Here is a 54,999-nt window from a genome sequence, read left to right on the forward strand (position 1 = left end):
TCCGCCGCGGCGTGGAGCTGCCCGGTCCAGACGCCGTCGACCTTCTCCAGGTAGGCCAGGATCAGGTCATCCTTGGCCGGAAAGTACTTGTAGAACGTGGCCTTCGCGACGCCGGACTCGGCGATGATCGTATCGATGCCGGCCGCCCGGAGCCCCTGGGCGTAGAAGAGCCGGAAAGCCGTGGCCAGGATCTTGTCCCGGGCCGGCCCGGCTGGCGTGCGGACGGCCCGTGGTGCTGCGGCTGCTGGCGGCGTCATGGCTCCATGGTACCCAGACAAGTCTGTCTATGGTTGCCGTAGACAGGTCTGTCTGATAACTTCCTGCTGAGGGGTAGACGGAATTGTCTACCCTTGGATGTCGTGAACCCGGCCATCCCGAACTGAACCAACCCGAACTGAGGATGTCGTGAAGATTGCTGTACTGGGAACCGGCACCGTGGCCCCACGATCGCCGCGGCACTGGCCGCGCTCGGTCATGACGTTGTGATCGGCACGCGGGATCCGAAGACGACGCAGGCCCGGACCGAGCCCGGCGCGACGGGCGGCCCATCCTTTGCCGCATGGCAGGCGGCGCACCGGGGGATCGACGTCGCCACGTTCGCGGACGCCGCCGCCCGTGCGGACCTGGTCGTGAACGCCACGAACGGCGCGGGCTCCCTCAAGGCGCTCACCGCGGCGGGCGCGGCAAACCTGGCCGGCAAGGTGGTCATGGATGTCACGAACCCGCTGGACTTCTCCCGCGGGTTTCCGCCGTCGCTGAACCCGGTGAACACCGACAGCCTCGGCGAACAGATCCAGCGGGCCTTCCCGGAAGCCCGGGTGGTGAAGACCCTCAACACGATGACCGCCAGCGTCATGGTGGATCCGGCCAGTGTGGCCGGGGGCGACCATTCGGTCTTCGTCTCCGGAAACGACGCGGCCGCCAAGGAGATCGTGAGCGGGCTGCTCGCGGGCTTCGGGCACCGGGACATCATCGACCTGGGCGACATCACCACCGCCCGCGGCGCCGAAATGATGCTGCCGGTCTGGGTGCGGATCTGGGGCGCGCTGGGTACCGGAGCGTTCAACTTCAAAATCGCCCGGTAGGCGGGCTGCGGCGCGCGTACGCTGGGTGCATGGTTCTTGAAATTCTCGGGCCCGCTCTCGCCGGCGTGGCCGTGATCGTCGGGTTCACCCTGGCGGGGATGTCCACGCTGCGGCGGGGCGGGAATCCGAAAGGCGCCACCGGCACCCTGGGCAGTGTGCTGGGCATGATGGATCCGGCCACCGGTGCCCCGACCCGCCACGAGGCGGCCGCGGCCCGTGAGGAACTCAAACAGCAGCGGCACGAATCAAGCCAGTCCGGCAACGGCCCGGATCACTGTGATCCCTACAGCGGCCGGATCATTCTGCCCGCCAGGCCGCCCGCGGCGCATCAGGTCAGGGAACCGGACACAATCTGAGACGGATTCCCCGCCGGCCGTGGCTGCGGGTAGCATCTTTAGGAAGAAAGTAACCCGGCTCACAGTATCCAGCGCAGTGTACGAGCCAAGTCCTCTCGAAAGATTGTTGTTTCCATGGCTGACACTGCAACAAACCCCGGCACCGACCTCGCCTCCGAACTGCGCGCGGACGTCCGCCGGGTCTCCACCCTCCTCGGCGAATCCCTGGTCCGCCAGCACGGGCCCGAGCTCCTGGACATGGTGGAGCAGGTGCGCCTGCTGACCAAGGAGTCCAAGGAAGCCGCCCGCGGCGGCGCGGATGCCACCGGGCCGTGGAGCTCGTACGACGTCGTCGCCCAGGTCCGCGAACTGCTCGGCTCCCTGCCCCTGGAGCAGGCGACCGACCTGGTCCGCGCCTTTGCGTTCTACTTCCACCTGGCCAATGCCGCCGAGCAGGTGCACCGGGTCCGCGGGCTGCGCACCCGGCAGGAAAAGGACGGCTGGCTGGCCAAGGCCGTCACCGACATCGCCGGCCAGGCCGGGACCTCGGTGCTGCAGGAAGTCGTGAACGAACTCGACGTCCGGCCGATCTTTACCGCGCACCCGACCGAGGCCTCCCGCCGCTCCGTGCTGGACAAGGTCCGCCGGCTCTCCGACATCCTCGCCGAGAGCACGGCGGAAGGCACGTCCGCACGCCGCCGCCAGGACCGCCAGCTCGCCGAGGTGATCGACCAGATGTGGCAGACGGACGAACTCCGCCAGGTCCGGCCCACCCCGGTGGATGAGGCCCGGAACGCGATTTACTACCTCACCGGCATCCTGGGCGACGCCATGCCGGAGATGCTCTCGGACCTCTCCGAACTGCTCAGCGAACACGGTGTCAGCCTCCCCGTGGAGAAGGCGCCGATCCGGTTCGGCTCGTGGATCGGCGGCGACCGGGACGGCAACCCCAACGTCACCGCAGCCGTCACCCGCGAAATCCTGCAGATCCAGAACCAGCACGCCATACGGATCAGCATCGGCCTGATCGACGGGCTGATCTCCATCCTGTCCAACTCGACCGCGCTCGCCGGGGCGGACCAGGAGCTGCTGGACTCGATTGACGTCGACCTCAAGAACCTCCCCGGCCTGGACCGCCGCGTCCTCGAACTGAACGCCCAGGAGCCCTACCGGCTCAAACTGACCTGTATCAAGGCCAAGCTGCTCAACACGGGCCGGCGCGTCGCGGCCGGATCGACGCACGAACCGGGCCGCGACTACACCGCCACTGCTGAGCTCCTCGCCGAGCTGGGCCTGCTGGAGCGCTCGCTGCGCAACCACCACGCCGCGCTCGCCGCCGACGGCGCCCTGGCCCGGGTCCGGCGCGCCATCGCCTCCTTTGGCCTGCACCTGGCCACCCTCGACATCCGCGAACACGCTGACCACCACCACGACGCCGTCGGGCAGCTGATGGACCGCCTCGGCGGCCCCGGTGTCCGGTACGCGGAGCTCAGCCGTTCCGAGCGGCTCGAGGTGCTCGGGTCCGAGCTCGCCTCCCGCCGCCCGCTGTCCGGCCACCCGATCAAGCTCGACGGCGTCGCCGACGGCACCTATGACGTCTTCCGCGAGATCCGGCGGGCCCTGCGCACCTACGGGCCGGACGTGATCGAGACGTACATCATCTCGATGACCCGCGGCGCGGACGATGTCCTGGCCGCGGCGGTACTGGCCCGCGAGGCGGGCCTGGTCAGCCTCTTCGGCGCGGCCCCGTATGCCCGGATCGGCTTCGCCCCGCTCCTGGAAACCGTGGAGGAACTGCGGGCCTCGGCCGAGATCGTGGACGAGCTCCTCTCCGATTCCTCCTACCGCGAGCTGGTCCGGCTGCGCGGCGACGTCCAGGAAATCATGCTCGGGTACTCGGACTCCAACAAGGAATCCGGTGTGATGACCAGCCAGTGGGAAATCCACAAGACCCAGCGCAAACTCCGGGACATCGCGGCGAAGCACGGTGTCCGGGTGCGCCTCTTCCACGGCCGCGGCGGTTCCGTGGGCCGCGGCGGCGGGCCGACCTACGACGCGATCATGGCCCAGCCGAACGGGGTGCTGGAAGGCGAGATCAAGTTCACCGAACAGGGTGAAGTCATCTCGGACAAGTACTCGCTGCCCGAACTCGCCCGCGAAAACCTGGAACTGTCGCTCGCGGCGGTCATGCAGGGCTCAGCGCTGCACCGCACTCCGCGCACCTCGGAGGACCAGCGCGAACGCTACGGCCACGTCATGGAGACCATTTCCGATGCCGCCTTTGCCCGGTACCGGACGCTGATCGATGACCCGGACCTGCCGGCCTACTTCATGGCGTCCACCCCGGTGGAACAGCTGGGGTCCCTCAACATCGGCTCCCGGCCGTCCAAGCGGCCCGATTCCGGCGCGGGCCTCGAGGGCCTGCGGGCCATCCCGTGGGTGTTCGGCTGGACACAGTCCCGGCAGATCGTCCCGGGCTGGTTCGGCGTCGGCTCCGGGCTGAAGGCCGCCCGCGAGGCCGGCCACTCGGCCCAGCTGGTGGAGATGATGGAGGGCTGGCACTTCTTCCGCTCGGTCCTCTCGAATGTGGAAATGACGCTGGCGAAGACGGATATGGACATCGCCGGCTACTACGTCTCCACCCTCGTGCCGGCGGAACTCCACCACCTGTTCCACACTATCCGGGCCGAATACGAGCTGACCGTCACCGAGATCCAGAAGCTGACCGGCGAGGACCTGCTGCTCGACGCGCAGCCCACCCTGAAGCGCTCCCTGGAGATCCGGGACCAGTATCTCGATCCGATCAGCTACCTCCAGGTGGAACTGCTGCGCCGGATCCGTTCCGAGGCCGCGGCGGGGAGCATGCCCAACGGCGAGATCGACGAACGCCTCCAGCGCGCCATGCTGATCACGGTCAACGGCGTGGCGGCGGGCCTGCGCAACACCGGCTAGGTCCGGCGCCCGTTCACCTTCCGCCGCTTTCCCGGTGCCGCGGTTCCGAACCTTCTCCGTAGGGGACCACGATGGTCCGGCGCGCTGTGCCGCCGTCGTCATAGGGCAGGGTCCTCACCGGAACGCCGTAGAGCGCCGTGAGTGAGGCGTCCGTGAGCAGCTCTTCCGCCGGGCCGGTCAGTGTTCCGCTCCGGCCCAGGAGGACAGCCCTGTCGGCCAGGTACAGGGCGTGGTCCGGGTGGTGAGTGCTCAGGAGCAGGGCCATGCCGTCGGCCATCAACTCGCGCAGAAGTGACAGCACCCGCACCTGGTTCTTTAGATCGAGCCCGGTGGCAGGTTCGTCCAGCACCAGAACAGGACAGCCTGCGGCGATGGCCCGGGCTATCAGGACGAGTTGCTGCTCGCCGCCGCTGAGGGTAGGAAAACGCCGGTTGCGCAGCCCGGGAACGCCTACCTTGTCCATCGCGTCCAGGGCGGCGGTCCGGTCCTTGGCGCCAGGTGTCCGGAAGACCCCGACCTGCCGGGCCCGCCCCATCAGGACCATGTCCAGGGCCGTGTACCCAAACGTGCTGCCGCGGGCCTGCGGCACATAGCCGGCACCGTCGGTGCGATGGACCGTGCCCGCCGCCGGCGCCAGAAGTCCGGCAGCGCAGCGGACCAGCGTGGTCTTGCCGCTGCCGTTCGGACCCAGCACCGCGGTGGCCGTGCCTGGCAGCACCCGGAAGCTGACGTCCCGGAAGACCCAGTCCTGCCCGGCGTAGCCGAATCCCACACCGTCCAGCTCAAGCACTTTCCCAGATCCTGTCACGGTTCCGGCGCAGCAGCAGGAAGAAAACAGGTGCGCCGATAAGGGCCGTCAGGACGCCCAGCGGAATCTCCCCGGCGGTAAGGGTGCGGGCCACGGTGTCCACCAGAATGATGTAGGCGCCGCCGAGCAGGAAGGACACGGGCAGGAGCACGCGGTGGTCCGGGCCCACCCACATCCGCGCCAGATGCGGCACCACCAGGCCCACCCAGCTGACCGCCCCGCTGACCGCCACCGCGCCGGCCACAATCAGTGCCACCGCCACCAGCACCACCCAGCGCAGGAGGCGCGGTTTGACGCCCAGAGCCGCCGCGTCCTCGTCGCCCAGGGAGAGCACGTTGATGCGCCAGCGCAGCAACAGGAGCACGACGGTGCCGCCCAACACCGGGACCAGCGCGACCGCGACCTTCGCGTACGTCGCGGTGGACACGCTGCCAAGCAGCCAGAAAACGATCGCCGGCAGGGTGGTGTTCGGGTCCGCGAGATAGGTCACCAGCGCCACCAAGGCTGAGAAGAACGAACCCGTCACGACACCGCCGAGCACGACCATCAACATCGAGGAGCCGCCGCGGCCCGATGTGATCAGGATCAGCATCACGAGGGCTGTCATGCCGAAGAAAAATGAGCCCGCGACCAGTATGAACGGCCCCAGCCCGAGCAGCAGGGCCAGCGCTCCGCCGAAGGAGGCCCCCGCGGATACCCCGATGATCTCCGGGCTGACCAGGGGGTTCCGGAAGATGGCCTGCAGGGCGGCGCCGCCGATCGCCAGCCCGCCGCCCACCAGCAGGCCAAGCAGGATCCGGGGAAGCCGCACGAGCAGGACAACGTTCTGCTCGGTCTCACTGGCTTCGATCGGGAAGGGCACGACCTGCGCCGCGAGAATTTGGACGACGTGCCACACCGGCACGTGGAACCTGCCGAGCGCCAGCGCGAGCAGTCCGGCCGCGGTGAGTACGACGGCGGCGACGGAAATGGGCCCGAGAACGGCAAATCTCCGGGCGCGTACTCCCGGCCCGGGCTGGGGGGCGGTCCGGCCGGCCCGCGGGCCACGGCGCTTCAGCCGCGCTGGACTGGCCTCATCCAGCATTGAACTGTTGGTAATTGGCTGAGCCGCTGTTCTCCGGGACCCACAGAATCCGGTCCAGCGCCTCCTCCGGGGGTTCTTGGCCATAAAGGAACTGGAAGTATTCACGAACTTTGCCGCGCAGCGCTGACCGTTCCTGGGGGAAAGCGATGGCCGTGAGCCAGTGCCACATGAGCGGTGATTCCTGCCCCGGGGGATCCCAGCGGTAGCCGCCGAGCGGAACCTTGTAGACGCGCCGCGAGCGGACCGCGGAAATGGTCTGCCACACCGGGTTCGAATAGATGTCCTGCGGCATGGCCTGGTCGAAATTGCCCAGCAGGATTACGTCGGGATCCCATCTCAGGACCTGCTCCACGTCCAGGCCCACCATGCCCGAACCGGTCAACGGGTCCTGGCCGGTGGCGGGGTTGGTGCCGCCGACGAGTTTGATATAGAAGTCGTTGTACGTATCGGCTGCCGCGGCTTTGAGCCCGCCGGTGAACCGGTTGAAGTAAAGAATGCTGGGCCCCTCGGAGCCGCGGCCCGCCGCCAGCGACTTGATCTCGCCGAGTTCTTTGTCGCTGTGGGCCTTGATTTCGGTGGCCCGCTCGGGTTTGCCAAGCATGGCGGCGAACATCGTCACCCAGGCGTCCACGTCCTCCTGTTTGCCGGTGTTTTTCAGGCCGATCACCGTCAGCCCGGCGTTCTCGAGCGGCTCGATCAGTTGGGCGTCCGACCACTGGATCACGACGTCGGGGTTCAGGGCGCGCACGCTCTCCACGTTGGGAGTGAAGTCCTGCGTCGCAATGTCGTGAGGCAGTTCCAGCGCCTGCGGAAACATGGTTCCCATGATGCCGTCACGCATCGCGACCCAGGATGCGTTGTGCATGGCACCCAGATGTTCGGCACTGCGGTCGACGGCGACCAACAGCGACGCTGCCGGCATGGGTATCGTCACCACCTTGGTGACCGGCCTGGTGAAGGTGAGTGTCTTGCCGCGCTGGTCCGTGATGCTGATGCGGTCTGTTGCCGCGGAACCAGTCCCGCCGGCGGAGGGGGAGGCTGCGGGGGAGAGGCCGGATACTCCGCACCCGGTGAGCAGGGCTGCGGATCCTCCCGCCATCAACGCCTGAAGCACCGAGCGGCGGTTTGGATCGTCGACTGGCATGGTCTGACCCCCTGAGCGTAGGTTCTTCACAGGATCGCCCCGTGGACCAAGGCTGTCAACGGGCCTGCGGTGCCGGGCCCCTTGTCGGGGTTCGGGGCCGGTGCTACTTTCAGAGGACCTTGTGCAGAAGGTGGCCAGATCATGATTCTTGACGGTGCCCAGTTGTTTGTCCGCTATGCCTACCCGCCCAATTCGAGGGGCAGCTGCGGGCCGCCCGACAGCGACGCGTTGTTGCATTACGGCCAGTCCGGCGTGACGGACCAAGGCCTCCGTGAACTGGCTAAAGGATTCGCCGGGGCGTGGCCCTACCTGGCATTGATTGCGGCCTCCACCGGAATCCGCGATCCCCTCGATTTCCGCGTTGTGGAAGCGTACTGGGTGGGGAACAGCCTCCTGGACTCAGTCGGAATAACCAACATCGGCAACTCCATGGAGGACCGGTTCCGGGCCCGCACGGGACGGCAGTTCCCGCACCTGGCGGAAGGTGTCCTGGCCGGCGGGGTTCCCCACCACAGTTTCCACGTCTTCGAGATCTACCCTTGGCTGGGCCTGCTCCACGATGACCGCCGCCACGCCACCGCCTTGAGCGTGCTCGACCGGTGCCGCATCCGGTGGGGCGAGGTGCTGGCGATTACCGGCGACGAGGCCGTGGTCCGGTCCCGGCCGCTGGTGTGGGACGGAACCTCGCTGGCCGTGGGTGAATCCGTGGTCGAGTCCGCGAAATACGCGGTGAACGGATCCGGGTTCGTGGCCGGGCTGGCGGTAGGGGACGTGGTGTCGCTCCACTGGGATTGGGTCTGTGACCGGCTGTCCCCGCGCCAGCTGGAGCGGCTGCAGCACTTTACGGCGCGGCACCTGCGGATCGCCAACAACGGCGTCGAACACCGCGGCGCCGCGATCGCGCTGGAACACTAAGGCCGCCGGCGGGCTCCCGGGCGGCGGGCTAGCCGGCGTCGCCGTCAGCGTCCCTGGGCCTACCCATCAGCTCAAGCCCGTCCATGGCCCGTTCCGCACCCGCGGAATCCACGCGTTCCAGGGCGAAGCCCATATGGATCAGGACCCAGGTACCCGGCTCCAGCGGCCCCTCATCCAGCAGGCCGATGTTGATCTTCCGACGCACTCCGGCCACATCCACGAGGGCCAACTGATTGCCGTAGCCCTCGAGCAGTTCGACGACCTGGCCCGGTATTCCAAGGCACATGATGGGCTCTCCCTTGATTTGCGCTGGGCCCGGCTTTTGCGCGGGCGCGGGTCTAGGCGGGCGGATGCTGCGCGATCAGTTCTTCGACGGCGGCCACGGCCCGCGGTACGGCCGCCGCCACCGGGCCGGTGAGGCCGATTCCCTCGCTGAGGTCGGCCGGGACGCAGCCAACGACGTAGGTCAGGGGAAGTTCACCGCCGAGCGAGCGGAGCCGGCCCAGCACTGCTACCGGGTCCATGCCGTGCGGATCAAGGGACGCGGCGCCGTCGAGGTCTTCCGGGCGCACCCGCAGCACCCGGATGCGCCCCGGCGCCGCGTCTGCGCCCGAGCCTGAGTCCGGGCCCGAACCTGAGTCCGTGTCTGCGCCTGAGCCTGAGCCCGGGGGCACGGTATCCACCAGCACCAGGACGTCGACGCCGGCCAGCAGGTCGTAGGCCAGGTGCATGCCGCGGATGCCGTAGTCCACGGCAAGCACGCCGGGCGCCGCCGGGCCTGTGGCCAAGGCCAGCCGACGGGCGACCTCCGGGCCGAACCCGTCGTCGCGCAGGAACATGTTCCCCACCCCTGCGACGAGGACGCGGGGTCCGCGATCCGCGGTCCCGGTGGCGGGATGGCCGGGCTTCAGTGATGACGTCACATCCGCCGCATTTTCAGGTAGCGCTGGATATCGGGGACCGACCGTATCCCGGTGTACGCGGCGGCCAGAGCCAGCGCCACGAGCAGGCCGACCGTGGCTAGTCCTACTGTTTTCATAGCGGGTTTTCCTCTCCATCCTCAAGCGGTTCAAGTTCTTCGGGTGCGTAGTAGAAGGACCGGCCGTAGCCTTCATGGAGGTCCGCAGCAGGGTCCTTTTCCAGCACCAGGCCCACGTGGGTGCTGCCGTCGACGTCGAAGTGCACACTGGTGACCCGCCCGGTCTGCCCGGCGAAGAAGAGGTCCTGCGCATCCGCGCGCCGGTTCGGGTTCACTCTGACCCGGCTGCCGCGGGCCACCGGAACACCCTTGATCAGAACGGCATCCAGGGACGGCTGGACGAGGGCTTCGGATTCCGGCGTCCACCAGGCGGGCGGTTCCTCTCCGGCGCCGGCGGCGCTTCCGCGGGAGTCCGGGAAGTCCGCGGCGTGGGGATTGCGCAGGATCCCGTGCAGCTGCTGCAGCTCCTCCGGCGACATGGCCTCGCAGTGGTCGATGATCGCAGCCGCGCGGGGATCGGTGGCGCGGGCCTCGGATTTTTCTTCCTCGGTCAGGGTCAGCACCCGCAAGGTGAGAATCTCGTCAATTTCGGTGGAATCATAGAGCGCCACCGGGCTTTCCGGGGCCACCGCGGGGTGGTCGTAGAGAATGATCGGCGAGACCAGGAGCACGTCCGTCTGCCCTTCGGGACCGGCGAGGACGGGCCAGCACCGGTGCTGCTTGCAGGCAGCCGCTGCGTCCCGCGCCCATTCCGGCGGGTCCAGCAGGGAGAGGAAATCCGCGTCCCGCAGGCTGAGGAGCACGTGCGCGCCGATGAAGGACGCGGCGATGGCGTCCTGCCGGTTCCCCGGCTCCCTGACGGGCTCCGCCGTGTTGGCGACGGAAACCCGCATCCTCTGGAGGCCGCGCGGCAGGCCAGTGGAGTCCAGCCTCAGTTCCCCGCGGAGCGCGTGGCGGCGCCGCACCAGCCTGCCTGCCGTCCGGCCGGTGCCGTCGCCGAGTTCCTCAATCTCCTCGCCCGCCGGGATCTCCACCGGCAGCAGCAGCGCTTCCCGGGCTAGTTGGTCCACCGGAAACGGCCCCAGGGTGATCTCCTGTTCAACCGCCTCGTCCCAGCTCAGCCAGCGGGAGGCGCCGATGGCGAGTTCCGCCACCGGGCTGAAATTCCCGGCGCCGTCCGCCGTTTCGGCGGTGCGGGTCTGTAGCTGCAGGAAGCGCAGGTGGATTTCCACATCCGCGTGCGGGCCGGGGCTCAGCAGGCAGTCGGCGGACATTCCCGGTTCCTCCCCGGCGCCGGCCTCCGCGGCCCCGGGCGGCCCGAGGATTCCAAACTGCCAGCGGGCCTGGTTCTTCTGCGAGGACGCTCGGTAGGGGTACAGCAGGTAGCCCTCGTAGAGGACAGCGTCCGCGACCGCCCTGGCCAGGCTCAGGCTCATGGTCATGGGAGCCGCTCTCCGCCCACACCCGTCGCCGCAGCGGACAGCAGGGACTCCACCGTGGCCTCCCAGGAGGTCAGTCCGCGCGCCGACCTGTACCGGGACAGGGCGGCCAGAGCGTCCCGGTCCAGCCTGATCCAGCCCGCATTGGGGAAATACTGGTCCATCAACCGGTGCCACGCCGCCACCGGGAGGCGGTATGAGGCTTCGAGATGCCACGGGACCTGCTCCACCCCGAATCCTGTCTGGCCCTTCGTGAAGACGGTGCCGGAGAACAGCAGTTCCAAGGGGATTTCGCCGTCCCGAAGGGCGTGCAGGTACTTGGACGCGGCGACGTCGAAGTCGAAAGTGCAGGGCAGCGGCAGGTCCGCTTCGGTGCTGTCCGTGAAACCCTGCACCATGGTGCTGCACTGCAGCCAGAGGAACGACTTAAGCGTGGTGGGCCAGCGGCCGCGCTCGCCGAACAGATCCAGGAGCCCGCGTTCCTCCTCGTCCGCATATCCACGGCGCTGCGGCAGGATCCGCACCTGACAGCGCAACGCGATGGCGTGGATGGCGGCGCCGGTGGACTCGGTCAGCCGGAGCCGGGCAGTCAGTTGCGGCGCCGCGGCGTAGGGCTCCGGCTGGATGTCGACGACGGCGAAGGTCAGCTCGGTCACGGGGGTCCTCCTGCCAGGGACTCGCTCTTGTCCTCCGGCACGGGCCGGCTGCGGCTGTCCAGCCGCACAAAAAAGGCGGCGAGTTGCTCGCGGGCCTCCTGCCCGCCGTCGAACCCGCGCCAGAGGCGGCGGAGCTGCCCCACGAGTTCGTAGCAGGCGTCTACGGGGACCAGGTGGCAGTCGGCGCGGGAACGGTCCGGTCCGGGGCCGCGGATCAGCAGCGCCTCCGTGTCCGGTGCCGCCAGGGCAAGCGCGGGGTTTTGCGCCAGCACCGCGCCCCAGGCGCCCAGCGGAAGCTCGGACTCGGTGGCGCCCGCGGGTCCGGGGTAGAAGGCGACGGTCCGGTCCAGTTTGGAACTGTGGAAGAAGAACGCCAGTCCCACCGGAATTTCCAGCTCGTCCCACTGGCCGGGACCCAACTCGAAATCGGGAAAGGACAGGTACCGGTCCGGCACCGAACGGTAGCGCAGATGGGCGGTGGCGTCGGTGAACAGGAGGTAGCACGGCCGGCACGTGCACATCATGGCGTGGCTCTCCAGGTCGACGACGTGCTGATGTTCCCCCGGAATGGGTTCCCCGCACATCTCGCAGCGCTCGCCGGCGGGCGGCGCGGGTGGGCTGGCAGCGATCCTGCGCAACAGGGCGACCGGCAGCCCGCCGGAGGCGGTACGGCCTCGACCGGTCTCGGTGCTGCCTCCGGGGTTCATTCAGGCGTCCTGGCCGGAAACCATCGGCACGGCCACGGACATCACGCCGGACCGGACCAGGAGCGGCAGCGGATCCAGGTGCAGGTTCCGGTCCTCCAGGCAGCTCCCGGCCTGGCGAACGTCGAAATGGGCGCGGCATGAGGGGCAGCGCAGCAGGCCGCCGCCCACGGGTGCCGCGAGGGCACGCTGGAGGGTGGCGCCGGCCATCGACGTCGTGCATCGCGGGCAGTAGTCGCGGTAGGCGTAGACGTCCTGCCCGGTCCGGCAGGCGAGCACCGGGTATCCGCCCACCAGGAAGCCGGCGACGTCGCCGGGTTCCAGCCCGGCAATCTCCGGCACGGGCTCCCAGGATCCGGCGGCGTGATCCTGCCAGCCGCCGGCGTCGCCCGGCCCGTGGCCTGCCGCGTCATCGGCCGGGTGGTTCAGCCGGATGAGCAGCGCGTCCACCGGAATCACGGCCGGAACAGCCGGACGGGATTCCTCCTCGACCACCTCGATGGACGTGACCTCCGGCGCGGCCGATTCGATCGCCTCTTCGACGGCGAACTTGAGCGTGACCGACGAGGACGGGCAGCCCTGGCAGGTGCCGAGCAGCCTCAGCCGCACCACGCCCGCGGGGCTGATGTCCAGGAGCTCCACGTTGCCGCCGTGCGAGCCAAGGTAGGGCCGGACGCTGTCCAGCGCGGCCGCCACCCGGGTTTCCACGTCCTGGGGGTGCAGCCCGTGGATCACCAGCAGGCTGGAGACCAGTTCGTCCGCGGTCAGCGCGTCCAGCGTTCCGCCGTCCAGTTGTCCGCGGTCCTCGAGAATTTCCAGGATCCGGGCCAGCCCGGAGCCGTACAGTTCCGTCACCTGCCGGACCAGTTCCTCGGCGCGCCCGCGGGCCACCGCCCCGCCGGCTCCGAGGGCGTCGAGGAGGCTTTCGATCCGGTCGCCGGCCTGCCGCGGCCGGTCCTCGCCAGGCATGACTGCTATTCGCCGGTCAGTGTCTGGGTGGGGGAGTGCAGCTTCTCCAGGGTCTGGCCGTTGCCCAGATACATGTGGACCCCGCAGGGCAGGCAGGGGTCGAAGCTTCGGACGGTGCGCATGATGTCGATGCCTTTGAAGTGCTCGCGGTCGTTCTCCTCGAAGATCGGCTGTCCCTGGACGGCGTCCTCGTAGGGGCCGGCGATCCCGGCGGAGTCCGTAGGGCTGGCATTCCAGGGCGTCGGCGGGTAGGGATGGTAGTTGGCGATCTTCCCGTCGCGGATCACCATGTGGTGGGACAGGACGCCCCGCACGGCCTCTGTGAAGCCGCAGCTGATGGCTTCGTCCGGAACCTCGAAGCTCTCCCACGTCTTGGTGCGCCCGGCGCGGATCTCCTCGAGTGCCTTCTCCGCGAAGTGCAGCGCGGCGGCGGCGGCGTAGGCTTGGAAGTAGGTGCGGGCCCGGTTGCGTTCCAGAGTGTTGCTCCACTGCGGGATGTTCCACTCGAAGGAAACAGGACCTTTCAGCGCGGTCTTGGGCAGGTTGATCTGGACGCTCCGGCCGGTTGCCGTGATGTAGCCGATGTCCACCAGGCCGGCGAGCGCCGTCGCCCAGAGGCGGGCCAGCGGACCGCCGCCGGTGTCCAGCGCCAGGTTGTCCTGGCCGTCAAACCAGCGCGGCGACATCACCCAGCTGTATTTCTCTGCGAGGTCCCGCTTTTGCGGCCGCGGGTTGGTGTGCTGGTTCCAGGGATGCCGGCGGTCCACGGGATTGCCCAGCGGATCGTGGGTCACAAACATCTCCTGGCCTTCCCAGTCCTCGTAGTAGGAGGAACCGAGCATGATCCGGATGCCCAGGTTTATCCGCACAAGGTCGGTCGTGACGAGTTTGCCGTCCACCACAACGCCTGGCGTGACGAACATCTTCCGGCCCCACTCGGTCATGTCCTTGTACTCGAAGTTGCAGTAGTCGGGATCCTGGAGAGAGCCCCAGCAGCCCAGCAGGGTGCGCCGCAGCCCCACCTGTTCGTAGCCCGGCAGCGCCTCGTAGAAGAAGTCGAACAGGTCGTCATGCATGGGGACGACCTTCTTCATGAACTCCACGTAGCGCATGAGCCGGGTGATGTAGTCCGTCATCAGCTGGATGGTGGCAACCGTTCCCACCCCACCCGGGTAAAGCGTGGACGGGTGCACGTGGCGGCCCTCCATGAGGCAGAACATTTCGCGTGTCGCCCGGCTGACCTGCAGCGCCTCCCGGTAGAACTCCCCGGTGAAGGGGTTGAGCGACCGCATGATGTCGGCGATGGTCCGGTATCCGTGGTCACCCTCGTGCGGTGCGCGGGTGTTCTCCGCCTTGGCCAGCACCCCGGGATTCGTCTCCGAGACCATCTTTTCGCAGTAGTCCACGCCGACGAGGTTTTCCTGGAAGATGTTGTGGTCGAACATGTACTCGGCGGCTTCGCCGAGGTTCACGATCCATTCGCCGAGGTTTGGCGGCTTAACGCCGTAGGCCATGTTCTGGGCGTAGCAGGAACATGTGGCGTGGTTGTCCCCGCAGATCCCGCAGATACGGCTGGTGATGAAATGCGCGTCCCGCGGGTCCTTGCCCTTCATGAAGATGGAGTATCCGCGGAAGATCGAGGAGGTGCTCTTGCACTCCACCACCTGCTTGTTCGCAAAGTCGATCTTGGTGTAGATGCCGAGGCTGCCGACGATCCTCGTAATGGGGTCCCACGCCATCTCCACCAGATTGTTGTTGCCTGTTCCGCTTCCGGAAGGCATTGGAATCGTTGAGGTCATGTTCTTCACCTGTCTGGACGTGGGTGCTACCAGGTGCGCCGGGCACCGGTAAGGAGCTCAGTACCGGGCCGGCGCCACTTGGGCTCCTGGTCCAGGGTGTGGGTGGTGATTCCACGCAGCGCCCTGATGGCCGAGCCGTACGGGCGGATGGTGTTGGTTGACAGCTTCCCGCCCGGAGGCTCATCCATAAAGGGCATGAACTTGTCCGGGAACCCCGGCATGGTGCAGCCGATGCAGATGCCGCCGACATTCGGGCAGCCGCCGACGCCGTTCATCCAGCCGCGCTTGGGGACGTTGCACTTGACCACCGGGCCCCAGCAGCCGAGTTTGACGATGCACTTGGGGGAGCCGTACTCGGTGGCGAAGTCACCCTGTTCGTAGTAGCCGGCCCGGTCACAGCCCTCATGGACGGTCTGGCCGAACAGCCAGGTGGGCCGCAGGTTGTCATCCAGCGGAATCATCGGAGCCTGGCCGGTGGCCTGGTAGAGCAGGTAGGTCATTGTTTCGGAAAGATTGTCCGGCTGGATGGGGCACCCCGGGACACACACGATGGGGATTCCGGCCTTGGATTTCCAGTTGTAGCCAAGGTAATCCGGCACGCCCATGGCCCCGGTGGGGTTTCCCGCCATGGCGTGGATGCCGCCGTAAGTGGCGCAGGTCCCGGCCGCGATGATGGCGGTGGCCTTGGGGGCCAGACGGTCGAGCCATTCGCTGGTGGTGATCGGCTGGCCGGTCTCAAGATCGTTCCCGAACCCGCACCAGTAGCCGCCGGGGGCGTGGAGCTTTTCGTTGGGGATGGATCCCTCCACCACCAGGACAAACGGCTCCAGCTCGCCGCGGTCCGCCTTCCGGAACCACTCCAGGAAGTCGTCGGCCCCCTCCTGCGGGCCGCACTCGAAGTCGATCAGGGGCCAGTGCATGGCAATGCGCGGCAGGCCGGGCAAGGCGCCGAGGGCTATCTCCTCGACACTGGGCTGCGTGGCAGCGGTCAGGGCCACAGAATCGCCGTCGCAACTGAGCCCTGCGTTGATCCACAGCACATGGATAAGGGTTTCTTCGGCCTTCAGGGAAGTTTCAGTAGGCATCGTTGCCTCTTTCGGAGGCCCTTACGGGCTCAGTGTGTCCGTCAAAGATCCGGTCAAAGCGGCTGACCGGGAACTGGTTCCGCCGAGCCAGTCATACCAGCCGGCGAGGCCATCGCCGGTGGTGGCCGAAAGGACCAGGAAATCGGTGCGCGGATTAATCTGCCGGGCCCTGTGCCGGAACCCGTCGACGTCGAAATCAACGTAGGGGAGCAGATCCGACTTGTTGATGATCACCAGATCGGCTGCCCTGAACATGTGCGGGTATTTCTGTGGCTTGTCATCACCTTCCGTCACGGAAACGACTACTACTTTCGCTGCTTCGCCAAGGTCAAACAAAGCAGGGCAGACCAGATTGCCCACATTTTCGATAAACACCGTGGACCCGGTTCCGGGATCCAGGGCGTCCAGTCCCCGCCTGAGCATGTCGGCGTCCAGATGGCAGCCGGCTCCGGTATTGATCTGAACGACTGGCCGTCCTACCGCACGGATGCGGTCCGCATCCAGGGACGTCTCCTGATCGCCCTCGACGACGCCGGCCTGCAACCGCTCGCCCAGGTCGGCGAGGGTGCGGACCAACAGGGTGGTCTTACCCGCACCCGGGGAGCTCATCACATTCAGCGCGCGGATTCCCCGGCCCTCCAGCCAGCCCCGGTTCCTCGCCGCGAGCAGATCGTTTTTCGCGAGCAGGCTCTGTTCCAGCGGGATGGTTTCCGAGTTGTGCACGTGCGGATGCTCGTGGTCCGGACCGTGGTCGTGCGTGTGCCCGTGGGAATGGTCGTGTGGGTGGCCGGGCAGGGGTGCGCTTGAGGATTCCTGGAGTGTGGAAACCCTGACGTTCGTCTCGTCGCCGCATCCGCATGTTGTACACACTTGCTACGCCACCTCCACCGACATCAGCATGAGTTCGAGGCCGCTGAGGATTTCGACGTCGGCGCTTCCGCAGGGACACAGCAGGATCAGATCGGCCGGTTCGAATTCGTCGCGGCAGTTTCTGCACCGGGCCAGGCCGCGCGGTTCTTCGATCATCAACTGGGCGCCGTCCAAGGGGGTGCCCGCGGACGCGATGTCGAAGCAGAAGCGCATGGCATCCGGCAAAACACCGGACAGCGGTCCCACCCGCACATTGACCGCAATGACTTTCCGCTCGCCGGTTCGGTCGAGGACGGCATCAACAAGGCTCTGGGTAATAGAGAGTTCGTGCATGGCGGCACCCCTTCCTGCCAAGATAGGCGCGAGCCAGATAAAACACAACAACCCGAACCAACGCGGGCGTATACTGCCGCTAAAGCGGCCATGCCGACTCGGCAGGGGGACCGCAAGGGGAACCCGAGGCCGGACCATGAAGCAACCGGAGGTTACGCGTCGAGGCCGAATCCGCGGCGCGCGCAGTGCCCTTTCGGGCCGGGAGTGGGCATCGGTCGGCGGAATGGCCATGTTCGTCGTTTTCCTCCACGTCCTGGGCTGGGGCGTCCTGGCAGGAGTGGCGGACCCGCGAAACATCCCCGCCGGTTCCACCGGAGTCTTTGGCATCGGCCTGGGGGTAGCCGCCTACACGCTGGGACTGCGCCACGCATTCGATGCCGACCACATCGCCGCGATCGACAACATCACCCGCAAGCTCCGTGCCGATGGCACGCGCAGCATGTCTGTGGGTTTCTGGTTTTCGCTGGGCCACTCGAGCATAGTGTTCGGCCTGTGCGCGCTGCTGGCCGCCGGAATCCGCGGCCTGGCGGACCCGGCCGCCGAGGGGACGTCGGAGCTCCATTCCTTTCTGGGCCTTGTGGGCACCGCAGTCTCCGGCGTTTTCCTGGTGTGCATCGGCATCCTGAACCTGGTGGTGCTGCGGGGCATCATCAAATCTGTACTGCGGTTGCGGAAGAGTGAAGGATCCGGTGAGGACCTGGCAGGGCAAGCGGCACCCCCGGGTGTGCTGTACCGGGTGTTCGGACGGGTCACCCGGCTGGTGACCCGTCCCTGGCACGTGTACGGCGTCGGATTGCTGTTCGGACTGGGCTTCGACACCGCCACCGAGGTCAGTCTCCTGATTCTGGCCGGCGGCGCCGCGGCTTCCGCACTGCCCTGGTACGCGATCATGACGCTGCCGGTAATTTTTGCCGCAGGGATGAGCCTGCTGGACTCTCTGGACGGTTGCCTCATGAACTTCGCCTACGGCTGGGCCGTGTCCCGGCCGGTCCGCCGGATCTATTACAACATCGTCATCACGGCGCTGTCGGTGGCCGTGGCACTGGGCATCGGCTCCATCGAACTGGTGTCACTCCTCGTGGAGCGGGCCGGGATCAGCACGGGCCCGCTGTCCGCCATCGGCGGCATCGACCTGGACTCGGTGGGGTACACGGTCGTCGCTCTGTTCCTGGGCACCTGGGTGCTGGCCATGGGGGTGTGGCGGTTCGGCCATATTGAGGAACGCTGGACGGCTCCGGCCAGGAGCCCCGACACCGGCAACGGTCGCTAGCGGGGCCCGGTCTTATCCGCTTCATCTAGGGTTGTTCCATGCCGTCGTTCCAGACCAGACTGAAGATCACCGGGCTCAAGCCGGGCAACCCGCCGGAGTCCGTGATGGCCGCGGCCGTCGAAGCGCTGGAGACGCGGCACCACGTCGAGGCGAACCAGCTGGACCTGGCCGGCGGGGTTCCGCAACTGAACCTGCGCTTCCTGGTCGAGCCCACTTCGTACAGCGGCGAGAACCGCCAGGCGCTGGAGTCGGCCGCGATGATGCGCGACGCCGTCGAACGCGTGGCGGTGACCGGCCACCTCATGGTGCTCCGCCGCAACCGCGGCCGCTGGGCGCCCGTCTAGCCGGGTTCCGCCCGCCTCAGAAGTCCAGTTCCTCGTCGGGTCCGTCCACGACGGGGGAGCTGTTGCCGCGCCTCCGCGTGACGATCACACCCAGGATGGCCCCGACCAGGAGGCCGACGCCGACGCCGATCAGGGAGCTCGCCCAGAACGGCAGCCCGGTGGCTGCGCCGGTGACATAGCCGAGACCGACGGACCAGACGGCCCAGAGGACGCCGCCGAGGGCCGCGCAGAGGCTGAATCCGCGCGTGGAAACGTTGGCGATGCCGGCGGCGGCCGTTGTCGCCAGCCGTCCGCCCGGGATGAAGCGGATACCAATAATGGCCCCGTAGGTCGTGGACCGGCCGGCTTTCGCGATGGCGGAGTGCACGGCCTGATGGAACGAGCGGCCCCACCGCCAGCGGTCCAGGGTGTGGCTCAGGCGCCGCTTGAAGAGCTGGAACACCAGGATGTCGCCCAGCCAGGACGCTGCCGCGGCAAGCAGCACCACCAGAAGGGCGTTGGCGCGACCGACGGCGGACAGGGCGCCCCCGGTGATGACCACCATTTCGGAAGGGAGGGGCGGGAAGATGGCATCGCCCATAACAACCGGGATGATCCAGAAATAGATCGCGTCCCCCCAGCTGTCTGCGCTGCCGAAGTCCATGGGCACAAGGTACCGCATTTCCGGCCGCCGCCCGTCCGTGGCGGCGCCGGCCCGGCCGCGAGACTGCTCCGGGGGCGGGGTTAGCTTCCTGCGACGGCTTAGCGGGCTTCGCTGAGCTCCAGCCGGCTGCGGTACTGCACCGGTTTGCCGGTGATCGGGTCGGTGAACCGGATCCCGCGCGCGAGCAGCTGGAGCGGTTTCGAGTAATCGTCCGGCGCCTTGTCCAGCAGCTCCGGGTAGAAGGCGTCGTTGACGATCCCCAGTCCCAGGGAGGCCATGTGCACGCGGAGCTGGTGGGTCTTGCCCGAGTGCGGCTCCAGCCGGTACAGCGCACGGCGCCGGGCGGCGCCGTCGGTCGGGCTGCCGGAAACGAGTCCGGCGGGCATTGCCGGGCCGGGGCTGTCCGTTGCTGCGTCGGGGCCGTCGAAGGCACGCAACTGTTCGATCCGGGTCTCGGCGTTGGGTTCGCCGCCGACCACCTCGGCGAGCAGATAGCTGCGGGACTTCGTCATCCGGTTCCGGACCACCACAGGGAACTCGACGGCGGGGTGCCCGGGCGCGGGCTGGGCCGCCGCCACACACTCGTATTCCTTCTGGACCTGGCGCTTCTCGAAGAGCACCTGGTATTTGCCCCGGGTTTCCGGATTCGTGGAGAGCAGCAGGATCCCGGCGGTCATACGGTCCAGCCGGTGCATCGGAATGAGGTCCGGCAGGTTCAGCTGGTTCCGGAGCCGCACCAGCGCGGACTCCTGGATGTAGGTGCCCCCGGGGGTGGTGGGCAGGAAGTGTGGCTTGTCCACCACGAGGAGGTGGTCGTCCTGGTGCAGGATGGCCAATTCCACCGGGATCCGGACCTCCGGCGGCAGGGTGCGGTAGTACCAGATGAAGGTGTGGTCCCGCAGCGGCGTGGCGCGGTCCAGGGCGATGCCGGCCTCGCCCACGATTTCGCCGGCGTCGAAGCGGTCCTCGATGCCCTGCGGGTCGATATGGCCCCAGCGGTGCATCATGTAGTCCATCGCGGTGCCCCAGGGCCCCTCGTCCGGGAGGCGGAGGCGGGTCGCGTTGACGCCGTCGCGCACGGGCAGGGGGGATTGCATCACCGGTCCATTCTACTTTGCCGGCCCCGCCGCGCCGGCCGGGGTGGTGCGCTCGGGGGTCGTGCCGCCTGCGGGGTGGGTGGGGTGCCTCGGGGGCGGGCCGCCGCGGGTTCGCCGGAAGCGTGCGGGTACGCCGTAAGTTACGGGCGATCGGGCACGGCTCCGGCGACCTCGGCGCCCGGACCGCGGCGTGCCACTCAACCGACGGTAAAAAAGTTCTTGACAAATAAAACTGTCGGTGGGCACACTGGAAGCATGTTGGACATCGAAGTGATCGAAGACCCGGCCGCGGCCGAGGCCTCGCTGGACCCGATCCGGACCCGCATCCTGATGGAACTGGCCGAACCCGGCTCGGCCACGCAGCTCGCCGCGAAAGTGGGGCTGCCGCGCCAGAAGGTCAACTACCACCTCAGGGCCCTGGAACGCCACGGCCTGGTGGAACTCGTGGCGGAGCGCCGCAAGGGCAACGTCACGGAGCGCATCCTGCAGGCGAGTGCCGCCTCGTACCTGATTTCCCCGGCGGCGCTGGCCTCCGTGGCCCCGGACCCTCACCGGTTCTCCGACCGGTTCTCGGCCTTCTGGCTGCTGGCGCTCGCCAGCCGCATGGTCCAGGAGATGGGCCAGCTCATCACCGGCGCCGCCGCGGCCAAACAACACCTCGCCACCTTCGCCATTGACGGCGAGATCACCTTCCGCACCGCCGCGGACCGGGCCGCCTTCGCCGAGGAGCTGGGCGTCGCGGTGACCCGGCTCGTGGACAAATACCACGACGGCGGCCCGGGGACACCGCCGGAGAACACCACCGCGGGCGGCGGGCGCAAGCACCGGCTCGTCGTCGCGCTTCACCCCACACTGAAAACGGCACCACGCAAGGCAGCACCACCCACAAACCCATCAGCTAAGGAGCAGGACAATGACTGACCAGCGCAACTTCGAAATCGTCGTTGACACGGAACTGCCCGCCACCCCGGAGCGCGTCTGGGAGGCGGTGACCAAGAACGAGGCCGGCTGGATGTTCCCCACCGACGAATGGCCGGCCGTGCGGCCCGTGGAGGACTACCCCCGCCACCTGGTGTCGCGGATGGAGGGCCCGGACGGCTGGTTCAACCAGCTGGAGCACGTGCTGGAACCGCTCGACGGCGGCCGCGCCCGGCTGCACTACGTCCACAGCGGCATCTTCACCGAGAACTGGGACCAGCAGTACGACGGCGCCAGCAAGCACACCGCGTTCTACCTGCACACCCTCGGCCAGTACCTGAAGTACTTTGACGGCCGGCCGGTGGTGTTCACGGACATCCAGGCCCCTCCCGCCTCCGCGGCGGCGGACGGCTTCGTGCGGCTCAAACAGGCCCTGGGTGTTGACGGCGCGGAGCCCGGCAGCACCGTGGAGCTGGAGCTCGACGGCGTCGGCCGGCTCTCGGGTGAGGTGGACTTCGCCAACGAGAACTTCCTCGGCCTGCGCACCGCGGACACGCTGTACCGGTTCTTCGGCCGCAATGCCTTCGGCGCCACCGTCGGCATGACGGTCCACGACTTCAGCGGCGGCGGGGATTCCGAATCCACGGCCAAGGCCTGGGGCGGGTTCCTCGGGAAGGTCTACGCCTAGCCCGTCCGCACCTCCCGGCCCTCGCCCGGTGGCGGGTGTCAGGCGATGGCCGCCGCGGGCGGGGCTCCGAGGCTGCGGCGCAGCTGCGGGGACGCCTCCAGCTTGTCCTGGGCGGACCGCAGCGCCGCCACCGCGGTCTCGAGCTGCTCCGGAGGGAGCGTAAACGGCACGCGGAGATAGTGCTCGAAGGCGCCGCCGGTGCCGAAGCGGGGTCCTGCCGCCAGCCGGATGCCGAAGTCCGGGGCCACCACGGCCAGGGCGGTGCTGATCGGGGCCGGGAGGCGGCACCACACGGACAATCCGCCGTCGGGCCGTTCGCTGTGCCAGCCCGGCAACCGGCCGGCGATGAGGTCCAGCAGCGCGTCCCGGTTGTCCCGCAGGGAGGCCAGGCGTGCCGGGAGCGGTTCGGCGAGTGCGTTGACCAAATGGGCCGCCGCGAGTTGTTCCACCACCGGGCCGCCGAGGTCCATGGTGGTGCGCGCTGCGGCGAACCGCTGGATCAGGGGCTCCTCGGCCCGGATCCAGCCGGTCCGCAGCCCGGCCCAGTGGGACTTGCTCAGGGAGCCGATGGAGACGACGGCGGGGCTGAAGGCGGCCAGCGGTGTGGAGGCGGCGCCGTCGAGGTTCAGTTCCCGGAGCGTCTCGTCCACGACGAGGACGGTGCCGGCTGCGGCGGCGGCACGGACCAGCCGGCGGCGCTGGGAATCCGGCATCAGCCGTCCGGTGGGGTTGTGGAAGTCCGGGACCACGTAGGCCATGGCGGGCCGCTGCTGCCTCAGTTCGGTCTCGATCGCCTCCAGGTCCCAGCCCGGGCGGACGCCGGCAGGCGCCCCGGACCGGGGGTCCGGGTGGGCGGCGGGCATGGCCACCGGCACCAGCCGGCAGCCCGCGGCCCGGATGGCGTCGAGCGCATTCGGGTAGCTGGGATGCTCCACCAGGACCTTGTCGGACCGGCCGGCCAAGGTGCGGAGCACGATGTTCAGTGCGTGCTGCGCGCCGGACGTCACGAGAATCTGCCGCGCGGTGGTGGGCACCCCGGCCGCGAAATAGTGCCTGGCGATGGCTTCCCTCAGCGGGTTCACCCCGAGCGCGTCATAGCCGAAGCCCGGCAGCAGCGCCGGCAGTTCGGTCAGCGCGGAGGCAAAAGCCCGGTGCACCACCTCGCCGCTGGCCGGCAGCGAGGCATAGGCGAGGTCGAGGATTCCGTCCGGAACGGCCAGCCCGGGTGCGCCGCTGAGATGTGCCCCGCTGCCGCCGTTGCGGCCACCCAGCGGACCGGACTGCGGGATACACGTCCGGCCGCGGCTGCCCTGGCCGCTGCTAAGGAAGCCCTGCTCGCGCAGCAGGGAGTAGGCGCCGGTGACGGTCGTCCGGCTGATGCCGAGCGTCGCGGCCAGGGCCCGTTCGCTGGGCAGCGCGACATCCAGTGGCACGCGGCCGTCTAGGACCAGCAGGCGGACGACGTCGGCGAGCTCCCGGTAGGCGGGGGCGGCGCCGAGGTTCCACTCGCCGAGCAATCGGGCGAGCGAACTGGGGTTCAGGGATCCGGACATAGAGCCAGTATTTCAAACTGGCTATGGAATGCAATGCCAGTTCTCCGGGAGGATGGAGTGCATGATGACCCGCAGGCTCCTTCAGCTCCTTATCGGCCTCGCCATGTACGGCACATCCCTGGCCATGTTCATCCGCGCCGGCCTCGGGCTGGACCCGTGGGACGTGTTCCACCAGGGCCTCGCGGTCAAGACCGGGCTGAGCATCGGCACGGTGGTGGTGATCGTGAGTTTCCTTGTGCTGCTCCTGTGGATTCCGCTGCGGCAGTGGCCCGGCATCGGCACCTTGTGCAACGCCGTGCTGGTCGGGGTCTTCGCCGACGTCGGTCTGGCGCTGATCCCCGAGTTCTCCCACCTGGGCGGGCAGGCCGGCATGCTCGCGGGCGCGATCGTGCTCAACGGGATCGCCTCCGCCTGCTATATCGGTGCCCGGCTGGGTCCCGGGGCGCGGGACGGCTTGATGACCGGGCTCGCCCGCCGTACCGGCTGGTCCGTCCGGACCTCCCGGACCGGCATCGAGATTGTCGTCCTCGCCGCGGGCTGGCTGCTGGGCGGCTCCGTGGGCATCGGGACCGTGCTCTACGCCCTGGCCATCGGCCCGTTGGTGCAGCTCCTGCTGCCGCGGTTCACCGTACCGGAGCTGAAGGAAGCCGGGCTGCAGGCAGCGGCAACTGATCCAGCGGTCGCCGCACCTTAGGCCGCCGCACCGTAGGTCTCCGCACCGTAGGTCTCCGCACGCCATGCCGCCGCACGCCAGGCCACCGCACGCCAGGCCACCGCACGCCACGCCGCGGCTCGCGCCGCGGAGTGGAACTAAGCCGGTCCCGGCAGCGGCTGGCATGTCGGGCACCAGTAGATGTCCCGCTCTTCCGTGCCGGTGGCCCTGGCGAGGACTCCGCGCCGCACCGGGGTCCGGCACTTCAGGCACGGCTGGTTTTCACGCCGGTAGACCCAGTAACCGGGCAGCCCGGAAGTCCGGCCGACCACAGCGCCGCGCTGATTCAGGACGGTGGTCCGGCGCCCGACGCCCAGGTTGGCCTCCAGTAGCACCTTGGCGTCGGTGATCATGGCCGCCACGTCGGGCACCGCCGAGACGGGCGCCGCCGGGTGCACGCCGGAGAGGAAGCAGGCCTCGCAGCGGTAGATGTTGCCGATCCCCGCGAGGTTCCGCTGGTCCAGCAGTGCGACGCCGATAGGGACGTCCGGCGCGGCACGGATCCGCCGCTCGGCCTCGGCCATATCCCAGTCCGGACCCAGCAAGTCGGGACCGAGGTGGCCGACAACGGAATCTTCCTCGGAGGTGCGGACCACCTCGAGGATGCCCAGCGAGAACCCGACGGCGTCCGCCGCCGCGGTGCGTAGCACGCAGCGAGCGGTGAACCCGGGCTTCCGCCAGCGTCCGCCCGGCGGGTAGACCTGCCAGGTGCCTTCCATCTTGAGGTGGGAATGGATCGTTAGCCGGTCCGGTGCCGCCGGGCTGCCGCCGCCACCGGCCCGGGCCGGGCCCTCCAGCCGCATGAGCAGGTGTTTGCCCCGCGGGATCACCTCGGTCACGGTCCAGCCACTCAGTTTGAGGGTGGCGAACCGGGGCACGCGGAAGTCGGAGGAGATGAGCTGCTGGCCCGCCAGCGCGGCATGCAACTGTGCGGCGGCGCGGAACACCGAATCACCCTCAGGCACGGATCCTCAGTCCCTTGGGAGTGGAGTACGCACCGGCGTGGGCCAGGGCGGCGGCGATGGGCGTGTCGAGAATGCCGTGGCCGTTGACCTTTTCCATGATGAGTTTGTCCACCGCGCCCCGGGTGACCACACCGACCAGGGCGGCGCCGGCCGCGGCCAGGCCCTCGGCGTCCTCGCTGAAGGCCAGCAGGGTCTTGCCGCCGCGTTCCACATAAAGGACCAGGGCGCCGTCGACCAGCACCACCAGGGCGCCGGCCTTCCGGCCCGGGCGGTGGCCGGTTCCCGCTTCGACGTTGAGGGCAGGCCAGGGAAGGGCGGCGCCGTAGGGGTTGGCGGGGTCCGTCGCGGCCAGGGCCAAGGCCACCGGTTCGGGTTTGTGGAGCTGCGTGTCCTCGGCGTAGGAACGCAGCCGGTCAACGGTCGCGGGAACGGCGAACTGTGCGGCTCCAAGGTGCTCGATGAAGTAGCCGCGGCGGCACCGTCCGGCTTCCTCCAGCCGGGCCAGGACCTTGTACATCAGGCCGAAGCCGCCCAGGATGTTCTCGGCCATGACCGAACCGCGGGTGACCACGCCGTACCGGTCCAGCAGGAGTTCCGCGGTGGCCCGGGCATGGATGGTGGCATCCAGTTCGGGGGCGGGCAGCGCGGACCAGCGGCCGGCGGCCAGCGGGGGAGTGGCCGCCGCTCCGCTCGCGGAGCCGTACCGGCCCCCGGTGAGCCCCGGGGATCCGAGCAGACCGGTCCCGTGGGCGCGCCCCAGCCGGCTCAACCGAGGGGCCCGGGCCCGCGGGGAGCGGGCGACCTGCCGGTGCGCGGTATGGCCGCCGGCAATCATGGCCCGGACCGGGGCGAAGGTATCGCCCGTGATCCGGCCCGCCCAGGCGAGGTCCCAGAGCGCGGAGACGACGTCCTGGTCGCTGAGCACCGAGTCCATGCCGCCGGCAACGTCGGTCAGCTGCCGGAAGAAGTAGCCGCCGCCGTTGTTGCGCAGGTGGTCCAGAAGCCGCTGCTGCGCGTCGCCGGGCTCGAAGTCGATGGCCGGGTTCAGGGTCAGCTCGGCCGCATCGGCCAGGTGCATGCTGACCCAGCCGTCGTTGCCGGGGAGCGCGCCGGCGCCGGACCAGAGCACCTCGCCGGCGGCCATCAGCTCATCGAGCATGGCGGGCTGGTAGTCGGACACCCGGCTGGCGAGGACCAGCGGTTCCCAGGCGGAGGCCGGAATGGGCACGCCGGACAGCTGGTCGACGGCCGTGATGATCCCGTCCAGTCCCCGCAGCGCCGACTGCCCGCGCTTGCCCGGGACCCGGACGTTCTGCCAGGCCGGCAGGAAGCGGCCGTACGCCGCGGCGTCCACGGGCTCGACCTCGGCACGCAGCGCGGCGAGCGAGCGGCGGCGGAGCTTGCGCAGGACTTCGGCGTCGCACCATTCACTGACGCCTGCCAGCGACGGGGCCGCGGGAGCTGTGGTCAAGGTAGCGCCGGGGGCGCCCGACGCCGCGTCGTCGCCGTCGTCGAGGGAAGGCGCCGGGGCCGGGGCTTGCGGAGGGGCGGCGTGCGGGCGGAACTCGCCTTCCACCACCCGTCCGTCCGCGGCGAGCCGCTTCAGCGCGGTGCCGACGACGGCGACGCCGAGTCCCAGCCGGGCGGCGGCCTCCGCGGAGGTGAACGGCCCGTGCGTGCGGGCATAGCGCGAGACGAGGTCGCCTAGAGGATCAGCGACCGGTTCGATGAAGGCCAGCGGCACCCCCATTGGCAACGGGACGCCAAGGGCGTCGCGCAGGCGGGCGGCGTCCTCCACCGCGGCGAAACGCTCGGCGCCGCCGATGTTGACCTTGATGGCGCGGTTGGCACGCTGGAGCGCCACAAGATGCGCGGTGGCATCGGCGACCGGGGCAACCCTCTCGACCGCCGGCTCGGTTTCGGGAGCCTCGACAAGCCCATCCTCAGGGCCAAGCCCTGTCTCGTGGTCCGGCGCCGCCTCAGCGCCAGGCCCGGCCGCCGCGGCAAGCCCAGCCGCCGGTCCAGGCCCGGCCGCCGGCTCGAGCCGGGCGGCGACGTCCTCCGGGGTCAGCGGGCCCAGCAGGCGAAGCAGGTCCGCGACTCCCTCCAGCCCGCGCACCTTCCGGTCCGGGGCGAGCCGCTGGAGCTCCCGCTCGGTGGCGTCGATGACCTTGGCGTCGAGCAGTTCGCGCAGCTCGACCCGGCCGAGGAGCTCGTTCAGCAGGGTCGAATCAAGCGCCAAGGCGGCGGCGCGGCGCTCGGCCAGGGGGGAATCGCCCTCATAGAGGAACTGCGCGACGTAGCCGAAGAGCAGGGACTTCGCGAACGGCGAGGGCTGCTGGGTGGTGGTCTGCAGGATCCGCAGCTCGCGGCGGTCGATGGACGCGGCGATGTCCTTCAGCGCCGGTAGGTCGTAGACATCCTGCAGGCATTCGCGGACAGTTTCGAGGACGATCGGGAAGGTGGGGTATTTCCTTGCGACGTCCAGCAGCTGCGCGGAGCGCTGCCGCTGCTGCCACAGGGGCTGCCGTTTGCCCGGGTTCTGCCGGGGGAGCAGCAGGGCCCGGGCGGCGCACTCACGGAAACGGGAGGCGAAGAGGGCGCTGCCGCCGACCTCCGCCGTCACGATCTGTTCGAGTTCCTCCGGGTCGAACAGGAACAGCTCAGCCCCGGGCGGCTCATCCTCCATCATGGGCACGCGCAGCACAATGCCGTCGTCGGCGGCCATCGCGGAGCCGTCCATGCCGTAGCGCTGATGCAGCCGCTGCCCGACGGCGAGGGCCCACGGCGCGTGCACCGGCATGCCGAACGGGCTGTGCAGCACCACCCGCCAGTCGCCGAGTTCGTCGTGGAAGCGCTCCACCACCAGGGTGGTGTCGCTGGGGACCACCTCGGTGGCCAGCTTCTGCTCGGCGAGGTACTGGATCAGGTTGTTGGCGGCGAAATCGTCCAGGCCGCTGGCCTTGCAGCGTTCCGTAGCCGGCCCGACGTCGGACGCTGAGAGTTCGCGCACGAACGCGCCCAGGGCACGGCCGAGGTCCACCGGACGGCCAAGGGAGTCGCCCTTCCAGAATGGGAGCTTTCCCGGCTGGCCGAAGGCGGGGGAGACCAGGACCCGGTCGTGGGTGATGTCCTCGATCTTCCAGCTGGTGGCGCCGAGGGCGAACACGTCACCAACCCGGGATTCGTAGACCATTTCCTCGTCGAGTTCGCCGACCCGGCGGCCGCCCTTGGCTGCCGCGGCGGCCGGACTCGCCGCCCGGCCGTCGCCGCTGGCGGAGCCCGGGGATCCGGAGGAACCCGTGCCCTCCGTCTCGGTGCCGATGATGTAGACGCCGAAGAGCCCGCGGTCCGGGATGGTGCCGCCGGAGGTGACCGCCAGCCGCTGTGCGCCGGGGCGGCCCTCGATGGTGCCCGCATTGCGGTCCCAGATGATGCGGGGCCGCAGTTCGGCGAATTCGTCGGAGGGGTAGCGGCCGGCGAGCAGGTCCAGGGTGGCCTCGAAGGCGGAGCGGGGGAGGGAAGCGAACGGCGCCGACCGTCGCACCGTCGAGAACCATTCCTCCACATCGATGGACTCCAGCGCCGTGGCCGCGACGGTCTGCTGGGCCAGGATGTCCAGCGGGTTCGCCGGGACGTAGAGCCGTTCGATCTTGCCGGCGAGCATCCGCTCCACGGTGATGGTGGTGTGCACCAGGTCTGCGCGGTGTTTGGGGAACAGGACGCCCTGGGAGATTTCGCCGACCTGGTGACCGGCGCGGCCCACCCGCTGCAGCCCGCTGGCCACCGACGGCGGGGACTCCACCTGCACCACCAGGTCCACGGCGCCCATATCGATGCCCAGTTCCAGGGAGGATGTGGCCACCACGCAGCGCAACCGGCCGGATTTCAGGTCGTCCTCGATCAGGGCCCGCTGGTCCTTGGAGACCGAGCCGTGGTGGGCGCGGGCCAGGACTGGATCGGCCCCGGCGGTGCTGCCGGCCTGGGCCATCATGTGCGCCGGTGTCGCGGTGGACGCCGGTACCGCGGTGGGGGCTGGCACGGCGGGAGCGCCGCCAGCCGGTGCTCCCGCCGGCACGGGCTCGAAGTCGGGTGCGCCGGCGCCAAACCCATCCAAGCCGCCTGCGGCCATCAGTTGCCGCTCGGCGTAGATCTCGTTGAGCCGCGCGGTCAGGCGTTCGGCGAGCCGGCGGGAATTGGCGAACACGATGGTGGACTGGTTGGCCAGCACCAGGTCCACGATCTTCTCCTCCACGTGCGGCCAGATCGATGCCTGCGGCTGCAGCCCGGACGCCGGACCGGAGTCGAACGCTCCGGCCGCGCCCTGCAGATCGGACATGTCCTCCACCGGGACGGAGACCGTCAGGTCCCAGGTCTTCTTCGAGGGCGGGGCCACGATTTCCACCGGCGCGGAGCCGGCGAGGAACTGCGCCACCAGTTCCTTGGGCTCGACGGTGGCCGAGAGCCCGATTCGCTGGGCCGGTTTCGGGAGCAACGCGTCGAGCCGTTCCAGCGACACGGCGAGATGGGCGCCGCGTTTGGTGCCCGCGACGGCGTGGACCTCGTCGACGATGATGGTGTCCACCTCGCTCAGCGTCTCCCTCGCCTTGGAGGTGAGCATCAGGAAGAGCGACTCGGGCGTGGTGATGAGGATGTCCGGGGGATGGCTCAGCAGCGAGCGGCGGTCCGACGCCGGGGTGTCACCGGAACGGACGCCCACGGTGATCAGCGGTGCGGGCAGGTCCAGGCGTTTGGCGGTCTGGGTGATGCCGATCAGCGGGGCGCGCAGATTGCGTTCGACGTCGACACCGAGCGCCTTGAGCGGCGAGATGTACAGCACCCTCGTCTTGCGCTTCGGTGCCTTGCGCCGGGTGCCTCTCGCGGAGTCCAGGCCGGGCAGTTCCTCGGGCTCGGCGGGGGCTGCGACGAGCAGCCGGTCGAGCGCCCAGAGAAAGGCCGCGAGCGTTTTGCCGGAACCGGTGGGGGCGACCACGAGGGCATGCGCGCCGGAGGAAATCGCGTTCCAGGCGCCGTTCTGGGCGGGGGTGGGCGCAGCGAACGCACCCAGGAACCAATCCCGGGTCGGCCGGCTGAACCGGTCCATGGCCTCGGCCGCAAGTGTGCCGCCGGCGCGCTCCTGCCCCTTCATTCCTCCATCATGCCTTAACCCGCCGACAGGAAATGGCGGGCGGCAATCCGGGCGGTACCACCCCCGCGAGGTGAGACTTGGCGCCCATGATCCGGGCGGGCATCGGCGGGAAATCTCACCTCGGCGCCCGCGGGACTACTGGGCCTGGAAAACGCCGATGGTGAGCAGCCGGGTTTCGGCGTCGCTGCAGGCGTCCCGGGGCTGGGCGATGAACAGCGAGGCGGTGTCTTCGGGCGGGTAGACGCGGAACCCTGCGGCGGGGGCCATCTTGCAGTCGGGGTGGTTGGCCGCCTGGCTGTAGCGCAGCGTTGCGGCACCGGCCTGCCCCGGCGCGAGCAGGACGTCGGCGGCCGGTGCGGACTCGTCGCGGGCTGCGGCGGCGCCGATCGGGGCGCCGTTGGCGTCGGCGGTGAGGGAGACGCCGGCAAAGCCCTTCAGCAGGCACGGCTCGGCGCCGGAGTTCGTCAGGATCAGCGTCATGTAGACGCTGCCGGCCGCGCCGCCGCCGGTGGAATCGATGGTGCCCGTCAGCCCGGCAGCCTTGCACAGTCCGGGGCCAGCAGGCGTGGACGCCGGCGGCGCAGGGGCCGCCGGCGCGGGGGCCGACGAAGCGGGGCCCGTGGCCGCGGCGGAGGCGGCAGGCTGGCTGGCAGAGCTGGCAGGGCTGGCGGGGGAGGACGCCGGAGTGCTGGACGTCTGGGCCTGCGGGGTGCCGGTGCCGCAGCCGGCAAGGAGGAGCGCTGCCGCGGCTGCCGCCGTCGTGAGTACCAGTCTTGTGTTGGTTCGCTGAGCCGTCATGGCACAACCTTCACGTCCGTTGTGGCCTGAGTCAACGACGCCACGACGGCGGGGCCGGATTGATGCCCGGATTGTGATTTCCGGGCATCAATCGAGGTCAGCTACTCCTTGGGCCCGGAGGTGGGTGCCGAAACGCGGACCGGCGCGGGCTTGCTGCCCCGGTTGCGGGCCAGTGCGAGGCCGCCGAGGGCGAGGCCGCCAATGCCGGCCACCAGCCCGGCCCAGCTGCGGGCCTGGGCGCCGTCGTCGCTCACCGCAGCGGCCTGGACCGTCTCCGTCTCCGTGGCCGTGTCCGACGCGCTGGCGGCGTGGGCGCCGTGCCCGTCAGCCGCAACGGCCGCCGTGACTGTCACGGAGGGCGCCGGCGCCTTGAGGGAGTGCGGATCCTGCCCCTCGGCGGGGAGCTCGGACCAGTCGGTCTGACCGACCTCGCAGTTCTGCAGGGTCGGGAAGTGCAGGGTCTTCCCCGCGACGTCGGGCAGTTTCACCGAGAGCACCAGGGCATCGCGGAGCGCGGGTTCCAGCGGTGCCTTGGCGGTGTAGACGATCTGGCTGGTCCGCTTGGTGATGGACGTCCCGTCCGCGAGCTTCTTCGGTTCGGCCAGCTGTTCCGTCACCTTCGCGGCGGTCCAGTTGGGGTTGACCGTGGGCTGCGCATCGTTGAGTTCGGCGGGGAGCGTGATGGTCACCTTCGTGGTGCCGGATTCCTCGCAGCCGTGAGGGATTCCGAAGGTCAGCAGGGCGTAGGAGTTCGCGGTGGTCTTGTCCGGGGTGACCCCGACATGCGCCGAAGCGCCGGAAATGCCGGCGAGCATCAGGGCCGCGGTTCCGCCGGCCACCGCCGTGGCGGTGAGGGTGCGGCGCAGGGGAGAAGTGGATGCAGTTTTCACAGGGGTTGCCTTTCAGGCGTGCGCTGCCCAGCGGCGGGCGCACAAAAGTGAGGAGGGTGGCACGGCGGCGGGCGGATGGTCCTGCCCGAGGTGGGGCGCAGGAGGTCAGTCACAGGCCGCGGCCGGAAAAGAGTCAGGAACAGACGACGGCGGCGGGCGGCCCGCGGCGGCAATCGCGCCGGAGGTTCCGCCACGGCAGCGGTACGGACTCCGCCGGCCATCCGGTGGCTGCCGGCACCGCGACGGCGTCGGGCGTCACCGGAACCGGGAGCCGGAGCAGCGGGCGGAGCCATGCCGCCAGGGCCCACAGAGCCGCCTCGCCCCGGGCGAGGAGGACGGCGCAGAGGAGTGTGGCGAGGGTGTGGCCGGCCAGCATCAGCAGGGAAAGCCCGGAATCCAGTCCCGACGCCGCGAGCGGGCTGCCGAGACCGGCCGGGAGCGGAACCGGCCCGGCGTGGTGCGCGAGGTCGCCCGCCGGTCCGGACACGACGCCGGCCAGTGCGGGGGAAAGAGCGGGGGCGCTGAAGGTGGAGAAGGCCTCGTGCAGCACGAGTTGTCCCGCGCCGAGCAGCAAGGCCAGAGCTGGGAGGTTCAGCTTCAGCCGGGTGGCGGTGGTGGAAGCCAGCCCGGTCAGTGCCAGCAGGGCCAGCAGGATGCCGGCGGAAGGCAGCTGTCCGCCGGCGAGCGTGTGCGCGCCGGCGGCCAGGGACAGGATGGTCAGCGCCACCATGGCCGAACGGAGGGCGTGAAAGGGTGCTCTCGCGGTTGAGCGCACGGAACACTCCCTTCACCAGCGGTGGCCATGGTTGCTCCCGCGGACGCTACCGGCTGCGGGTTGTCCCCTGATTCTACCGGCGAGTTCTACCGGGCCGCGAAAAGCGTCCCGGAAGGCGTCAGTCTGTCTCGGGACCCGAGCAGAAGTGGCAGTCGTCCGGGCACGGTGCGTCGGCCGGGAGGTTCTCAAGACGGTCGCCGGTTCGTACGTCGGGCCAAAGTCCGGGGGCGCCGTTGGCCCGATCTTGCTGCAAAGTCACGTTGTGTCCTGAACGTCATTGGTGCGGATCGCTGATGGTCCCTAGCTAACCGTGTGCGGGGGTCGCCGCTCAATGGACCAATTGACGGCGGTGCCGGGTCCGTCTTGTGCAGCCGTCCAGCGGCTGCTCGGGATTCCGGCGGCCGGCCGCGCGGCGCCGTGGCGGTGGAGGACTGCCCGGCACAAAGAGACACCCCGGTCCGAGGACCGAGGCGTCTCTTTGTGCCGACGTGGTGTCAGTTCACCGTGTCAGCAGGCTGTGGTGTTGACCGTGTCAGTTGGCTGCCGCGCCGGCGGTGGCCGCTGCGCCGGCGAGCCGGAGCCAGGTGTCCACCACGGTGTCGGGGTTCAGCGAGACGGAGTCGATGCCTTCGTCGACCAACCATTCGGCGAAGTCCGCGTGGTCGCTGGGCCCCTGGCCGCAGATGCCCACGTACTTGCCGCGCGCCTTGCAGGCCTTGATGGCCATGCTCAGGAGCTTCTTGACGGCGGGGTTGCGCTCGTCGAAGCTGTTCGCGACAATGGCGGAATCCCGGTCCAGGCCCAGGGTCAGCTGGGTCATGTCGTTGGAGCCGATAGAGAAGCCGTCGAAGTAGTCCAGGAACTCGTCGGCCAGCAGCGCGTTGGACGGCAGCTCGCACATCATGATGACCTCGAGGCCGTTTTCGCCGCGGCGCAGTCCGTTCTCGGCGAGCAGGTCGATGACTCCGCTGGCCTCGTCCAGGGTGCGCACGAACGGGATCATCAGCTTGACGTTGGTCAGGCCCATCTCGTTGCGGACGAAGGACAGGGCCTCGCACTCCAGGTCGAAGCAGTCCCGGAAGGACGGCTCCAGGTACCGGGAGGCGCCGCGGAAGCCGATCATCGGGTTCTCTTCATGCGGCTCGTAGGCGGGCCCGCCGATGAGGTTGGCGTACTCGTTGGACTTGAAGTCGGACATCCGCACAATCACCGGCTCCGGTGCGAACGCCGCGGCGATGGTCGCCACGCCTTCGGCTAGGCGCTTGATGTAGTAGTCGCGCGGGCTGGCATAGGCGGAGATCCGTTCCCGGATTTCCGCGATGACGTCGTCCGGTTGCTCGTCCAGGTTCAGCAGCGCCTTGGGGTGGATGCCGATCTGCCGGTTGATGATGAATTCCAGCCGGGCCAGGCCCACGCCGTGGTTGGGCAGCTGCGCGAAGGTGAAGGCCTGCTCGGGGGTGCCGACGTTCATCATGACCTTGACCGGGGCCTCGGGCAGCTGGGTGATCTCGGTTTCCTCGACGCTGAAGTCCAGGAGGCCCTCGTAGATGACGCCGGTCTCGCCGTCGGCGCAGGAGACGGTCACCTCGAGTCCGTCGGAGAGCACGTCAGTGGCGGCGCCCGTGCCGACGACGGCGGGAATCCCCAGTTCCCGGGCGATGATCGCCGCGTGGCAGGTGCGTCCGCCGCGGTTGGTCACAATGGCGGAGGCGCGCTTCATGATCGGTTCCCAGTCGGGGTCGGTCATGTCCGCGACGAGCACGTCGCCGGTCTTGAACGCGGCCATCTGGTCAATCGACGTGAGGATGCGGACCTTGCCGGCGCCGATGCGCTGGCCGATCGCGCGGCCCTCGACCAGAACCCGGCCGGAGCCGTTGAGGCGGAAGCGGCTCAGGCTGCCCGAGGTCCTGCGGGACTGCACGGTTTCCGGGCGTGCCTGCAGGATGTACAGGCCGCCGTCGATCCCGTCCTTGCCCCATTCGATGTCCATCGGGCGTCCGTAGTGGTTCTCGATGGCGACGGCGTGGCGGGCGAGCTGCTCGACGTCGTCGTCCGTGAGGCTGAAGCGGTTCCGCAGGGAGGCCTCCACCGGCACGAAGTCAATCGTGTGGCCGATTTCCCGGTTGCTCGTGTAGGTCATCTGGAGCGCTTTTTCGCCCAGTCCGCGCTTGAGGATGGCCGGGCGGCCGGCCTCCAGGGCGGGCTTGTAGACGTAGAACTCGTCCGGGTTGACGGCGCCCTGGACGACGGCCTCGCCGAGGCCGTAGGAGGAGGTGACGAAGACGGCGTCCTGGAAGCCGGACTCGGTGTCCATGGTGAACATAACGCCGGAGGCGCCGACGTCGGAACGGACCATGCGCTGGACGCCCGCCGAGAGCGCCACTTCGGCGTGCTCGAACTTATGGTGCACCCGGTAGGCGATGGCCCGGTCGTTGTAGAGGGACGCGAAGACGTCCTTGATGGCCACCAGGATGTTTTCGATCCCGCGGACGTTCAGGAACGTTTCCTGCTGCCCGGCGAAGGAGGCATCGGGGAGATCTTCCGCCGTGGCGCTGGAACGGACGGCCCAGGAGAGGTCCTCGGAGCCGCCGTGCTTTTCCACCAGCGTCTGGTACGAGGCGCGGATCTGCGCTTCGAAATCCGGCAGGAAGGGCGTCTCGCGCATAAGCGCGCGGATTTCCTTGCCCGCGGCCGCCAGGGCGGTGACGTCGTCGGTGTCCAGGCCGACCAGCCGGTCGGCGATCTTCTGGTCCAGGCCGGAGTCGGCGAGGAAGGCGCGGTAGGCGTCGGCTGTCGTGGCGAAACCGTCGGGCACCTGGACGCCGGCAGAGGTCAGGTTCTGCACCATCTCGCCGAGGGAGGCGTTTTTGCCGCCCACCCGATCCAGGTCCTTGAGGCCGAGTTCTGAGAACCACAGGATGTCTGTCGTCATGGTTGCTGCTCCTTTGCAGATGATGGCATGGGGTATCGCCGCCCCGCGTGGGGCGATCGCCGGTTGATGGGCGCAAGTCCTGTCCACAGTGACAGGTCTAGGCCGGTGTTTCCACATGATGTGGTCCACGCAACATTTATGGACCCGTTGTCCTAGTGCTTGAGGTTCATTTTTTGGAGGATGGTCGCGGCCATCTCTTCCACGGAGACGCTGGCCGAATTGAGGTAGGGGATCCCGTGGGACACGTACAGCCGCTCGGCGCTCCGCAGCTCGAAGCCGCACTGCCGCAGCGACGCGTAGGGCGAGCCCCGGCGGCGTTCGGTGCGGACCTGGCTCAGGCGCAGGGGATTGGTGGTGAGGCCGAAACACTTTGAAACAAACGGCCGCAGCGGTTTGGGGAGCCCTTCGCGTTCAAAGTCCTCATCGACCAGCGGGAAGTTCGCGGCGAAGATGCCGTGCTGCAGCGCCAGGTACATGGTGGTGGGGGTTTTGCCGCAGCGGGACGGGGCCACCAGGATGACCTGGGCCTTTTCGAGCGCGCGCAGGCTCTGGCCGTCGTCGTGCTCCATGGCGTATTCGACGGCGGCCATCCGGGACTGGTAGCGGGCGGCGTTGCCCAGCCCGTGGGCCCGGCCCGGTTCCCCGCTGGCCTCGGTCCCCAGGGCGCGCTCCAACAGCCCGACGTGGGTCCCGATGAGGTCCACGATGATCCCGTTGCAGGTGCCCAGGGTCTGGCGGATGTCGCTGCCGACGGCGGTGGAGAAGACGATCGGCTGCAGGCCGGTGGCGGCACGGTGGTCGATCACCTTGACTACGGCCCGGGCCTGGTCGGCGGTGGTGATGAAGGGGATCGTGATGCGGTCAAATTCGTTCGCGGGGAACTGCGTCAGCAGGGTGTTGCCGAGCGTTTCTGCGGTGATGCCCGTACTGTCCGAAAGGAAGTAGACCGGGCGGGGAGCGTCATTGGTCATGAACGCATTGTGCACCAGTGCGGGCCCGGGTTCTTCCATGACGCACCCCCGAGCGGCCCGGCGCGGGCTGGGCCGCGGGGAGTAGGCTGTGTCCCACGTCACCAAAGGAGCCCGAATGAGCTACAAATACCGGACCGTCAAAGTCCGCGGCACGGACCTGGTCGGAACCATTGCCCGCAGGCACGGCGGTGCGCCCGAGATCTACGAAACCTCCAAAGACCCGAGCACGTCTGTCGTTCCCGTGTTCTTTCCGGAAACCGGGGAGATCCGCTTTTTCGACCGGACGGTGCTGGAGGACGTGGTGAGCCCGGCCAGCTAGCCGTTTGCCGCGAATTTCCCGGGAACGGGCACAAACTACGAAAAGCGTAAACGCATAAACCACAGCAGGGCTGAATTTTCAAGTCAATTGGCGCCTATTGCCCGCTAAAGCCAAGCCGTTTAGTCTTGCGTTGGGATCTGGCCCGGACATCTTTCTGGGGAGAGACCATTTCGGTGTTCCGATCGAGTTGGATTCCGCAAAGGCTGGCTCCATGGTCTCAAAACGATGGAGCCAGCTGCAGGAATCTTCGAGCCCGGGCGGGACCCATCCACGGAACCCTTCGATAGGTGCTGTGTGCCGTTTCCGCCACACGCCCACCGGACGCCACCCAACGTCCCGGCGATGCGCCAGCGGACGTTACTTAAGCGGGACTGCACCACTCCAAGCCGTGCTGTAGATGGTCGCTGTTGGGACACTGCGGATCGCTGCACTTGGACGGGACCGTTATAAATTGCTTCGCCCGATCACCCAACGAGGTGGATTCCACTTTTCGGTTGATTGTCCTGGCGCCGCAGTGGTCGCACTTCCATGCATCTGGCATTGTTCCCCCGTTTGATGAGAGGCAGCTGCCCCGCATTGAAAGTTTAGGGTCGCTTTGCCATGTAGGGAATGGCTGACCCCCGGTGTTCCAATAAAACTGCGGAACCATCATGGGGTGGTGAAGATAGTGCTTGAGTTGAGGGAAACCCGAATATTTCCATAAATGCGGAGCGAATATTCGCGGCAACATCAACTGCTCCGAGGCGGCGAGAGGGTGACGCCCAGCTCAGTAGGTGTCGAAATCGACGTCCACGGACGACGCACCTCGCAATGGCGCCATGTGATTGGCCTCGGCCTCTAGCGACTTCCTGTCCCGATCCGGCAGCGAGTCGAACGTCTTGCGCGACAGTCTCGATCAGGCTCATGCCAAGTTTGTCTAACGCCTGCTCCACACCGGGAACCAGATGGCGCATCGCCTCCTCTGTCGGCGGTAGCACTCCGGTCGTGAACACCGGCGCGTCCGAAACCGGGAAGTTGAACGGCGAGCCGCGCATGCACCCGGGTCTGCAGCAGGCTCTTCTCCTCTGCGACGGCGTCTGCCACCTGTTTCTGCTGACGTTCTCGATCCCGGGGGAGGACAGAACAGGGGGAACGAGGGGGCCGAATTGGGCTGGGCGTAGGGTGGAAGTTAGACGAAAGGAATATTTCATGAAGAAAATCCTCATGGTACTGACCAGCGTTTCCGAGATCGGCGATACCGGCGAGAAGACCGGCTACAACGTGGCCGAAGCTGCACATCCCTGGAAGGTCTTCAAGGATTCCGGGCATTTCGTCGACTTTGCGTCCATTCAGGGCGGCCAGCCCCCGCGCGACGAGGTGGACTCGGACGACCCCATCCAGGTCGCCTTCACGGAGGACGAGACCACCCGCGCCGGTCTCTACAACACTGCCCGCGTCGACGTCGTTGATCCCGGACAGTACGACGCCGTCTTCCTCGTGGGCGGCCACGGCACCATGTGGGACTTCCCGGACAGCGAAGGCCTGCAGAACCTCGTAGCCAGCGTCTACAACGCCGGCGGCTTGGTGGGCGCGGTCTGCCACGGACCGGCCGGCCTGCTGAACGTGGAATTGGAGAACGGGTTCCGCCTCGTCGAGGGCCGGAAGGTGGCTGCCTTCACCAACGATGAGGAAGTTGCCGCAGGGAAGGACAAGGTCATCCCGTTCTTCTTGGCAGACCGACTCGAGGAACAGGGCGCAACCCACGTCTCCGCTGATGTCTTTGAGGAGAAGGTCGTGGTTGACGAGCGGCTGGTGACCGGCCAGAACCCGGCCTCAGCCGCCGGCGTGGCCAAGGAGATGGAAAAGCTCTTCGCAGAGGTCATCCACCAGGAAAAAGCCGAGGAACAGCACGACACGGAGGCTCTGCGCGCCGAGAAGGACGCCGAGAAAAACGCCAAGAAGGCTGCCGCCGAAGCGGAGCACTAGCACCAACAGCGCACTGAAACTGGCGGCCGCCCCGACGACGGGGCGGCCGCCAGTCGTATGTGCCAGGCAAAGCAACACTCCTACTTCCCTTTGTTTGTAAGGAAAACAGGGACGTTGCTACCTGGCGGTGGCGGTGGGATTTGAGCATATCGCCGCCCGCGCCCGGGCGGGGTTCCCCCTCATATCCGCGGGAGCGTTTGCGGGTCTCTACTCAGCGACGTAGCCTCAGCCACATGAACGGAGAGAGAAAGCCCACGCCAGAACCGAACGGTCGAGGGAAGAAGAGAGGGTCCGAGGCATTCCTGCCGATCGCGATCGTTTTCCTTGCTGTTGCGATTGCCATGATGATTCTTGGCAACACGGCGTGGATTGCATTCTTCACGACGGGCATCACGTTCCTCATCCTCGGGATGCAGAAGCCCGCCAGCAAAGATGAGCGGCCACCCAGCGAGACTTCGCAGGGCTGACCTCGGTCCAAACACCGGCATCCACATCAGCACCGCACCGGCAAGAGTCAGGACCAAACCGGTAACTACCAGAGGTGTTGGTTCGGCACTGAAGGCGCCTCCAAGGGACAGGAGGCGCATTGCCTACCGTCCTACGTTTAACAGGATCGTCCATTTGAAGTCCCCACTCTTCACCCAAGTTGCACCACTTGATGGGTGCGAATTCGCAAGATTACAGGGACAGAGTATGGGTACTCGCGGGGGTTAGGACGGTCGGTGCGTCGAAGTCTATGCAACTGACTCTTCGTTCTCCACCGGATTCTGGACCGGAACGATGAACGCGGCGGAATTCAGGCGGTCGATCTTGCGAAGGGCGCGGAAGATACTGGCGAGAATCAGGAAGATGCCTCCCAGGAACAGGAGGCCCCCGCACAGCCCGAGCAAAGTGTAAAAGTCCTCATCACTGCGGTACGCCGCGTTGGCGACCCTGCCTCCGAGCGGGACTAAGACTATCCAGCCGACGGTCACCAGGGTTACTCCGGTGAGAAAAACCGGTGCGTTGTGTCCGAGCCATTTCATCCCCCAGGAATTGTGAATCCCAAGAGTAGCCTGCGGCACACTGGAGACGGTGAACTCGCTCGCTGGTACGCGCAGCACCTCCCACGCTGGCCGGCGGCAACCCAAGCAGCCAGTGTGAGCTATCTGGACTTTCCCACGGTGCTTTTCCTCGTCGCCAGGAACGTCGCCACGCCGAGAATCAGCGAAACAGCAATGGCCGTATTGACCGGGATGTTTCCGTTCACCCAGAGAGCACCAAACAGCGAGAACGCCGCCACTGACAGCCCCGCGAGTACTGCAAATATCCTGGCCCTGCTTCTGGTCCCCATGCGGGAAGTATACGGGCCCCGGGACGGCGCCTCTTGGCCAGATTATGGGGACTGTCTGTGACTTACTGAGCTGGGCGACGCCGATGACAGTGAGCGCGGCAGCGCCCAGCAGAACAACTCCAGCAGCCCCAGCAGCGGCCGCTCATGTGTGGCGGGTTGTGGCGTGACGAGTTCAGGGGCAAAGCAAAACCCCCACTTCCCTTGTTGATAGGGGAAGCAGGGGCATCGCCACTTGGCGGTGACGGTGGGATTTGAACCCACGTTGGCTTTCACCAAACAACATTTCGAGTGTTGCACCTTCGGCCGCTCGGACACGTCACCAACCTGACTAGGGTACCGGAGCAAAGCACTCATCCACAAAACGGCGGGTCCAAGGTCCCGAACGCCACCAAGGTCAGGCCGCCCGCCGCGGCGCGCCCGGACCGAGCGTACTTCCCCGCGAATGGGCAGGGGACTAGATTCGTAAGCAAGATGAGCAACTCAGACAAGCAGACAGCACAGCACGCCACAGCCACCGCCTACTGGACCGTCGGCCCCGAGAAGGGGCAGCTCCGGCGCGAGGAGCTGCCCGCCCCGGGCCCCGGCGAGGCGCTGGTGCGCACCCTGTTTTCGGGCATCAGCAAAGGCACCGAACTCGTCGTCCACAACGCCCGCGTGCCGGAATGCGTGGCGGAGGAGATGGCCGCCCCGAACCAGGAAGGCTCCTTTCCCTCCCCGGTGAAGTTCGGGTACCTTTCTGTCGGCGTCATCGAGGACGGCCCGGCTGATTGGCTGGGCCGGACCGTCTTCTGCCTGTACCCGCACCAGGACCGCTACGTCGTGGCGGTGGAGTCGCTCACTGTGGTTCCGGAAGATGTTCCTGCGCGCCGTGCCGTGCTCACCGGCACCGTCGAGACCGCGATCAACGGGATCTGGGAGGCCGGGCCCCGCCTCGGTGACCGCGTCGCTGTGATCGGCGGCGGCCTCGTCGGCGGCATGGTGGCCAAGCTCCTGAGTACCTTCCCGCTCGGACGGCTGCAGCTGGTCGACGTCGACCCGGGCAAGCGGGCCTTCGCCGAAACGCTCGGCGTCGAGTTCAGCCTTCCCGATGACGCGCTGCCGGACTGCGACATCGTGGTCCACTGCTCCGCCTCGGAGGCAGGCCTGGAGCGCGCCCTCCAGCTCGCGGGCGACGACGGCGACGTCATCGAGATGTCCTGGTACGCCGACCGCAAAGTCACCGTGCCGCTGGGCGAAGACTTCCACGCGCGCCGGCTGTCCATCCGTGCCAGCCAGGTCGGTGTGGTGGCCCGCGCGCGCCGCCACCGCCGCACCAACGCGGACCGGCTCCGCCTCGCCGTCTCGCTGCTGAGCGATCCCGGATTCGACGTGTTCCTCACCGGTTCGTCCCCCCTCGACGAGTTGCCCGACGTCGTCCAGCAGCTCTCCGACGGCGCGCTGGACGCGCTCTGCCACGTTATTGAATACCCGGTCCGCGAAGACCCCGCGACCGCATCCGCCACAACAGAAGCCACGAGGTAAATCCGTGTTCAGCCTGACCGTCCGCCGCAACTTCATGATCGCCCACAGCCTCCCGCGCCCGGCCTTCGGCCCGGCCCAGGGCATGCACGGCGCCACCTTCGTCACGGAAGTGACCTTCCGCCGCCGGACCCTGAACGACGACGCGATCGTCCTGGACATCGGCGAGGCCGGCGAGGTGCTGGACGGCATCCTCGAAGGCCTGAACTTCAAGAACCTGGACGAGCACCCGGACTTCGTTGGCAGGCTCAGCACCACCGAGGCCCTGGCCCAGTACGTCGCCGACGCCGTGGCAGAGAAGATCCGCACTGGCGCCGACGGACGCGCGCTGGCCGGACTGGACGTCACCCTGCGCGAAACCCCAGACGCGTGGGCCAGCTACTCCCTCGACTTCGAGGCCAGCTAGGACTTCGGTGCCGGCCAGGAACACCGCCAGTAACAGGGTGCAGCGGGACGGCCTCCGCCTCCGCCTCGTGGTGCCCGGGAACGTGCGCCACAACTCGGGCGGCAACGTCTACAACGCCGCCCTCGCCCGGGAGCTTGCCGTTCTGGGCGTTGACGTGGACATCTGCCCGCTCGACGGCGGCTGGCCGGTCGGCAGCCCGGAGGACCGGCGGCGGTTAGCCGCGCTCCTGTGTGCCAGCGACAGCACCAACGACCGTGACGCCGGCGCCGGCACCAAACGCCAGGTCACGCTCGTCGACGGGCTCCTCGGCTGCGGGGCTCCCGGGGAACTCGCAGGCGCCGCGGCCGCCGGCCGGCCCGCCTGGATCCTGCTCCACATGCCGCTGGACGACACCGGGCACGGCGAAGCCGGACTGGAACGCCGGGCGCTGCGGGCCGCGGCCGGGGTGATCTGCACCAGTGGCTCCGCCGCGGCCAGGATCCGGGCCAGGCACGGGCTGGACGGTGTCCGGGTTGCACTGCCCGGCAGCGACGCCGCCGCGCTGGCCACCGGATCGGAGCCGCCGCATCTCCTCGCCGTCGCCGCCCTGCTGCCGAACAAGGACCAGTCCCTGCTCCTCGAGGCCCTGTCAGCCCTGACGGAACTGCCCTGGACCGTTTCCCTGGTTGGCTCCGACACCACGGATCCGGTTTATGCCGCGCGCCTCCGGGACACGGTGAATCGGCTGGGGCTGCAGGACCGCATCAGGATCCCGGGGGAGCTGCGGGGCGGGGCGTTGGAGGCGGAATGGGCCGCGGCCGACCTCAGCCTGCTCATCTCGCAGGCCGAAACCTTCGGGCTGGTGGTGACGGAGTCGATTGCGCGGGGTGTGCCGGTGGTCGTCCGGGCCGGCACCGGCGCCGTCGAGGCACTCGCCGCCGGGACCCCCGCGCCGACTCCCGCCGCGTTGGCGCCCGCCCCAACGGACACGGAGGGAGACGGCGCGGCACTCCTGCCGGGAACCGCCGTCGACCTCGGCGCGGACCCGGCTCCCCTCACGGAGCTGCTGCGGCGCTGGCTGTCCGATCCCGGCCTCCGCACCCGCTGGCGGGCAGCGGCGGTTGCCGCCCGGGACCGCCTGCCCGGCTGGGACGCCACCGCCCGCACCGTGCTGGCAGCCCTGGACCCGCGGCACGCCTGCCCGGATCACCCTGACCCGGAGCGCCCGGCCGCGCAGCCGCCGGGTACTCCGCAGGAAAAGCCCACCGCGGAAGATTCCCCTGCCGCGCAAGCTGGTGGACAATGACCCCATGACGCCGCAGCCACTCACCACGCAGCCCCTGACGGCGAATGTGCCGCCGGCCCGGACCCTTACCCGGGAGCGGCTCCGCGCCTGGGCCTGGCACAAACAGGGCCTGGACGGCTCGCTGTCCGGCTGCACGTCGGAGCAGGTCTTCGCCCGGGCGGGCTGGGCGCGCTCCGTGGGCGGAGCCAACCCCTACCTCACCCTCTTCGCCCGCGCTGGCATTCGCCGCGAACAGGTGGACAAAGACGTCCTGGCGCACCGGATCCTCGAACTCCCGACGGCGCGCGGCTGCACCTACGTCCTGGGCCGGGACGATTTCGGCTGGGCGCTCAGGCTGGGCAAGGATGCCGGCGAGGCGTTCCGGGTGCTTGGAAGGCTCGGCGTGGACCGCGGTGAAATCACCCTGCTGGAGGAGCAGGTGCTGCACACGCTCGCCGAGGCCGCCATCCCGATGGACCCGCGGCAGCTCAAGGAGGAACTCGGCGAATCCGTGCGAAACCTCGGCGAGGAAGGCAAGAAGAAGGGCGCCACGACCACGCTGCCCACGGCCCTGGGCATCCTGCAGTCCCAGGGACGGATCCGCCGCGTCCCGGCCAACGGCCGGCTGGACCAGCAGCGCTACGCCTACGAACTGTGGAACCTGCCGCCCAGCCCGCTCGACGACGACCAGGCCCGCATCGAACTGGTCCGCCGCTACCTGGGCTGGACCGGAGGGGCCACCTTCAAACAGTCACAGTGGTTCACGGCTTTCACGGTGGCGCAGAGCAAGGCGGCGCTGGCCGCCGTCGGCGCGGTCGAGGTTCCCACCGGCGACGGGGAGATGCTGTGGATGCTGCCCGACGACGTCGAACAACTCGCCGCCTTCCAGGAGCCGGACGAAGAACAGATCCAACTGCTCGCCGGAACGGATTCGATCGCGCTGCTGCGGCGCAATGCCGCCGATCTGCTGGCCGAGGAGGACCAGCACACGAATACCCTGGGTTCGCTGGCGCTGCAGGCGGACCTCCCGGACCATCCCATTTTCGACCGGGGCCGGATCATCGGGCTGTGGCAATACGATCCCGGCCAGCAACGGATCGTGCCCTGGGTGTTCCACGGCCCCACACCGGCGGTGAACCGGCGGATCGCCGAAGTCGAGGACTGGATCCGCGAGGACCTCGGCGACTTCCGGGCCTTCAGCCTCGACTCACCGGCCACCCGGCAGAAGCGGATCGACAACCTGGCGGCCGCCGCAACAGGCTCCGCCGCTGTCAGCTAGCGCCGGAAGCCCCAGGCCCGGGGAGCAGCGGTGGCGGGGGCTCAGGCGCCGCGGTGTCCGGCGAAGAAGTCCTGCAGCAGCGTCGCGCATTCCTGTTCCCTGATGCCGCCATACACTTCCACCCAGTGGTTGAGCCGGCGCTCGCGGAGGATGTCGAACACGGAGCCGGCGGCCCCGGCCTTCTCGTCCCAGGCGCCGAACACCACCCGTGGAATCCGTGCCAGCACCACCGCCCCGGCGCACATGGCGCAGGGCTCCAGCGTCACCACCAGGGTGCAGTCCGCCAGCCGCCAGCCGTCACCGGCGCTTCCGCCCCGGGCGCTGAGTTCCTGCAGTCGTGCCGCAGCCTCGCGGATGGCCACCATCTCCGCGTGCGCCGTCGGGTCCCCGAGCGCCTCACGCTCGTTGCGCCCGCTGCCGAGCACCGTGCCGTCGGGGCCGATAACGACGGCGCCGATCGGCACGTCCGCCGTGGACAGTGCGGCACGCGCTTCGGTGAGGGCAAGGCCCATCCATGCGGCATGGCGGGGCTCGGGGGAAGTCATGGCTCAATGATAGTTTCGGTACTAAGCAAGCTGTGCAGCAAAGCTGCCGACGACAACAATCGGGAGATGCCGTGAAAACCGGGCCGGAGAGCTGGATAACGCAGCATTGGGGCAAATGGGTGGTGCCCTACGCCGCGCTGTGGGTCACCATGCTGATCGGGGGCGTCGTGGTGGTGATCCTGGCGCTGGTGAGCGCGGAGGTCTATGACGACGTGGTGGATGACGCCGGCCTCGCCAACCTGGACCAGCCCGCTCTGGCGTTCATGGAACAGCTCCGCAGCCCCGGCCTGGATTCGTTCGTTACGGGCTTCACTAACATCGGCGGCGGGATCGGGATGCCCATCCTGGCCAGCATCCTCACCGCATGGCTCATCTGGGCCAGCCGGACCTGGCGGCCACTGATCCTGATCGGGGGTGCCGCAGCGGTTTCCGTGACCGCCACAACATTTGGCAAGACCCTGATCGGAAGGACCCGCCCGGACCACTCCGACGCCGTCCCGCCCTACGAAAACTCGCCGTCGTTTCCCAGCGGCCACACGCTCAACACCACAGTGGTAATCGGGCTGGTGGTGTATTTGGCATGCCTGCAGATCCAACGGACCTCCGCCCGGATCGGCCTGATCGCGGCGGGTGCGGTCTTCATCATCGCTATGGGCCTCAGCCGGGTCTACCTGGGCCACCACTGGATGACGGACGTGATGGTCGGGTGGGCCATAGGCCTGGCCTGGGTGGGGATGGTGATCCTGGCCCACCGGCTCTTCCATGTGATCCGGCATCGGGAGCACGCCGGCCCCGCGCCCACGTTCGACCACCCAGCGCACTTGCACGACGGCGCCGCTGGCGGCAGTGCCCCGGAGGGCAAGGACGACGTCGGCGCCCGCGGTCCCACGGGCGGGCCACCAGCCGCCGGGTGATAGTTTTGACCCATGCGCACTCTCGTTGTGGACCACCCGCTGGTCGCCCATAAGCTCACCGTTCTGCGGGACAAGAACACCCCGTCCCCGGTCTTCCGCCAGCTCACCGAGGAACTCGTCACGCTCCTGGCGTACGAGGCCACCCGCGAGGTCCGCACCGAACCGGTGACCATCGAGACCCCGGTCAGCACCACCATCGGCACCGCCTTCACCAAGCCCACCCCACTGGTCGTCCCCATCCTCCGTGCCGGGCTCGGCATGCTTGAGGGTATGACCAAGCTGGTTCCCACGGCGGAGGTCGGATTCCTGGGCATGGCCCGCGATGAAGAGACCCTGGACATCATTACCTACGCGGAGCGTCTGCCCGAGGACCTCACCGACCGTCAGATCTTCGTCCTGGATCCCATGCTCGCGACCGGCGGCACGCTGCGCGAGGCCATCAAGTTCCTGTTCAAGCGCGGCGCTTCCGACATCACCTGCATCTGCCTGCTGGCCGCTCCGGAAGGCCTCGCGAAGCTCGAAGAAGAGCTCGCCGATGCCAACGTGACGATTGTGCTGGCCTCGATCGACGAGAAGCTCAACGAGAAGTCCTACATCGTGCCGGGCCTGGGCGACGCGGGAGACCGTCTCTACGGCGTGGCCGGCTGAGCCAGCCGCGCGGGGCCGGACTTGGCTCCGCGGCCGGTTCAACCGGCCCCCGAGCCAGGCTCCCCGCAAGGGAGCCTGGTCTACCGGAATGTACCGCCCGGTACTAGCCTGAGCCCCATGGACTGGAAACTAGAGCTTGTTTTTGTGCCCGTGGCTGATGTGGACCGCGCGAAGGATTTCTACGTCAACAAGGTGGGCTTCAATGCCGACTTCGACGAGCGGCCCATGGACGGCATCCGATTCGTCCAGCTGACCCCGCCGGGTTCCGGCTGCTCGATCGCCATCGGCGAGGGCCTCTCGGACGCCCCGCCGGGCACCGCCCCCAGCCTGCAGCTCGTGGTCAGCGACATCCAGGCTGCCCACCGGCAACTCAAGGACCGCGGCGTGGACGTCAGCGACGTCGACGTGCAGGACTGGGGGCATTTCGTCTACTTTGCCGACCCCGACGGCAACAAATGGGCGGTGCAGTACATCCCCAACCGTCCTAACGGCTAGGCAGGCGGCCTGGCTGTCAGGTGTTTAGTACCAGTTCTTGGCGTAGTGGAAGTTCAGGGCGCCACACGGTGAGCCGTAACGATCCTGGATGTACTCCAGTCCCCAATTGATCTGGGTCCGGTAGTTTGTCCGGTAGTCGGCGCCCGCGCTGGCCATCTTCTCGGCCGGCAGGGACTGGACCACGCCGTAGGCGCCGCTGCTCGGGTTCGTGGCTGTCGTTTCCCAGTCCGATTCCTTGGTCCAAAGCTTCATCAGACAGGGCATCTGGCTCGGGGCCCAGCCATAGGAGCCCAGCTGGCCGGCCGCGTACGCCTGGGCACCGGCAGGATCATCGATGGCAACGGGGGCCGGCGCCGGCGCCGGGGCGGGAGCCGGGGCAGGCTCTGGTGCCGGGGCGGGAGCGGGGGCCGGGGCCGGTGCTTCGGCAGGCGCCACCGCGGCCGGCTGGGCAGGGGCATCGCCGCTGCGGGTGACGGCCTGGTTCTCGACGCGGACACGTTCAAAATCAAGGTGCGTCAGCGGATCCGCGGTGGCGGCTGCCTGCTTGGAACTGCCCGCATCGGCATTGCGGGCCGCCGTCTCGGAGGCCTGGCCGGCCGCGCCGGCCCCCACGATTACCGCGCAGGCGGCAACAACAACGGCCGCCCGGCGGCCGGTCGAGCCGGCGTGGTGGGCCAGCCGGGCCAGGGCTGATGCGGGCTTGGTCGATTCGCCGCGGTGGCGTGACAGCTCGGAGTTAGTGGAGTTTGCGGCGCCGTCAGGGCGCGTTTGTGGCTTGGATTCAGTCATGAATGCCTCTCAACGCCTGCGGAGTTAGCTGTCGGGTTCGGATGAGGTCACCCGGCCGCACGGAATCTCACGTGTCGGCTTCACCCCAAGGGCGCAATGTGCAGAAATGCCCGGGAACTCTGGGTTCCCCGCCTCTGCCTGTCCAGCGGAATCCGGGAGGCGGCAGAGCTTGGCGTACATCCGGATATACGGCCTTATTGGTGGCCGCACCCTAAAAACCGTACAGGAGTTGGATGGCTAAGTCACATTTAGGTAACGGAAATCCCGACGGCGGCGGGGCGGCTTGCTCCCTGACCAGCGACGATGGCTGGTTCAGGCTGCGGGAAAAGCCTCCGGCAGCCGAACGGTGAACTCGGTGCGGCCGGGCATCGAGGTCACACTGACGGTCCCGCCATGGGCCTCGACAATCGACTGCACGATCGACAGTCCCAGCCCGCTGGTTCCCTCGGCGGAAGCGCTCGTCGCGGGGGCAGTGGTAGTGGCGGCAAGTCCGGCGGCTGCCTCGGGCGACCTCGGCGGGTGCAGCGGACGCCGTGGAAGGGACCCCCTGCCGGTTGCCGGCGTCGCGAGCGCTACCGGGTTCTTGCGGGAAGCGTCCGCGCGCGTAAAGCGGGCGAAGACGCGGTCCACGAACTCGGGGGCAATTCCGGGGCCGTCGTCCGTCACGGTCACCACGGCATATCCGTCCGCGGACCGGTTCACACCGGTCACCACCGTCGTGCCGGGGCCGGTGTGTTTGCGCGCGTTGGAGAGCAGGTTGGCCAGCACCTGGTGCAGTTGGGTCGCGTCACCGCAGACCACCACGGGCTCTTCCGGTAGCTCCAGGTGCCAGACCCGGTCCGGGGCCATGACCTTCTCGTCGCTGACCGTCTCGATGGCCAACTGGGTGAGATCCACCTCGCTGAGCTTGAGCGGCTGGCCCTCATCCAGCCGGGCAAGCAGGAGCAGGTCCTCCACTAAAGTGGTCATGCGTTCGGACTGGCTCTGCACCCGGGCCAGGGACTTCTGGCCGTCAGGGGTGAACTGTTCGGTCATGCGCATTAGTTCGGTGTAGCCGCGGATGGCGGTCAGGGGCGTGCGCAGCTCATGCGAGGCATCCGCGACGAACTGGCGGACCTTCATCTCGCTCGTCTGCCGGGCTTCCAGTGCATTGGAGACGTTGTCCAGCATCATGTTCAGGGCGTGGCCAACACTGCCCACTTCGGTGCCCGGATGCGCTGCGGACGCCGGCACGCGCACCGCAAGTCCCACTTCTCCGGCGTCGAGCGGCAGCCGGGAGACCTGCGTCGCGACCTCGGAGAGCTGATCGAGCGGTTTCATGGTCCGGCGGATCAGCGCCGTCCCGGCCAGTCCGATGATCAGGAGTCCGCCCGTGGACACGAGCACCATGGTCCAGACCATGGTGGCCAGCGTGTTCTGCTTCTCTGCGAGCGGCAGGCCGGTCACGATCACGTCGCCGCCCGGGGTCTCGGCGGCCACCAGGCGGTAGGCCCCGGCGGACAGGGTCCGGTCCACCGGCTCGCTCCACGGAGTGAGTTGCAGGAGCTCCTGGTCGTCTTCGTCGGTGAGGGACTCCCGGGTGGCATCCTCGGCGAGGAAACCGGCGCTGCGGACCGAATTGTCATCGATTCGAGCATTCAGGGTGCCAATGGCCTGTCCCCGCGCCTCAAGGGGATCGGAACGGCCGGAGCGGCCAAAGTCGCGGGCACGGAGCGCTGCCTGATCCAGCTGGGTGTCGAGCTGTTTGGTCAGGAAGAAGTCCATCGAGGCGTAGCTGACAATGCCGACGGCCCCGCAAATCGCAACCAGCAGGGCCATGGCGACGAGGACAAGCCGGGTGCGCAGGTGCCAGGTGGACGGGTTGCGCCAGTTGAGCCCGGAGGACCGGATCTCGGCGGGGCGTTCCGGCACCGATCAGTCCGCCGGTTTCAGGACATAGCCGGCGCCGCGCACCGTGTGGATCATGGGCGGGTGGCTGGCGTCGACCTTCTTCCGGAGATACGAAATGTAGAGTTCCACGATGTTGGCCTGCCCGCCGAAGTCGTAGTCCCAGACCCGGTCCAGGATCTGGGCCTTGCTGACGACCCGTTTCGGGTTCTCCATGAGGTAGCGCAGCAGCTCGAACTGGGTGGCCGTGAGGTGCAGTTCCTCGCCCGCGCGCCGGACCTCCCTGGTGTCGATGTTCAGGACAAGGTCCCCGACGACGAGTTCGGCGGTATCCATCGCAGCCACCCCGGACCGCTGGACCAGCCGGTGCAGCCGCAGCAGCACCTCCTCCATGCTGAACGGCTTGGTCACGTAGTCATCCCCGCCCGCTGCCAGCCCGGTAATGCGGTCTTGGACGGCGTCCTTTGCGGTCAGGAACAAGGCGGGGACCTCCGGCGCGAAGGCGCGGATCCTGCCCAGCAGTTCAACGCCGTCGAATCCGGGAAGCATCACGTCGAGCACTAGCACGTCGGGGCGGAAATCTTTGGCAAGCTTCACCGCTTGGGGGCCGTCGGCGGCGACGGCAACGGACCATCCCGCCATGCGTAGCCCCATGCTCATGAGCTCGGAGAGGCTGGGTTCGTCGTCCACGACCAGGGCGCGGATGGGGGAGCCATCCGGATGGGTGAGCTGGGGGAGATTATTGGTCATGGAGTGCGAAGTGGCCATGGGACAACTCTCCGATCTGCCGGTTAGGTGCGGCTTTGGGGATCCTGTGTGGCGCCTGTGAATCCCACCCTAGCGAGCTGGGCATCCCGGGGACTGCCGGCTGACCCCGCATTTTTTTCTCGCCCCGGGGTGACCACTCTGTGGAACTCTGGACTTCTAATGCTAAGTAGGCGAAGGGTTTTGCCACTTTGGCTTACGGTGAAGGATTGCGGCCAAGCTGCGGGATAGCGCGAATTAAGTTCGGGGATAAGGCCTATGTGGGCATCCATTGAGCAAAACACTTGTTATTTTATTGACTGCGAAGAATTGTGATCTGCACTACATTTCCGCGTTCTGTCTCAGATCGTGGACTTTCGCATCCATTGTTACTTGCAAGTTTTCATTGTTACGTTGCACACTTCAATTGTGAACAAGAACTCAACAGCACCTGCAGCCGCAGTTTTTTGGATCAGCGCACCCGCTGGTACCGAGAAGCACTGTTGTCGAATGCACGCCTAACTTTTACATCCCTAAGGTTTCTAGGCATTCGCCCCAGCCCAGTGTCGGGCGTCCCTCCCCAGTTTTCATTGCGGGGAAAAGTAGCATTCGAGCCGCGATGACGGCCATTCACATTGAGGTAAGCAATCCATGTCAGTTGCATCCGGATACGTCCACATCTCCGTCCGTAACGCCAGCAAAGCCGGCCAAGCCTCCGGTATCCGCCAGGGCTTCGGCGGCCGGGCATCCTTCGCCCCCGCCGGATCCGGCAACAGCTTTCCCGCCCCGGGCTATGCCCCGCAGGGCTATAACCCCAACTCCTACGGACAGCTCCGCGCCGTTCAGCCGGAGCCGGCCACGGCCCCGACTCCCGTGATTGCTCCTGGTGACGGCAGCCCCGTCCGTCCCGTCCCGAACGACAACGTCGCCCGCGGTTTCGTCCTCTACATGGGGATCGACGAGGAAACCGCCGCGGCCGCCGGGACGTCCATTGCCAAGCTGGCCCAGGAAATCCGAGCCTACGCCCAGACGCTGGTCTCCGGCGCCGAAAGCTACGCTGCCGTCGCCGTCGCCCCCGCCAGCGCGCCGGGCTCCGCGCTCGACGTCGTCCGTTCCACCTTCGGTGACCCCACGGTCGGCGCCCGCCAGCGGTCCGAGACCGCCCGCCTGCAGCAGCCGCAGGACCCGCGCCCTTCCGGCGTCCTGATTGACCTTGCCCGCCGTGAGGTAGCGCTCGACGGCGAATCCCTGAACCTCACGTTCAAGGAGTTCGAACTCCTCAACTACCTCGTCGAGAACGGCACCCGCACCGTGGGCCGCGACGAGCTGCTCGAGGGCCTGTGGCGCAATGCCGAAGAGGTGCCCAATGAGCGGACCATCGACGTGCACATCCGCCGTCTGCGCTCCAAGCTCGGCCGTCTTGCCAACACCGTGCGTACGGTCCGCGGCCAGGGCTACCGCTTCTACGAGCACCCCGAGGTTGTTGTCTGGGCCGCTCCGGAATACTCGATCTAGTTTCTAGGTCACCAAAGCGCCCGTCCCTGAACTGGGGCGGGCGCTTTGCTGTCTCCGGAAGCTTCACGCGCAGAGGCCGGCATTTTGCCGTGCCGGCCTCACCCACGCGCGGCAGCGGCATTTTGCCGTGCCTTAGACACCTCCTTCGTTCCTCAGTCGGCGATGCGGCACTACGCAAAACGCGGCTGCCGCGCTTCCGTCGCCTGGCGTAATTCCCCGACTGCCCCAATGCGGAAACGCGGTCCTCCCGTTCCGCACGTCGCGGCTCTTGGGTGGCTGTTGGACCCTGTTGTGTCTCCTCCCTTCGGCGTAGTCTCGGACCCGTTGGACCGACTATTGGGAGGAAGACATGTCTGTTGCACGGATTACTACCCTGAGCGCGAACTCCAAGACCTCGTTTGATGCTGCCATCAAGGAGGGCATCGACCGGTCGAACAAGACCCTGCGCAATGTCACCGGGGCGTGGGTGAAGGAACAGAAGGTTGAAATCAGTGACGGCGCCGTCGTGTCCTGGCACGTGGTGCTGGAAGTGACCTTTGTCCTTGACGACTGAGCGGCCGCTGGTGGGATGCGTGCCCGGGGATCAGCCGCCGCACTAGGATTGACCCATGAGCGCGCATCACATCAAACGGCTGGTGATCATGCGGCATGCCAAGTCGGATTGGCCCGGCGGCGTCGCGGACCACGACCGGCCGCTCGAAGAGCGCGGCCACCGCGATGCCCCGCAGGCCGGAAAATGGCTGTTGAAGCATGGCGTGGTCCCCGATTTCATCCTCTGCTCCAGCGCCCTGCGCACCCGTCAGACGTGCACCTGGGTGTGCAGCGAACTCGGCGACAAGGCTCCGACGCCGAAACTCGAGGACGGGCTCTACGCCGCCTCCGCGAAGCGGATGCTGACCGTCATCAACCACGTCCCGGACACCGTGACCACCCTCATGGTGATCTCGCACATGCCCGGGGTGCAGGACCTGGCCATGCACCTTGCCTCCCGCGATTCCAACCACGACGCCTACATGGACGCCGCCACGCGGTGGCCCACGAGCGCGCTGACCGTCATGGAGACCGAGAAGTCCTGGGACGAACTCGACGGCCAGGACGCGAGGCTCACGCACTTCAAGGTTCCCCGGGCCAAATAGCGCCGGGCCCGGTGGCGCCCTGCCCGATTCGCGGATGCATGGTCATGCAGGCGATTCTGCGGTTTACTGATGCTGTTTACTCGTGGACTTATGGCGATCGAGAGAAAAGGCGGAATCATCGTGGACTCAGGAATGCTTATTTGGCTCATCATCGGCGTCGTTGTGGTGATCGCGATCGTCGCTGTGGTCACCATGGCCGGCCGCAAGCGCAAGGCGGAAGCGAATCGCAACAAGGCGGTCGAAATGCGTGAACAGGCCAAGAGTGAGGAGATCGGCGCCAGGGAGCGCGAGGCGCAGGCTGCGCGCGCCGACGCCGACGCGAAACAGGCAGAGGTCGAAGCCGAGCGCCTGAGGGAGGAAGCCCGCGGACGGCAGCAGGAAGCCGAGCAGGTCCGCGCCCGCACGGAGGAGCAGTTGCGGAAGGCGGACGAACTGGATCCCGATGTCACCACCAGCAAACGCGATGCTCGGGGCGGGGACCAGGTATCCCGCGAAGATGCAGGCCTTGAAGAGTTGCGCCGCGACCGCAGCGACAGGAATCCCGCGCCGGCCGGGCAGACCCCCAACCCGGACGGCAGCAGCGCCACGACTGAACGGGCCCCCAATGAGCAGGCCGGGACCGATAAGCCCCGAGGCGACAGTCCCCGCAACCTCTGACCATTCTCACGCCCTTAATCTTCTGCACCCCCATTCAGCGGCGGAGGAGGACTGGAACCGGCATAGTGGCAGGGTGAACCCTCGTCATTCCGCCCTGGCCCTGCTCGTCGCCGTCCTGTGGGGCGTCAACTTCGTTGCAATCGATCTGGGCCTGCACCCGGACGGAGCGGAGATGCCGCCGCTGCTGTTCGTGGCCATGAGGTTCACCCTGGTGGTCCTTCCCTGCATCTTCTTCATCCGCAAGCCCGAGGTGAGCTGGAAGGCGATCATCGGCGTCGGGCTGTTCATGAGCGCCGGGCAGTTCGGCCTCCTGTACCTGGCCATGGCACTGGGCATGCCCGCGGGCCTGGCGTCGCTGGTCCTGCAGGCGCAGGTGCTGCTGACCGTGCTTTTGGCCGCCGGCTTCCTCGGCGAGCGGCCGAGCCGGCGGCAGTTCGCCGGTGTGGTGCTGGGCGTGGCCGGACTCGGCGTCGTGGCTGTAGGCCGCAGCCTGGTCGCCCCGGTGTTTCCGCTGATGATCGTGCTCGCCGCGGCGCTGTCCTGGGCCGCCGGAAATATCGTGGCCCGGCAGGCGAAGGCGGCGTCCGGGCTCGGCCTCGTGGTGTGGTCAGGGGCCTTGGTGCCGCTGCCCCTGCTGGGCCTGTCCCTGCTGGTGGACGGGCCGGGGGCCGTGTCGCAGGCCCTGCTGGAAGTCCAGCCCGTCACCCTGCTGAGCGCGCTCTA

55 protein-coding genes, 1 tRNA gene and 1 riboswitch (2 of these 57 running past the window's edge) are annotated in these 54,999 nt (G+C 68.0%); of the genes, 24 read left to right on the top strand and 32 right to left on the bottom strand.

Features of this window, described 5'->3' with window-relative positions:
* Positions 1-257: the beginning of a TetR/AcrR family transcriptional regulator gene (locus tag ACZYZ5_RS12620; RefSeq protein ID WP_463902082.1), read on the bottom strand. It extends 355 nt beyond the left edge of the window; 257 of the gene's 612 nt are visible here — the first part of the coding sequence; it begins with the start codon at positions 255-257; its stop codon lies off the left edge, out of view.
* A gap of 225 nt (positions 258-482) precedes the next feature.
* On the opposite strand from ACZYZ5_RS12620, the gene ACZYZ5_RS12625 reads away from it, so the two are divergent.
* The 3 genes from ACZYZ5_RS12625 to ppc all read left to right on the top strand — a co-directional run bounded on the left by ACZYZ5_RS12625 (position 483) and on the right by ppc (position 4,372).
* Positions 483-1,085 carry an NADPH-dependent F420 reductase gene (locus ACZYZ5_RS12625; RefSeq protein ID WP_463902083.1) on the top strand — a complete coding sequence of 201 codons (603 nt, stop codon included), beginning with the start codon at positions 483-485 and terminating at the stop codon, positions 1,083-1,085.
* A 29-nt stretch (positions 1,086-1,114) separates the two neighbouring features.
* Positions 1,115-1,441, top strand: a complete 327-nt coding sequence (locus ACZYZ5_RS12630; RefSeq protein ID WP_463902084.1) for a hypothetical protein — start codon at positions 1,115-1,117, stop codon at positions 1,439-1,441.
* A 114-nt stretch (positions 1,442-1,555) separates the two neighbouring features.
* A complete protein-coding gene (gene ppc, locus ACZYZ5_RS12635; protein ID WP_463902085.1) occupies positions 1,556-4,372 on the top strand; it encodes a phosphoenolpyruvate carboxylase in 2,817 nt (938 codons plus the stop codon).
* 13 nt (positions 4,373-4,385) lie between these two features.
* Here the strand turns inward: ppc and ACZYZ5_RS12640 are convergent, their stop codons facing one another.
* The 3 genes from ACZYZ5_RS12640 to ACZYZ5_RS12650 are packed head-to-tail and all read right to left on the bottom strand — an operon-like array spanning position 4,386 to position 7,408.
* Positions 4,386-5,162 carry an ABC transporter ATP-binding protein gene (locus ACZYZ5_RS12640; protein ID WP_463902086.1) on the bottom strand — a complete coding sequence of 259 codons (777 nt, stop codon included), beginning with the start codon at positions 5,160-5,162 and terminating at the stop codon, positions 4,386-4,388.
* Positions 5,155-6,264 (bottom strand): FecCD family ABC transporter permease, encoded by a 1,110-nt coding sequence (locus ACZYZ5_RS12645; protein ID WP_463902087.1) that lies wholly within the window; start codon positions 6,262-6,264, stop codon positions 5,155-5,157. The genes ACZYZ5_RS12640 and ACZYZ5_RS12645 overlap by 8 nt, the downstream gene beginning before the upstream one ends.
* The gene (locus ACZYZ5_RS12650; RefSeq protein ID WP_463902088.1) at positions 6,254-7,408 is read right to left on the bottom strand and encodes an ABC transporter substrate-binding protein; all 1,155 of its coding nucleotides are present in this window, start codon (positions 7,406-7,408) and stop codon (positions 6,254-6,256) included. The genes ACZYZ5_RS12645 and ACZYZ5_RS12650 overlap by 11 nt, the downstream gene beginning before the upstream one ends.
* A 141-nt stretch (positions 7,409-7,549) precedes the next feature.
* Here ACZYZ5_RS12650 and ACZYZ5_RS12655 point away from each other — a divergent pair, with 141 nt between their 5' ends.
* On the top strand, positions 7,550-8,323 hold the full coding sequence (locus ACZYZ5_RS12655; protein ID WP_463902089.1) for a DUF6390 family protein: 774 nt from the start codon (positions 7,550-7,552) through the stop codon (positions 8,321-8,323).
* A gap of 28 nt (positions 8,324-8,351) precedes the next feature.
* Here the strand turns inward: ACZYZ5_RS12655 and ACZYZ5_RS12660 are convergent, their stop codons facing one another.
* The 11 genes from ACZYZ5_RS12660 to ACZYZ5_RS12710 all read right to left on the bottom strand — a co-directional run bounded on the left by ACZYZ5_RS12660 (position 8,352) and on the right by ACZYZ5_RS12710 (position 17,157).
* Complete coding sequence (locus ACZYZ5_RS12660; protein ID WP_463902090.1) at positions 8,352-8,609, bottom strand: HypC/HybG/HupF family hydrogenase formation chaperone; 258 nt, start codon at positions 8,607-8,609, stop codon at positions 8,352-8,354.
* Between the two features lie 52 nt (positions 8,610-8,661).
* Complete coding sequence (locus ACZYZ5_RS12665; RefSeq protein WP_463902091.1) at positions 8,662-9,246, bottom strand: hydrogenase maturation protease; 585 nt, start codon at positions 9,244-9,246, stop codon at positions 8,662-8,664.
* Entirely contained in the window at positions 9,243-9,362 is a 120-nt protein-coding gene (locus tag ACZYZ5_RS12670; RefSeq protein WP_463902092.1) for a DUF6893 family small protein, read from the bottom strand. The genes ACZYZ5_RS12665 and ACZYZ5_RS12670 overlap by 4 nt, the downstream gene beginning before the upstream one ends.
* Entirely contained in the window at positions 9,359-10,744 is a 1,386-nt protein-coding gene (locus tag ACZYZ5_RS12675; RefSeq protein ID WP_463902093.1) for a hypothetical protein, read from the bottom strand. The genes ACZYZ5_RS12670 and ACZYZ5_RS12675 overlap by 4 nt, the downstream gene beginning before the upstream one ends.
* Positions 10,741-11,397: a DUF6084 family protein gene (locus tag ACZYZ5_RS12680; protein WP_463902094.1), complete on the bottom strand. Its 657-nt coding sequence runs from the start codon at positions 11,395-11,397 to the stop codon at positions 10,741-10,743. The genes ACZYZ5_RS12675 and ACZYZ5_RS12680 overlap by 4 nt, the downstream gene beginning before the upstream one ends.
* Positions 11,394-12,104 (bottom strand): DUF5947 family protein, encoded by a 711-nt coding sequence (locus ACZYZ5_RS12685; RefSeq protein ID WP_463902095.1) that lies wholly within the window; start codon positions 12,102-12,104, stop codon positions 11,394-11,396. The genes ACZYZ5_RS12680 and ACZYZ5_RS12685 overlap by 4 nt, the downstream gene beginning before the upstream one ends.
* Positions 12,105-13,070 (bottom strand): NifU family protein, encoded by a 966-nt coding sequence (locus ACZYZ5_RS12690; protein ID WP_463902096.1) that lies wholly within the window; start codon positions 13,068-13,070, stop codon positions 12,105-12,107. It abuts the gene before it with no gap.
* Between the two features lie 5 nt (positions 13,071-13,075).
* Positions 13,076-14,869 carry a nickel-dependent hydrogenase large subunit gene (locus ACZYZ5_RS12695; protein WP_463902097.1) on the bottom strand — a complete coding sequence of 598 codons (1,794 nt, stop codon included), beginning with the start codon at positions 14,867-14,869 and terminating at the stop codon, positions 13,076-13,078.
* A gap of 26 nt (positions 14,870-14,895) precedes the next feature.
* Positions 14,896-15,954 (bottom strand): NADH-quinone oxidoreductase subunit B family protein, encoded by a 1,059-nt coding sequence (locus tag ACZYZ5_RS12700; protein ID WP_463902098.1) that lies wholly within the window; start codon positions 15,952-15,954, stop codon positions 14,896-14,898.
* A gap of 21 nt (positions 15,955-15,975) precedes the next feature.
* The gene (gene hypB / locus ACZYZ5_RS12705) at positions 15,976-16,677 is read right to left on the bottom strand and encodes a hydrogenase nickel incorporation protein HypB (RefSeq protein WP_463902099.1); all 702 of its coding nucleotides are present in this window, start codon (positions 16,675-16,677) and stop codon (positions 15,976-15,978) included.
* Positions 16,678-16,827: 150 nt separating this feature from the next.
* Positions 16,828-17,157 (bottom strand): hydrogenase maturation nickel metallochaperone HypA/HybF, encoded by a 330-nt coding sequence (locus ACZYZ5_RS12710; RefSeq protein ID WP_463902100.1) that lies wholly within the window; start codon positions 17,155-17,157, stop codon positions 16,828-16,830.
* A 136-nt stretch (positions 17,158-17,293) separates the two neighbouring features.
* Between ACZYZ5_RS12710 and nicT the strand changes: the two genes are divergently transcribed.
* Positions 17,294-18,427, top strand: coding sequence for a Nickel transporter NicT (nicT, locus tag ACZYZ5_RS12715; RefSeq protein ID WP_463902101.1), 1,134 nt, complete (start codon positions 17,294-17,296; stop codon positions 18,425-18,427).
* 38 nt (positions 18,428-18,465) lie between these two features.
* The gene (locus ACZYZ5_RS12720; RefSeq protein WP_354172546.1) at positions 18,466-18,771 is read left to right on the top strand and encodes a hypothetical protein; all 306 of its coding nucleotides are present in this window, start codon (positions 18,466-18,468) and stop codon (positions 18,769-18,771) included.
* Positions 18,772-18,787: 16 nt separating this feature from the next.
* Here ACZYZ5_RS12720 and ACZYZ5_RS12725 read toward each other — a convergent pair whose 3' ends face one another.
* Positions 18,788-19,414: a DedA family protein gene (locus ACZYZ5_RS12725; RefSeq protein ID WP_463902102.1), complete on the bottom strand. Its 627-nt coding sequence runs from the start codon at positions 19,412-19,414 to the stop codon at positions 18,788-18,790.
* A gap of 98 nt (positions 19,415-19,512) precedes the next feature.
* Entirely contained in the window at positions 19,513-20,511 is a 999-nt protein-coding gene (locus ACZYZ5_RS12730) for an RluA family pseudouridine synthase (protein ID WP_463902136.1), read from the bottom strand.
* Positions 20,512-20,766: 255 nt separating this feature from the next.
* On the opposite strand from ACZYZ5_RS12730, the gene ACZYZ5_RS12735 reads away from it, so the two are divergent.
* A complete protein-coding gene (locus tag ACZYZ5_RS12735; RefSeq protein ID WP_463902103.1) occupies positions 20,767-21,432 on the top strand; it encodes a helix-turn-helix domain-containing protein in 666 nt (221 codons plus the stop codon).
* On the top strand, positions 21,425-22,117 hold the full coding sequence (locus ACZYZ5_RS12740) for an SRPBCC family protein (RefSeq protein ID WP_463902104.1): 693 nt from the start codon (positions 21,425-21,427) through the stop codon (positions 22,115-22,117). The genes ACZYZ5_RS12735 and ACZYZ5_RS12740 overlap by 8 nt, the downstream gene beginning before the upstream one ends.
* A 38-nt stretch (positions 22,118-22,155) precedes the next feature.
* Here ACZYZ5_RS12740 and yczR read toward each other — a convergent pair whose 3' ends face one another.
* Complete coding sequence (gene yczR / locus ACZYZ5_RS12745; RefSeq protein ID WP_463902105.1) at positions 22,156-23,670, bottom strand: MocR-like transcription factor YczR; 1,515 nt, start codon at positions 23,668-23,670, stop codon at positions 22,156-22,158.
* A gap of 61 nt (positions 23,671-23,731) precedes the next feature.
* On the opposite strand from yczR, the gene yczE reads away from it, so the two are divergent.
* Positions 23,732-24,364, top strand: a complete 633-nt coding sequence (gene yczE / locus ACZYZ5_RS12750) for a membrane protein YczE (protein ID WP_463902106.1) — start codon at positions 23,732-23,734, stop codon at positions 24,362-24,364.
* A 116-nt stretch (positions 24,365-24,480) separates the two neighbouring features.
* Here the strand turns inward: yczE and ACZYZ5_RS12755 are convergent, their stop codons facing one another.
* From ACZYZ5_RS12755 to ACZYZ5_RS12785, 7 genes are all read right to left on the bottom strand, one after another.
* Entirely contained in the window at positions 24,481-25,347 is an 867-nt protein-coding gene (locus tag ACZYZ5_RS12755; RefSeq protein WP_463902107.1) for a DNA-formamidopyrimidine glycosylase family protein, read from the bottom strand.
* Entirely contained in the window at positions 25,340-30,496 is a 5,157-nt protein-coding gene (locus tag ACZYZ5_RS12760) for an Lhr family helicase (RefSeq protein WP_463902108.1), read from the bottom strand. Before ACZYZ5_RS12760 ends, ACZYZ5_RS12755 begins: the two co-directional genes overlap by 8 nt.
* A gap of 135 nt (positions 30,497-30,631) precedes the next feature.
* Positions 30,632-31,294, bottom strand: coding sequence for a DUF4232 domain-containing protein (locus ACZYZ5_RS12765; RefSeq protein ID WP_463902109.1), 663 nt, complete (start codon positions 31,292-31,294; stop codon positions 30,632-30,634).
* 101 nt (positions 31,295-31,395) lie between these two features.
* Positions 31,396-32,109, bottom strand: a complete 714-nt coding sequence (locus tag ACZYZ5_RS12770) for a YcnI family copper-binding membrane protein (RefSeq protein ID WP_463902137.1) — start codon at positions 32,107-32,109, stop codon at positions 31,396-31,398.
* Positions 32,110-32,317: 208 nt separating this feature from the next.
* Positions 32,318-32,959 carry a hypothetical protein gene (locus tag ACZYZ5_RS12775; protein ID WP_463902110.1) on the bottom strand — a complete coding sequence of 214 codons (642 nt, stop codon included), beginning with the start codon at positions 32,957-32,959 and terminating at the stop codon, positions 32,318-32,320.
* Positions 32,960-33,491: 532 nt separating this feature from the next.
* Positions 33,492-35,891, bottom strand: a complete 2,400-nt coding sequence (ppsA, locus tag ACZYZ5_RS12780; protein ID WP_463902111.1) for a phosphoenolpyruvate synthase — start codon at positions 35,889-35,891, stop codon at positions 33,492-33,494.
* Between the two features lie 152 nt (positions 35,892-36,043).
* Positions 36,044-36,862, bottom strand: a complete 819-nt coding sequence (locus tag ACZYZ5_RS12785) for a pyruvate, water dikinase regulatory protein (RefSeq protein ID WP_463902112.1) — start codon at positions 36,860-36,862, stop codon at positions 36,044-36,046.
* Between the two features lie 115 nt (positions 36,863-36,977).
* On the opposite strand from ACZYZ5_RS12785, the gene ACZYZ5_RS12790 reads away from it, so the two are divergent.
* The 3 genes from ACZYZ5_RS12790 to ACZYZ5_RS12800 all read left to right on the top strand — a co-directional run bounded on the left by ACZYZ5_RS12790 (position 36,978) and on the right by ACZYZ5_RS12800 (position 39,613).
* Positions 36,978-37,181: a hypothetical protein gene (locus ACZYZ5_RS12790; RefSeq protein ID WP_463902113.1), complete on the top strand. Its 204-nt coding sequence runs from the start codon at positions 36,978-36,980 to the stop codon at positions 37,179-37,181.
* 1,188 nt (positions 37,182-38,369) lie between these two features.
* On the top strand, positions 38,370-39,146 hold the full coding sequence (locus ACZYZ5_RS12795; RefSeq protein WP_463902114.1) for a type 1 glutamine amidotransferase domain-containing protein: 777 nt from the start codon (positions 38,370-38,372) through the stop codon (positions 39,144-39,146).
* Positions 39,147-39,379: 233 nt separating this feature from the next.
* The gene (locus tag ACZYZ5_RS12800) at positions 39,380-39,613 is read left to right on the top strand and encodes a hypothetical protein (protein ID WP_463902115.1); all 234 of its coding nucleotides are present in this window, start codon (positions 39,380-39,382) and stop codon (positions 39,611-39,613) included.
* A gap of 267 nt (positions 39,614-39,880) precedes the next feature.
* Here the strand turns inward: ACZYZ5_RS12800 and ACZYZ5_RS12805 are convergent, their stop codons facing one another.
* The 3 genes from ACZYZ5_RS12805 to ACZYZ5_RS12815 form a co-directional block, all read right to left on the bottom strand.
* Positions 39,881-40,171 (bottom strand): hypothetical protein, encoded by a 291-nt coding sequence (locus tag ACZYZ5_RS12805; RefSeq protein WP_463902116.1) that lies wholly within the window; start codon positions 40,169-40,171, stop codon positions 39,881-39,883.
* Positions 40,172-40,290: 119 nt separating this feature from the next.
* Entirely contained in the window at positions 40,291-40,479 is a 189-nt protein-coding gene (locus ACZYZ5_RS12810) for a hypothetical protein (protein WP_463902117.1), read from the bottom strand.
* A 233-nt stretch (positions 40,480-40,712) separates the two neighbouring features.
* Positions 40,713-40,800 (bottom strand) — tRNA-Ser (locus tag ACZYZ5_RS12815).
* A 150-nt stretch (positions 40,801-40,950) separates the two neighbouring features.
* Here ACZYZ5_RS12815 and ACZYZ5_RS12820 point away from each other — a divergent pair.
* The 4 genes from ACZYZ5_RS12820 to ACZYZ5_RS12835 are packed head-to-tail and all read left to right on the top strand — an operon-like array spanning position 40,951 to position 44,946.
* Positions 40,951-42,000: a zinc-dependent alcohol dehydrogenase gene (locus tag ACZYZ5_RS12820; protein ID WP_463902118.1), complete on the top strand. Its 1,050-nt coding sequence runs from the start codon at positions 40,951-40,953 to the stop codon at positions 41,998-42,000.
* 4 nt (positions 42,001-42,004) lie between these two features.
* Positions 42,005-42,403 (top strand): 6-pyruvoyl trahydropterin synthase family protein, encoded by a 399-nt coding sequence (locus ACZYZ5_RS12825; protein WP_463902119.1) that lies wholly within the window; start codon positions 42,005-42,007, stop codon positions 42,401-42,403.
* Positions 42,404-42,410: 7 nt separating this feature from the next.
* Positions 42,411-43,688, top strand: a complete 1,278-nt coding sequence (locus ACZYZ5_RS12830; RefSeq protein WP_463902120.1) for a glycosyltransferase — start codon at positions 42,411-42,413, stop codon at positions 43,686-43,688.
* 4 nt (positions 43,689-43,692) lie between these two features.
* A complete protein-coding gene (locus ACZYZ5_RS12835) occupies positions 43,693-44,946 on the top strand; it encodes a DNA glycosylase AlkZ-like family protein (protein ID WP_463902121.1) in 1,254 nt (417 codons plus the stop codon).
* 41 nt (positions 44,947-44,987) lie between these two features.
* Here the strand turns inward: ACZYZ5_RS12835 and ACZYZ5_RS12840 are convergent, their stop codons facing one another.
* Positions 44,988-45,491 (bottom strand): nucleoside deaminase, encoded by a 504-nt coding sequence (locus ACZYZ5_RS12840; protein WP_463902122.1) that lies wholly within the window; start codon positions 45,489-45,491, stop codon positions 44,988-44,990.
* A gap of 71 nt (positions 45,492-45,562) precedes the next feature.
* Between ACZYZ5_RS12840 and ACZYZ5_RS12845 the strand changes: the two genes are divergently transcribed.
* The 3 genes from ACZYZ5_RS12845 (at position 45,563) to ACZYZ5_RS12855 (ending at position 47,548) form a co-directional block, all read left to right on the top strand.
* Positions 45,563-46,405 carry a phosphatase PAP2 family protein gene (locus ACZYZ5_RS12845; protein WP_463902123.1) on the top strand — a complete coding sequence of 281 codons (843 nt, stop codon included), beginning with the start codon at positions 45,563-45,565 and terminating at the stop codon, positions 46,403-46,405.
* A 12-nt stretch (positions 46,406-46,417) separates the two neighbouring features.
* Positions 46,418-47,053: a uracil phosphoribosyltransferase gene (gene upp, locus ACZYZ5_RS12850; protein WP_463902124.1), complete on the top strand. Its 636-nt coding sequence runs from the start codon at positions 46,418-46,420 to the stop codon at positions 47,051-47,053.
* Between the two features lie 117 nt (positions 47,054-47,170).
* Positions 47,171-47,548, top strand: coding sequence for a glyoxalase superfamily protein (locus tag ACZYZ5_RS12855; RefSeq protein WP_463902125.1), 378 nt, complete (start codon positions 47,171-47,173; stop codon positions 47,546-47,548).
* Between the two features lie 24 nt (positions 47,549-47,572).
* Here ACZYZ5_RS12855 and ACZYZ5_RS12860 read toward each other — a convergent pair whose 3' ends face one another.
* The 3 genes from ACZYZ5_RS12860 to ACZYZ5_RS12870 form a co-directional block, all read right to left on the bottom strand.
* On the bottom strand, positions 47,573-48,337 hold the full coding sequence (locus ACZYZ5_RS12860; RefSeq protein ID WP_463902126.1) for an aggregation-promoting factor C-terminal-like domain-containing protein: 765 nt from the start codon (positions 48,335-48,337) through the stop codon (positions 47,573-47,575).
* Between the two features lies 1 nt (position 48,338).
* A riboswitch (cyclic di-AMP (ydaO/yuaA leader) is annotated at positions 48,339-48,495 on the bottom strand.
* A 154-nt stretch (positions 48,496-48,649) separates the two neighbouring features.
* Positions 48,650-50,248: a sensor histidine kinase gene (locus ACZYZ5_RS12865; RefSeq protein ID WP_463902127.1), complete on the bottom strand. Its 1,599-nt coding sequence runs from the start codon at positions 50,246-50,248 to the stop codon at positions 48,650-48,652.
* 3 nt (positions 50,249-50,251) lie between these two features.
* Positions 50,252-50,992 carry a response regulator transcription factor gene (locus ACZYZ5_RS12870; protein WP_463902128.1) on the bottom strand — a complete coding sequence of 247 codons (741 nt, stop codon included), beginning with the start codon at positions 50,990-50,992 and terminating at the stop codon, positions 50,252-50,254.
* Positions 50,993-51,619: 627 nt separating this feature from the next.
* Here ACZYZ5_RS12870 and ACZYZ5_RS12875 point away from each other — a divergent pair.
* The 5 genes from ACZYZ5_RS12875 to ACZYZ5_RS12895 all read left to right on the top strand — a co-directional run.
* Positions 51,620-52,483, top strand: coding sequence for a winged helix-turn-helix domain-containing protein (locus ACZYZ5_RS12875; RefSeq protein ID WP_463902129.1), 864 nt, complete (start codon positions 51,620-51,622; stop codon positions 52,481-52,483).
* 349 nt (positions 52,484-52,832) lie between these two features.
* A complete protein-coding gene (locus ACZYZ5_RS12880) occupies positions 52,833-53,036 on the top strand; it encodes a dodecin family protein (protein ID WP_463902131.1) in 204 nt (67 codons plus the stop codon).
* A gap of 55 nt (positions 53,037-53,091) precedes the next feature.
* A complete protein-coding gene (locus tag ACZYZ5_RS12885) occupies positions 53,092-53,619 on the top strand; it encodes a SixA phosphatase family protein (protein WP_282377941.1) in 528 nt (175 codons plus the stop codon).
* A 90-nt stretch (positions 53,620-53,709) separates the two neighbouring features.
* Entirely contained in the window at positions 53,710-54,276 is a 567-nt protein-coding gene (locus tag ACZYZ5_RS12890; protein WP_463902132.1) for a hypothetical protein, read from the top strand.
* A gap of 73 nt (positions 54,277-54,349) precedes the next feature.
* Positions 54,350-54,999, top strand: the 5' portion of a protein-coding gene (locus tag ACZYZ5_RS12895) for an EamA family transporter (protein ID WP_463902134.1). Its footprint extends 400 nt past the window's final position; 650 of the gene's 1,050 nt are visible here — the first part of the coding sequence; the start codon lies at positions 54,350-54,352; the stop codon falls past the right edge of the window.

The organism is Pseudarthrobacter ribosi (assembly GCF_055412865.1).

Coding starts and splice junctions, on each gene's coding strand:
- ACZYZ5_RS12645 (WP_463902087.1), bottom strand. CDS start 6,264: ATGCTGGATGAGGCCAGTCCAGCGCGGCTGAAGCGCCGTGGCCCGCGG.
- ACZYZ5_RS12860 (WP_463902126.1), bottom strand. CDS start 48,337: ATGACTGAATCCAAGCCACAAACGCGCCCTGACGGCGCCGCAAACTCC.
- ACZYZ5_RS12835 (WP_463902121.1), top strand. CDS start 43,693: ATGACGCCGCAGCCACTCACCACGCAGCCCCTGACGGCGAATGTGCCG.
- ACZYZ5_RS12660 (WP_463902090.1), bottom strand. CDS start 8,609: ATGTGCCTTGGAATACCGGGCCAGGTCGTCGAACTGCTCGAGGGCTAC.
- ACZYZ5_RS12890 (WP_463902132.1), top strand. CDS start 53,710: ATGGCGATCGAGAGAAAAGGCGGAATCATCGTGGACTCAGGAATGCTT.
- yczE (WP_463902106.1), top strand. CDS start 23,732: ATGATGACCCGCAGGCTCCTTCAGCTCCTTATCGGCCTCGCCATGTAC.
- ACZYZ5_RS12880 (WP_463902131.1), top strand. CDS start 52,833: ATGTCTGTTGCACGGATTACTACCCTGAGCGCGAACTCCAAGACCTCG.
- ACZYZ5_RS12630 (WP_463902084.1), top strand. CDS start 1,115: ATGGTTCTTGAAATTCTCGGGCCCGCTCTCGCCGGCGTGGCCGTGATC.
- ACZYZ5_RS12695 (WP_463902097.1), bottom strand. CDS start 14,869: ATGACCTCAACGATTCCAATGCCTTCCGGAAGCGGAACAGGCAACAAC.
- ACZYZ5_RS12875 (WP_463902129.1), top strand. CDS start 51,620: ATGTCAGTTGCATCCGGATACGTCCACATCTCCGTCCGTAACGCCAGC.
- ACZYZ5_RS12735 (WP_463902103.1), top strand. CDS start 20,767: ATGTTGGACATCGAAGTGATCGAAGACCCGGCCGCGGCCGAGGCCTCG.
- ACZYZ5_RS12770 (WP_463902137.1), bottom strand. CDS start 32,109: ATGCTCGCCGGCATTTCCGGCGCTTCGGCGCATGTCGGGGTCACCCCG.
- ppc (WP_463902085.1), top strand. CDS start 1,556: ATGGCTGACACTGCAACAAACCCCGGCACCGACCTCGCCTCCGAACTG.
- ACZYZ5_RS12730 (WP_463902136.1), bottom strand. CDS start 20,511: ATGCAATCCCCCCTGCCCGTGCGCGACGGCGTCAACGCGACCCGCCTC.
- ACZYZ5_RS12820 (WP_463902118.1), top strand. CDS start 40,951: ATGAGCAACTCAGACAAGCAGACAGCACAGCACGCCACAGCCACCGCC.
- ACZYZ5_RS12740 (WP_463902104.1), top strand. CDS start 21,425: ATGACTGACCAGCGCAACTTCGAAATCGTCGTTGACACGGAACTGCCC.
- yczR (WP_463902105.1), bottom strand. CDS start 23,670: ATGTCCGGATCCCTGAACCCCAGTTCGCTCGCCCGATTGCTCGGCGAG.
- ACZYZ5_RS12690 (WP_463902096.1), bottom strand. CDS start 13,070: ATGCCTGGCGAGGACCGGCCGCGGCAGGCCGGCGACCGGATCGAAAGC.
- ACZYZ5_RS12685 (WP_463902095.1), bottom strand. CDS start 12,104: ATGAACCCCGGAGGCAGCACCGAGACCGGTCGAGGCCGTACCGCCTCC.
- ACZYZ5_RS12885 (WP_282377941.1), top strand. CDS start 53,092: ATGAGCGCGCATCACATCAAACGGCTGGTGATCATGCGGCATGCCAAG.
- nicT (WP_463902101.1), top strand. CDS start 17,294: ATGAAGCAACCGGAGGTTACGCGTCGAGGCCGAATCCGCGGCGCGCGC.
- ACZYZ5_RS12765 (WP_463902109.1), bottom strand. CDS start 31,294: ATGACGGCTCAGCGAACCAACACAAGACTGGTACTCACGACGGCGGCA.
- ACZYZ5_RS12675 (WP_463902093.1), bottom strand. CDS start 10,744: ATGACCATGAGCCTGAGCCTGGCCAGGGCGGTCGCGGACGCTGTCCTC.
- ACZYZ5_RS12805 (WP_463902116.1), bottom strand. CDS start 40,171: ATGAAATGGCTCGGACACAACGCACCGGTTTTTCTCACCGGAGTAACC.
- ACZYZ5_RS12650 (WP_463902088.1), bottom strand. CDS start 7,408: ATGCCAGTCGACGATCCAAACCGCCGCTCGGTGCTTCAGGCGTTGATG.
- ACZYZ5_RS12725 (WP_463902102.1), bottom strand. CDS start 19,414: ATGGACTTCGGCAGCGCAGACAGCTGGGGGGACGCGATCTATTTCTGG.
- ACZYZ5_RS12710 (WP_463902100.1), bottom strand. CDS start 17,157: ATGCACGAACTCTCTATTACCCAGAGCCTTGTTGATGCCGTCCTCGAC.
- ACZYZ5_RS12840 (WP_463902122.1), bottom strand. CDS start 45,491: ATGACTTCCCCCGAGCCCCGCCATGCCGCATGGATGGGCCTTGCCCTC.
- ppsA (WP_463902111.1), bottom strand. CDS start 35,891: ATGACGACAGACATCCTGTGGTTCTCAGAACTCGGCCTCAAGGACCTG.
- ACZYZ5_RS12655 (WP_463902089.1), top strand. CDS start 7,550: ATGATTCTTGACGGTGCCCAGTTGTTTGTCCGCTATGCCTACCCGCCC.
- ACZYZ5_RS12800 (WP_463902115.1), top strand. CDS start 39,380: ATGAACGGAGAGAGAAAGCCCACGCCAGAACCGAACGGTCGAGGGAAG.
- ACZYZ5_RS12760 (WP_463902108.1), bottom strand. CDS start 30,496: ATGAAGGGGCAGGAGCGCGCCGGCGGCACACTTGCGGCCGAGGCCATG.
- ACZYZ5_RS12810 (WP_463902117.1), bottom strand. CDS start 40,479: ATGGGGACCAGAAGCAGGGCCAGGATATTTGCAGTACTCGCGGGGCTG.
- ACZYZ5_RS12790 (WP_463902113.1), top strand. CDS start 36,978: ATGAGCTACAAATACCGGACCGTCAAAGTCCGCGGCACGGACCTGGTC.
- ACZYZ5_RS12720 (WP_354172546.1), top strand. CDS start 18,466: ATGCCGTCGTTCCAGACCAGACTGAAGATCACCGGGCTCAAGCCGGGC.
- ACZYZ5_RS12870 (WP_463902128.1), bottom strand. CDS start 50,992: ATGGCCACTTCGCACTCCATGACCAATAATCTCCCCCAGCTCACCCAT.
- upp (WP_463902124.1), top strand. CDS start 46,418: ATGCGCACTCTCGTTGTGGACCACCCGCTGGTCGCCCATAAGCTCACC.
- ACZYZ5_RS12670 (WP_463902092.1), bottom strand. CDS start 9,362: ATGAAAACAGTAGGACTAGCCACGGTCGGCCTGCTCGTGGCGCTGGCT.
- ACZYZ5_RS12795 (WP_463902114.1), top strand. CDS start 38,370: ATGAAGAAAATCCTCATGGTACTGACCAGCGTTTCCGAGATCGGCGAT.
- ACZYZ5_RS12700 (WP_463902098.1), bottom strand. CDS start 15,954: ATGCCTACTGAAACTTCCCTGAAGGCCGAAGAAACCCTTATCCATGTG.
- ACZYZ5_RS12785 (WP_463902112.1), bottom strand. CDS start 36,862: ATGACCAATGACGCTCCCCGCCCGGTCTACTTCCTTTCGGACAGTACG.
- ACZYZ5_RS12855 (WP_463902125.1), top strand. CDS start 47,171: ATGGACTGGAAACTAGAGCTTGTTTTTGTGCCCGTGGCTGATGTGGAC.